Consider the following 57,671-nt stretch of genomic DNA (forward strand, 5'->3'; position numbering starts at 1 on the left):
ATCCGAACAATACTTTTTTCAATATTTCTGAAATCGGTTTGGATGCGAAGTTGAATTTCCCGCGTATCTTCTTTCTGTTCAATACCGAAAAAATCATTCCCAAAACTATGTTGCCTACGACGTCTATGACCATTGGTTATGCCAAACAACGCAACATCGGTTTGGACAAACAAAACTTTACGGGAACCTTTACCTACAATTGGACGCCCCGAAAAAACACCAACATTCGTTTTGACCTTTTAAATATTCAATTTGTAAAAAATGTGAATATTGGAAACTATTTCAATATTTATCGGTCTTCCTATGATGTATTAAATGTGTTGGCGTTAAATTACAATGCCGATCCCTCCTTTTTTGATGCCAATAACAATTTGATTATTGATGCCGGGGCCAATGGTTTTATCAATGCTGTTTTGGGTGCTAATCCCACCATAACGCCCTCTGCGACAGATTTGCGCACCATTCGCAGCATTGTAGAACGCCGCAAACGTTTGACCGAAAACAACCTCATCTTTGCCACCAACATTTCCTTTTATAAAACCACCAATCGCGGTGTCAATGACAATGATTTTTATTCCATCCGCACTAAATTTGAATCGGCGGGAAATATTTTGGCGTTGTTGGCCCGTGCCTCCAAACAATTGGAAACCCAAACAGGAGCCAATACCTTTTTTGATGTTGAATTTTCACAATACGTAAAAGGTGAAATCGAGTACATTAAACATTGGAAGTTGGCGGGAAAAAGTGTTATCGCCATTCGTTCTTTTGCTGGTTTGGCCGTTCCATATGGAAATTCCAACTCCATTCCGTTTTCACGAAGTTACTTTTCGGGAGGATCCAATGACAATCGCGCTTGGCAACCGTATAGTTTAGGCCCAGGAAGTAGCGGAGGGATCAACGATTTTAATGAGGCCAATATGAAGCTGGCGTTTAATGCGGAATACCGTTTTAATTTGTTTGGAAAATTCAATGGAGCACTCTTTGCCGATGCGGGTAATATTTGGAATGTATTTGACAACGTGGAGCAAGCTTCGTTTCAATTCAAAGGCTGGAAGTCAATGGATGAAATTGCGCTGGGGAGTGGCTTGGGGTTGCGCTATGACCAAGGCCTGTTTGTGGTGCGATTTGACATTGGTTTTAAAACCTACAATCCTTCGGAACAGATTGAAAACAAATGGCTGAGAGAGATCACCTTATCGAAGTCGGTACTAAATATCGGGATAAATTATCCGTTCTAATTTTTTTTATTTTTACTTTTGTCGCTTAACGATAAATACAACTACACCATGTCACACCACATTAAACCCGGAGTTGCTACCGGTGATGAAGTTCAAAAGATATTTGCTTACGCGAAAGAAAAAGGATTTGCTTTACCTGCCGTCAATGTTGTGGGTTCGAGTACGATCAACTGTACTTTAGAAACTGCTGCAAAATTGAAAGCTCCCGTTATTATTCAGTTTTCCAACGGTGGAGCGCAATTTAACGCCGGAAAAGGATTGTCAAATGCAGGCGAGCAAGCGGCTATTTTAGGAGCTGTGGCTGGTGCAAAACATATACATACTTTGGCTGAGGCTTACGGTGCGACAGTAATTTTACATACCGACCATTGTGCCAAAAAGTTATTGCCTTGGATTGATGGCTTGTTGGATGCGTCTGAAAAACATTTTGCCGAAACAGGAAAACCTTTGTTTTCTTCCCACATGATTGACTTATCGGAGGAGCCGTTGCATGAAAACATTGAAATCTGTCAACAATACTTAGCGCGAATGAGCAAAATGGGTATGACTTTGGAAATCGAACTTGGTATTACCGGAGGAGAAGAAGATGGCGTTGATAATTCTGATGTTGATAGCTCAAAACTCTATACACAGCCTTCGGAAGTTGCTTATGCCTATGAAGAATTAATGAAAGTTAGTCCTAAGTTCACCATTGCGGCCGCTTTTGGAAACGTACATGGAGTATACAAACCCGGAAACGTGAAACTTACGCCTAAAATCTTGAAAAATTCGCAAGATTATGTACAAGAAAAATACAACACAGGAGCCAACCCGATTGATTTTGTATTCCACGGCGGTTCAGGATCGACTTTAGAAGAAATTCGTGAAGCCATTTCGTATGGGGTTATCAAGATGAATATTGATACCGACCTTCAATTTGCCTTTACCGAAGGTATTCGCGATTATATGACTGGCAAAATCGACTACTTGAAAACACAAATCGGAAGTCCAGAAGGAGCCGACTCTCCGAATAAAAAACATTACGACCCCCGCAAATGGGTTCGTGAGGGTGAAGTCACATTCAATGCCCGTTTGGAGCAGGCTTTTGCTGACTTAAACAACGTAAATACCTTAATTTAAATTTTGAAATAACGCTTACACTACTTTATGAGATGTAAGCAACCATTTTCATGACCTAATACAACAAACTATGGCTTGGTTTAAACGTACAGAAAAAGGGATTAAAACCGCTACCGAAGAAAAGAAAGATGTTCCCAAAGGACTTTGGTATAAATCGCCTACGGGTAAAATTGTCGATGCCGATGAATTGGAGCGCAATTTATGGGTAAGTCCTGAAGATGATTTCCATGTGCGTATTGGAAGTAAAGAGTATTTTGAAATTCTTTTTGACAACAACGAATTCAAAGAATTGGATGCCAAGATGACGTCGAAAGACCCGCTGGGATTTGTAGATACCAAAAAATACTCCGAGCGATTGAAAGAAGTCATGGACAAAACCAAATTGAAAGATGCGGTACGTACAGCTGTAGGAAAATCTAAAGGAGAGGATTTGGTGGTCTGTTGTATGGACTTTGCTTTCATTGGCGGGTCGATGGGTGCTGTTGTGGGGGAAAAAATTGCCCGCGGTATTGATTATGCGATGCAACACAACATTCCCTTTATGATGATCTCTAAATCAGGAGGAGCGCGTATGATGGAAGCGGCATATTCGTTAATGCAATTGGCCAAAACCTCGGCTAAATTAGCGCAGTTGGCCGATAAAAAAATTCCTTACATTTCTTTATGTACCGACCCCACCACTGGAGGAACAACGGCCTCGTATGCAATGTTGGGCGACATTAACATCTCTGAACCAGGGGCCTTGATTGGTTTTGCTGGACCTCGTGTTGTTCGTGATACTACTGGAAAAGATTTACCCGAAGGTTTTCAAACCGCTGAATTTGTTTTGGAACACGGTTTCTTGGACTTTATCGCACACCGTAAAGAATTAAAAAACAAAGTAAATCTGTATTTAGATCTCATTTTGAATCGCCCCATTCGTTAAACGTTAGCATAAAATAAAAAAGCACGGTTTCCAACGACCGTGCTTTTCTTTTTATAACAAACTAACACAAATACAAATTACATTCCGCTGCGAATAGCTTCCACGGGGTCTAATCGTGCGGCAGAAATCGCAGGGAGAATTCCAGAAATCACTCCAATCAACACCGCCAAACCTGTTCCTTTCAGCACATTTCCTAGACTGAGGATAAATTCAAAATCTAAAGCAGAAGTCAAAAGAATCGTAAGCATCCAAACCAAGCCGATCCCTATCAATCCCCCGAAAAGACAGAGGATGACTGCTTCAAATAGAAACTGAAAAAGAATAAATCGGTTTTTGGCACCCAATGATTTTTGAATCCCAATCAAGTTGGTGCGTTCTTTCACGGATACGAACATGATATTGGCGACTCCAAATCCACCAACCAACAACGAGAATGCCGCAATAATCCAGCCTCCAATGTTCATCGAGCTGATAATTCCATCGATTAAATCGGTAAAACCAGAAAATACATTGATAAAGAAATTATTGTCTTCGTCGACTTTCATCCCGCGGTAGTTGCGCAACTTCTGGGTTAATTCGGCTTTAAAAGCTTCCATATCAACTCCTTTAACAGGCTTGATCACAATAACCGGCGTCATCGATTTGTTTTCGCCCAAAGCCCGACGGATAAAATTAACGGGGATGATAATTGAGGTATCGTCATTACCGAACATTCCATCACCTTTTTTCTCTAAAACGCCTACGATGGTAAACCGCTGGCCGTACATGCGCACTTGTTTCCCCAAAGGGTTTAATGTCCCAAAAAGTCCTTCGGCCAATTCGGCCCCTATAACCGCCACCGTAGCTCCCGAATTGGACTCAGAAGCATTGAAAAAACGTCCTTCCGTAAACTCAAACCCCTGAATATCAATAAAGGTATGCGTGACAGGCACCACATTGACGTTGGACATGGTTTTGTCTTCGTATTTCACATTTTCCCATTTTAAGAAAATTTGATACGATAGTTGTGCAGCATCGGGCAAGTTGTCTTGTAAATATTCGAACTCCGCATAATTAACATTTGGAAATTGCTCGCGTTTCCAGGCGGGTACAGACGAGGGACCAAAGGTATCGTTGAATAAATAAATGGTGTTTTTATCTAAGCTGCTTAATTCTTTTTTAATTTTTTGGTCTAAAGAATCGACAGCTGCCAATACAGCGATGATAGAAAAAATACCGATGGTGACCCCCAATAACGAAAGAAACGTACGCAATTTGTTATTGCGCAACGCATTCATGGCAAATCCGAAACTTTCGTTGAGTAACCGAAGGTATAAAAGCATACAACTTTTGTCTTTACACTCCATAAGTAGCGGTTTATCGGCAATTGTTACAAGCGAGACAAAATCTTCTTTTTTATTTTAAAATTCACTTGAAAAATAGGGTAAAAAAACGCTACTTTTGCGCCTTACTAAACACAACAACATGACGACTACAAAACCTATTCAGTCGGCCCTGATTTCGGTATTTTCGAAAGACGGTCTCGAGCCCATCGTTCGTAAACTTCACGAACTAAATGTTACCCTATATTCCACTGGCGGCACCGAAGAATTTATAAAAAACTTAGGGATTCCTGTGATTCCCGTTGAAGAGGTAACCGATTATCCTTCCATTTTAGGGGGACGTGTTAAAACCTTACATCCCAAAATCTTTGGGGGTATTTTGAACCGTCAAGACCATGCCACGGATGTAGAGGAAATGCAAACGTACAACATCCCGCAATTGGACTTGGTCATTGTGGATTTGTATCCTTTTGAAAAAACGGTTGCTTCGGGAGCTTCTGCTGCGGAGATTATTGAAAAAATTGATATTGGAGGAATTTCGCTGATTCGAGCAGCTGCCAAAAACTTTAAAGACACGGTCATTGTGCCTTCGGTCAACGAGTATCGTTTGTTTTTAGACCTTTTAGAAACGGGCCACGGGAGTACGACTTTGGAGCAACGTCAATTTTTGGCCGCGAGAGCTTTTCACACTTCATCGCATTACGATACGGCTATTTTCAATTATTTCAACCAAGAGGAGACTATTTTTAAAATGAGTTCCGATCAGGGTCAAACGTTGCGATACGGTGAAAACCCCCACCAAAAAGGATTTTTCTTTGGTAACTTTGAGGCCTTATTCACCAAAGCTCACGGCAAAGAATTGTCCTACAACAACCTTTTGGACGTAGATGCAGCGGTTAATCTCATTTTAGAATTCAAAGACAGTGCGCCCACTTTTGCCATCCTAAAACACAATAATGCCTGTGGTTTGGCTACCCGGGCAAGCATGAAAGAGGCGTATTTAGATGCATTAGCAGGCGATCCTACTTCCGCTTTTGGGGGCGTTTTAATCGCTAATAATACCATCGATACAGCGACAGCAGCAGAAATAAATCAACTTTTTTGCGAGGTGGTTATTGCCCCTTCATTTGAACCTGAGGCGCTAACCCTTTTGCAAGAAAAGAAAAATCGTATCCTTTTGGTGCAACACCCTACAGAATTACCCCAACAACAAGTTAGAACCTGTTTGAATGGTCTCTTAGTTCAAGATCGAAACGCGGTCACCGACACCAAAAACGGACTAACTTACGTGACCACAACGAAGCCCACCGAACAAGAAGTTGATGATTTATTGTTTGCCTCAAAAATTTGCAAAAACACCAAATCAAATACCATTGTCTTGGCCAAAAACGGTCAATTGATTGCTTCCGGCACGGGACAAACCTCACGCGTTGATGCGCTACGTCAAGCTATTGAGAAAGCGCGTTCCTTTGGATTTGACCTTAACGGTGCCGTGATGGCGAGTGATGCTTTTTTCCCTTTTCCGGATTGCGTAGAAATTGCCCATCATGCAGGAATTACCGCGGTTATTCAGCCAGGAGGTTCGATAAAAGATGAATTAAGCATCGCGTATTGCAACGAAAATAATGTTGCTATGGTATTTACAGGGACACGTCATTTCAAACATTAATTTTATTATTTTTGTGGGCTGATTCATAAATAACAAACTAACACCCTGTAACATCGTATGGGATTTTTCGATTTCATGACCGAGGATATCGCAATTGACCTTGGTACCGCTAATACCCTGATTATTCACAACGACAAAGTAGTCATCGACAGTCCGTCGATCGTTGCGCGCGATCGCATCACGGGAAAAATCACTGCGGTTGGTAAAGAAGCCAATATGATGCAGGGGAAGACGCATGAAAACATCAAAACCATTCGCCCGCTAAAGGATGGTGTTATTGCCGATTTTGCCGCTTCAGAAGAAATGATTAAAGCCTTTATCAAAAGTATCCCGGCTTTAAAGAAAAAAATGTTTACTCCTGCTTTGCGCATGGTGGTTTGTATTCCTTCGGGGATTACAGAAGTGGAAATGCGTGCGGTAAAAGAATCCTGTGAGCGCGTGAATGGAAAAGAAGTGTATTTGATTCACGAACCTATGGCAGCGGCTATCGGTATCGGTATTGATATTATGCAGCCCAAAGGAAACATGATTGTGGACATCGGTGGGGGAACCACTGAAATTGCAGTAATTGCCTTGGGAGGAATTGTTTGCGATAAATCCGTAAAAATTGCAGGTGACGTTTTTACAAACGATATCATCTATTACATGCGTACCCAACACAATTTGTTTGTAGGGGAAACAACCGCTGAAAAAATTAAAATTACCATTGGTGCAGCCACGGATTCGTTAGAATCACCTCCGGATGATATGTCGGTACAAGGTCGTGACTTGTTGACGGGGAAACCCAAACAAGTTGAAGTTTCTTTCCGAGAAATTGCCAAAGCATTAGACAAATCGATTCAACGAATTGAGGATGCGATTATGGAGACGCTTTCGCAAACGCCACCCGAACTTGCCGCTGATATTTACAATACCGGAATTTACTTAGCCGGTGGTGGATCGATGTTGCGTGGTTTGGACAAGCGAATTTCTTTAAAAACTGATCTTCCGGTGTATATTGCCGAAGATCCGCTGAAAGCCGTCGTTCGAGGAACGGGAATGGCGTTAAAAAACATACCGAAATTCAGAAGTATTCTTATCAAGTAATTTGATTTTTTTACTAATTTTAGAACACTTAATTACGGAATAGGAACAGGAATTTTTAGCGTAACTCATGCAGCAAATCTTTAATTTTATATTTAAAAACAGCTATCGTATGCTGTTTTTGCTGCTTATGGCGACAGCCATTTCGTTAACCATTCAATCCCACTCCTACCACAAAAGCAAAGTGATTAGCTCGGCTAATTTTTTGACAGGGGGAGTATACAAACAAATCAACAACGTCAACGAATACTTCAACCTACGCACGAAAAACGAAGAACTTGCGCTTGAAAATGCCCGGTTGAAAAGTATTTTATTCAACCGAAAGGATACGTTAAAAGTTCCTTTGTTGGACACCATTAAAGGCGTTAAAAAAACAGATTTAATTGTTGCCAAAGTCATTCACAACTCCTACAGCGCTCAGGTTAACTTCCTGACTTTAGATTCGGGAGCCAAAAACGGAATTCGCCCCGAGATGGGTGTAATCAATAGTTTGGGTATCGTAGGTATTGTTGAAAATGTGTCGCCCAACTATGCGACTGTTTTGAGTATTTTGAACACAGAATCTCCAATCAATGCCAAAATCAAGAAATCCAATCATATCGGTTCTTTGATTTGGAATGGAAAAAATACAGGCTTTGTTCAATTGATTGATGTGCCCCGATTAGCCTCGGTTCGTAAAGGCGACACCATTGTCACGGGCGGACAGTCTACCATTTTCCCTGAAAACATTAACATCGGTACCATTGAAAAGATTTACACCGATGACCAAACGAACTACTATACCCTTGATGTTCGATTGTTTAACGACATGACGAGTTTAGGGCATGTGTATATTATTCGCAATCGGGATCGTCAAGAAATATTAACCTTGGAAAAGAAAACACAAAAAAACAATGAACAGTAGTAGTTTACTTTTCAATTTGGCTCGCTTTGTGTTGCTCCTTTTGGCGCAGGTTGTGGTGTTTAACAACATTAACTTCTTGGGATTTATCAACCCGTATCCTTACATTTTATTTATTATTCTTTTCCCCGTGAATGGAAATAAATACGGATTACTTGGCGCTAGTTTTCTTTTGGGCATTCTCATGGATTTGTTTTGCAATTCGGGAGGTGTTCACACGGCAGCCTGCTTGATGTTGGCGTATATTCGACCTTCGATATTTAAGTTTTCCTTTGGTTTAAGTTATGAATACCAAACGGTAAAACTCAACGATGTACTCACGCCTGAACGGTTCTCATTTTTACTGATTGCTGTGGCGGTGCATCATTTGACTTTATTCCTTATCGAGGTGTTTACTTTGGAATTCTTTTGGAGTATCTTGGTGCGCACCCTTGTAAGTACTTTGTTTACCGTGATTTTGTGCATTTTGATCATTTACTTAATCAAGCCCAGTAAACGATGAGAAAGGTATTACTTCCCTCTTTGGTAATCATAACGGCTGCATTGTTATTGATTCGTATTTTCTATTTGCAAGTTATTGACGATTCGTTCAAACTCAAATCAGAAAATAACGCGATTAAAATCAAATACGACTACCCCGAACGCGGCTATGTGTATGATCGTAATGGAAAACTACTGATTGCCAATCAACCTTCGTACGACATCATGGTCGTTCCCCGTGAGGTAAAAAATATTGATACCCTTGAATTTTGCCGCTTATTGGATATTGACAAAGCCTTTTTCATCAAACGTCTAGAAAAAGCCCGCGTCTACAGTCCGATGCTTCCTTCTGTTTTTTTACCCCAATTGAACAAGTTGGAATACGCAGCCTTTCAAGAAAAAATCCGCAAATTCAACGGATTTTACATTCAAAAACGTTCTATTCGTGATTACCAAGTGAGTTATGGCGCCAATGTGTTTGGTTTTATCACCCAAGTAAACGAGGCCATCATCAAAAGCAACCCGTATTACAAACCGGGCGATTTGATTGGAAAACAAGGCATTGAACAAAGCTATGAGGAAGTACTCCGGGGACAAAAAGGGGTAAAACACATTTTACGAGACAAGTTCAATCGCGAAATCGGATCGTACAAAGAAGGGAAATACGATACGATTGCCAAACAAGGAAGTGACATTACCCTCACGATTGATGGCGATTTGCAAGAATACGGCGAGTTATTGATGACCAATAAATGGGGAGGTATAGTGGCTATTGAACCCAAAACGGGGGAAATTTTGGCCTTAGTCACCTCGCCCAATTACGATCCTGCGCTTTTGGTAGGCCGCCAACGCTCAAAAAACTATAATACCCTTTACCGCGATTCGATTGCCAAGCCTTTATATGATCGGGGGTTGTTGGCGCAATATACCCCAGGTTCTCCGTTTAAAATCCTAACCGGATTAATTGCCCTTCAGGAAGGTGTGATTAGTGACAGTACGCGTTTTGTATGTAACCACGGTTTTAGCTATGCCCGTGGACGATTTATGCGTTGCCACTGTTCGGGGGGTCCTGTACAACTTCATCGGGCCATTTATGAGTCGTGTAACACCTTTTTCTCTAGTTCATATATCCGTTTGATCAATAAATACAATGATCATGGCTATGGGGTTGACCTTTGGGCAAAACATCTTCGCAGTTTTGGTTTGGGCGATTTTATGGGCTATGACTTGCCCATTGGGGTTCGCGGAAATATCCCTACTTCCAAAATCTACAATCGTACCTATGCAGGATGGAAATGGGATGGAAAAACTATTGTTTCCAATGCCATTGGCCAAGGGGAGGTATTGATGAGTCCTTTGCAATTGGCTAATTTTATGGCTACCATTGCCAATCGCGGCTATTATTATACACCTCATATCATCAAAAAAATAAAGGGCGGCTCCATTGACCCCAAATTTCGAGAAAAGCATCAAACCACCATCGATCGTAAGTATTTTGACCCTATTATTGAAGGGATGCATGCGGTGTATGGCCCTGGGGGTACGGCTTCAGGATTGGGTGTAGAAGGGATTGAAATTTGCGGAAAAACAGGAACTGCTGAAAACTTTATGGTGATCAACGGCAAGCGAACCAAATTGCAAGACCACTCTATTTTTGTGGCTTTTGCCCCCAAGGACAACCCCAAGATTGCTATCGCTGTGTTTGTAGAAAATGGATATTGGGGAAAACGATGGGCGGGTCCGATTGCCACCTTGATGATTGAAAAATACCTGAAAGGAAAAATCACGCGCGCCGACTTTGAAAAGCGAATGCTTCAGGGAAGTTTACAAGATCAATACCAAAAATTATATCCCAAAAAACACCAAGATAGTATTAGTATTTTAAATGCACGCGTAAAAGACAGTCTCTTTAAAGTGAAAAAGCGACAAGATTCGATTGCCGGCAAAAAACCTGAAGTCAAACCCGATACGCTACGTAAAACTGTCCCATGAGAAACCAAAGCGTCACCAGCAACATCGATTGGATTAGTATCGTTATCTACTTTGTTTTGGTCATCTTAGGATGGTTAAACATTTATTCGTCCTCGTTGTCGGGGGCGCCAGAAGATGCCTCTATCTTTGATGTCAGCCAAATCTATGGGAAACAGTTTTTGTTCATTTTATTTTCTATCCCCATCATATTTACGGTTTTGGCGGTAGAAGCTAAATTCTACGAGAAGTATTCGATTATTATTTTTGCCGTTTCGCTACTCTCCTTACTGGGTTTGTTTGCCTTTGGAAAAGTTATCGCTGGACAGCGGTGTTGGTATGGTATCGGTAGTTTTACCTTACAGCCTTCGGAGTTTGCCAAAGCAGCAACTTCCTTAGCATTGGCGAAGTATTTGAGCGACGTACAAGTCAACCTCCGGGAAATGCAACGGCAATTACAAGCCTTATTTATCGTTTTTCTTCCGGTAATGTTGATCCTTCCCCAACCCGATCCGGGAAGTGCATTAATCTATTTTGTGTTCTTTTTTGTTTTGTACCGCGAAGGATTACCGGGTTGGTATTTGGTTACAGGTTTTATCGCCATTCTATTGTTTATTCTCACTTTGGCGACGAATAATCCTTATATCGTAATCGGACTTACTGCATTGGCGTTGGTGGTTAATTATTACCGCAGTCGATTGGTTGATCGCAACATTTTTGCCAGTATTCTCATGTTTTTTATGGTTACGGCATTTACGTTTTCGGTAAATTTTGTGTTTAATAATGTATTTAAACAACACCACCGCGATCGTTTTAATATCTTGTTAGGGAAAGAAGTCGATTTAAAAGGAGTCGGTTACAACACCAACCAATCGGAAATTGCCATTGGTTCGGGAGGATGGTTTGGAAAAGGATATTTGGAAGGTACACAAACCAAAGGGGGATTTGTTCCTGAGCAACATACCGACTACATTTTCACTACGGTAGGTGAAGAATGGGGCTTTTTGGGAAGCTTAATGGTTATCGCCCTTTTTGCGGGATTAATTTTACGCATTATTTACTTGGCAGAACGACAAAAAACAAAGTTTAGTCGGGTCTATGGGTATTGTGTGGCGGGCATATTGTTTATCCACTTTTTTGTAAATATTGCTATGGTAATTGGAATCTTTCCTACCATTGGTGTCCCACTACCCTTCTTTTCCTATGGAGGATCTGGACTCTGGGGCTTTACCATTCTCCTTTTTATTTTCCTGAAAATGGATGCCAATAAAGTCAATGAATGGTAAGCCTTTTTCCCTTGCCTTTTTAGTATTCTCTCAAAAATAGCAGTACCTTAGAAGTACCAATTGATAACCCTATGAAAAAACTCGTATTCTTTTGGGGCTTATTTGCCATGGGCCTTATCCCCGTTTTTGCGCAACAACCCCTCACCGATTCATTAGCCCTGCGCAAGCAACAAGAAACGCTTGAAAAAGCGCGCTTAAAACAAAAACGTGCTACAGAAAAAGCAATGGTTAAAATGGAAAAAGAAAAGTCCAAAGCCGAAAAAGCGCAAAAAAAAGCCGAAAAGGAGCTCCGAAAAATGGAGAAAGCGCAAGATAAAATTGATAAGGCAACAGCAGCGGTGTCGAAAGCAGAGAATCGTTTGACGAAAGCACAGAAAAAGCTCGAAAAAATGCAAAAGGACTTGAATCGTGACATCGACAAAAATCGCTTGTCAGCGGAAGCCCTGACCAAAGCAAGAGCGCAAATCCAAAAGCAACAGGAACGCATTGCGGAGGAAGAAAAAGATTTAGAAAAGGCGCAGGCCAAGTTGAGCAAACTGAGATAAAAAAAAGTCCCGAGCGAATCGGGACTTTTTTTATGACTTTAATAATTTCTCTTTTTTCACTTTGTTGGATACCCCTTTATTGGCTCCATTTTGTAGGTCGTCCAAAACGTGAATGGCTTCCTCAATATAAATATCCTTGGAGAGGTTTTCATGCCAACGATCGCGTTTTTCTTTTAACGTTACGTCGGTCTTCATTTGTTCCTCTTCATTGGGCAAGGACTTAAATTCGAAATTATTTTTATAATCAGCAATGGCTTTGAACTTTTTATTCATTTCATCCAATTGCTTTTGCTCCTGCTTGTATTTGTCGATTTGCAAACTGTAGGTGGTAATGTCGTTGCGATTGTCCAACCATTTTGCATTTTCATCAATTAACTTCAATTGCGGACTCGCACTGAGTCTTTTTTTACTGTTGGCCAACGCAAATTCATAATTCGGCTGGTTGGTCCAAGTTTTATACGGCGCTGGGTCAATTTTGTCCCAAGGCATCGCATTATCGATGTCCCGCTCACCCATTTCCAAATACGCGTATTTATCGGGCATAACGACATCACTTTTTACTCCTTCCAGTTGGGTTGAACCACCGTTAATTCGGTAGAACTTTTGGGTTGTGGTTTTTAAAGCGCCCAAATCCCCCACAGTACTTCCGCGCACAAATTGGTTCAAGTCAATGACATTTTGAACCGTTCCTTTGCCATAAGTTTGCTTACTTCCAACAATCACAGCTCGCTTATAGTCTTGCATGGCTGCAGCTAAAATCTCAGAGGCTGACGCTGAAAACTCATTGGTCATGATGACAAGCGGTCCATCCCAGGCCACTTTTGGATCACGATCATACAATACTTCTTTACGCCCTGCGGCAGAACGCACTTGAACAATAGGGCCTTGGTCAATAAAAAGACCACTGATGTCCACCACCGTTTTCAGGGAACCTCCCCCATTGTCACGAACATCGACAATCAAACCTTCAACGCCTGCATTTTTGAGACGCTCGACTTCAATGGCCACATCTTTGGCTGCATCACGACTGTCTTTATTTTCAAAATCGATGTAAAATTTGGGCAAATAAATAATCCCATATTTTACGCCATTTTTCTCAACGATACTTGAACGAGCATACGTTTCTTCGATTTCAACCTCATCGCGAATAATGGAAATTACTTTTAAAGAACCATCTTGTTTTTTAACGGTTAGTCGAACTTCGGTTCCTTTTGGTCCTTTGATTTTTTTCACTACATCGTCCAAACGCATCCCTACTACATCCACGGGTTCGCCATTCCCTTGTGCCACTTTGAGGACCACATCACCGGCTTCCAATTCTTTTCCTCGCCATGCTGGACCTCCAGAAATCAACTCCGTAATTTCTGTGTAATCGTTTTTCTTTTGCAATCGCGCTCCAATTCCCTCTAATTTTCCACTCATGCTCACATCAAAGCGCTCTTTATCTTCAGGAGCAAAATAAGAAGTGTGCGGATCAAAGCGAGTTGTTATGGCATTAATGTAGACCGAAAACCAATCCGTACGGGTTAGGTCTTTGATGAAATCAAAATTCTCATTCAACGATTTTAAGGCATTCTCACGGGTTTCTTTCTCTAGTTGTTCGTAGGTTTTTACTTCAACTTTAACTTCTTTTTTATCCGTTCCTTTTTCTTGAAGCTTTTGCTTTTCAACTAATGAGGCCAACGTAGAGAGTTTAATTTGCTTACGCCAACGCTCTTTCAATTCGGCCACATTTTTGCAATAAGGCGCGTTTTCATAGTCTGTATTAATAGACTCATCCACTTTATAATCAATGGGTTTGTCTAGAATTTCTTTGTAATAGGCGCGACTCTCCTCCATACGCTGAATCAACCGATCGTAGGTCAGGTTAAAAAACGTAAGGTCACGATTGACAATTTGGTCGTCAATTTTGGTTTCATATTGCGCAAATTCGTCGATATCCGACTGTAAAAAGAAGCGTTTTGAAGGGTCCAAAGCTTCGATATACTCTTTGTACACTCCCTTTGAAAAAGTATCATTAATTTCTGAAGGACTATAGTGTCCCTTTTCAATAACATAAGTTAACAATTCAAGGAGCAACTTATCTTTTTCAGGATCACCCTCTTTCGATTTAGGCATAAAGCTCCATAACCCCACGGCTGCAACTAGCACAATAAGGATTTTTTTATAATGTCTTTTCATAAAACTCACAATTGCATTCATTAAGTGTTCCTAAATTATATAAAAAATCATGCCATCCCGTTGGAATACCGTCTAAATTTTTGTTAAACTCAGACCTCGACCCAAAGTTAGGAAAAATGTCCCCAATGAGTCCCAAAATATGTACTTTTGTTACAACTTCAAATTGAAATATGGAATCCAAACCTTTGATTTTAGTCACCAACGACGATGGCATTACGGCCCCTGGAATTCGAGCCCTCCTTGAGGTTGTGCAAACCTTGGGTGACGTGGTGGTCGTGGCGCCCGACAGTCCCCAAAGTGGCATGGGTCACGCCATTACGGTGAATGATATGTTGCATGTAAAAAAAGTGAGTCCGTTTGGCGCTGACATCATGGCTTACAGTTGCTCAGGAACTCCCGTGGATTGTGTCAAAATGGGCGTGCATGAATTGATCAAACGGAAGCCTGACCTTTGCGTTTCGGGCATCAATCACGGATCCAATTCGTCCATAAATGTGATTTATTCGGGCACCATGAGCGCTGCTGTTGAGGCGGGTATCGAAGGGATTCCAGCTATTGGTTTTTCCTTGCAAGATTTCAGTTGGGAAGCCAATTTTGAGCCCGCAAAAAAATACATTCGAAGCATTGTGCAACGGGTACTTGAGGAAGGATTACCATCGGGCACCGTGTTGAATGTGAACTTCCCAAATCTTCCTGCCGAGGCGATTAAAGGAATTCGTATTTGCCGGCAGGCGCATGCGTATTGGCAAGAAAAATTTGATAAACGCTTATCACCCTTTGGGAAAGAATACTATTGGTTGACGGGAGAATTTATTAATTTAGACAAAGGAGAAGACACTGATGAATGGGCACTTGCACATGGATTTGTTTCTATCGTACCCGTGCAATTTGACCTTACCGCACACCATGCCATTCCAGTTTTAAACCGTTGGAATTTCGAAAATGAATAAAAAAGAACTTTTACTAGGTTTCGCACTAGGCCTCCTTACCACGGGTATAGGCTTGTTTTTGGTCGCACTGCTTTTTTCCTTTATTAGTCCGAATTTTCATTGGCAGTCCCTTCAAAATGGGGATTTATTGGGAAAATACATCGCTTTGGGTTCGTTATTGAATATGCTTCCCTTTTTTGTTTTGTTGTCGCGAAAAAAAGAAGCGATGGGGTACGGAATCATTATTGCCGTAGCGACACTCACCCTTTCCACTTTATTTTTTTAACCCATGAAATACTATATCATAGCAGGCGAAGCTTCGGGAGACTTACACGGTTCCAATGTAATGAAAGCCCTTTTAAACGAGGACCCACAGGCCGAAATTCGTTTTTGGGGGGGTGACTTGATGCAGGCGGTGGGTGGCACTTTGGTCAAACACTACCGCAATTTGGCTTTTATGGGATTTGCCGAAGTAGTGATGAATTTGGGTACGATTTTAAAAAATATTCGTTTTTGTAAAAAAGATATTCAGACTTTTCAACCCGACGTTATCTTGTTTATCGACTATCCTGGATTTAATATGCGTATTGCCAAATGGGCGAAACAGCAAGGATTTCGAACCCATTACTACATTGCCCCTCAAATTTGGGCGTGGAAAGAAAACCGTATTAAAGCAATCAAGCGCGACATCGATGCGTTGTATGTAATTTTACCTTTTGAAAAAGACTATTTTGAGCAAAAACACCAGTATCCCGTGCATTTTGTAGGCCATCCGCTATTGGACGCTATTCAACAACGCACCCCTACCGATGAAAAATTGTTTAGAAATCAAGCCCAATTAGACGACCGACCCATCATCGCATTATTGCCCGGGAGTCGCAAGCAAGAGGTTTCCAAAATGCTTGAAATTATGTTGTCGGTTGTTCCCGACTTTCCCGACTACCAATTTGTTATTGCCGGAGCTCCGAGTTTGGATTATGCTTTTTATGCTCCATTCTTGGATTCAGAGCGGGTACGATTTGTAGCGAATCAAACCTATGACTTACTATCCTGCGCACATGCGGCTTTGGTCACCTCGGGCACAGCCACGCTTGAAACCGCCCTTTTTAAAGTTCCCGAAATCGTTTGTTACAAAGCCAATCCCATATCCTATCAAATCGCCAAAAGAATCATCACTTTAAAATACATTTCGTTGGTCAATTTAATTATGGATCAACCTGTGGTCACCGAATTGATTCAAAACGATCTCAATCGCGAGCGTTTACATGCTGAACTTACGCAAATTCTATCGGGACCAGAGCGCGAAAAAATGGTCAAAAACTATATTGAATTGGAACAAAAATTAGGCGGTGGAGGCGCTAGTCAAAGAACGGCGCAGCATATTAGGAAGATTTTAACAGCCTAATTTAGCTGGCTTTGTTTTATCTTTGCCAAAACTTTTGAGTTTGCATAAAATTTGGAATTATATCATCGTCGCATTGGTTTTGGTTTCCTGTAAACCCAACCAAACAGCTATTGTTACCTCCAAAAAAGAAGCGCAAAAAAAGAAAATTTACACGCCTTACACGACCAAAAACAATACAGAAGTCGCCACTACAACTGCCAATTCAACTCCCGCAACTACCCCTAAAAAAGTAAAAACAATTACTGTTGTTCGTGAGCCCGAGGGTATTTCGGAAACTAAACCCAAGAAAACGCCTCTAATTCTGGATCAAAACGATGAAGATATTGTGGTTACTAGTGATGACACGCCTTACCTTACCGAGCAATTGATCAATAATGCCATGGACTATCTCGGTTCGCCCTACCGCGGTGGCGGCACGAGTCGCAACGGATTTGATTGCAGTGGTTTGATGTTTACGACTTTTAAAACATTTGACATTATTCTGCCCCGCAGTTCACACGAGATGGCCCGTATTGGCCGGGTATTGGATCGAAATGAATACCGCCGTGGGGATTTGATTTTTTTCCGAACGAATGGACGCCGTACCATAAATCATGTGGGAATGATTACGGAAGTATCGTCCGATGAAATAAAATTTGTACATTCGTCAACACAGTTAGGCGTTGTTGTCTCCTCCACCAAAGAGCCTTACTATCAACGAACTTTTGCACAGGTGAATAGGGTTATCGAGTAAATCGTAACATCTAAACGCCGGAATATGAAAGCCATTCAATTTCCGCTGATTCGAGTTACCCTCGCCTTTATTATTGGACTTTTTCTCGGGAAACTTATTGTTGTTCCCCCAGTTCTATGGGCATGCGGTATACTTTTTTCAGCGCTTACCGTAGGAGTCATCCATTTTTACACACGAAAATTTATAGTGCCACCGAACGCGCTTGGAGGCCTGCTGTTATTGATCTTTGTCGGAATCGGCGGGATGCGAATCGCGATGGACAATCCGCAGCGAAATCCCAATCACTTTTCGCATTTTCTAAAAAAATCGCAGTCCTGCTCCCTTGTTGTTACGTTAGAATCCCAATTACGCACCTCTACAACACGAACGCGTTATGTGGCCGAGGTACACCAGTGGAACGGACAAAAAACGATGGGAAAAATTGTGGTGGGTTTTCCGAAAAATAAGCAACCCTATACCGTTGGGGAGTTATACGGTGTAACTGGAGTTTTCCTTCCTTTGCAACCCGCTGTTAATCCTGGGCAATTTGACTATAGTGCTTATTTAAAAAACAAACATTGGTATGGTCAACTCTTGGTCTCCCGTGCAAAATCGCTTGCACCTCCCCCAAAAAGCATCCCTGCTATAGCCGATGGTATTCGACAAACGGTGCATCAACGGTTAAAAAAACACTTGGATGAATCGGATTTAGCGCTCGTTATGGCGCTGATTCTGGGGCAACAGCAAGATATGAATGCCGATTTAATTCAAGCCTATCAAAAAGCGGGTGCAGTACATATTTTATCAGTTTCTGGACTTCATGTGGGTTTTGTGCTGATTTTTATACAAACGCTGCTTAAACCCTTTCCCAATACCCGACGGTATCGCCGTGTAAAAATTGTGATGGTCATCCTTGGACTTTGGTCCTTTGGATTTTTAGCTGGGTTGGCTCCCTCCGTATTGCGCTCGGTGGTGATGTTTTCGGGACTCGCTGTGGGAGCGTATCTGCGACGGAGCAGTAACAGCTACAACACCTTGTTTACCTCTTTATTTCTTATTTTACTTTGGGAACCCCATGCGCTATGGGATGTGGGACTGCAACTGAGTTATACGGCTGTTTTTTTTATCCTCTGGTTGCATCCTATTTTGCAAAATCTTTGGTCACCGCGCTCGAAAGTAGGACGGTATGTACGCGACTTACTATCCGTTTCATTGGCAGCACAATTGGGTACATTGCCCCTGTCATTGTATTACTTTCATCAATTTCCGGGTCTTTTCTTCGTAACTAATTTACTTTTATTACCGGGAATGGGGGTTTTGATGGGTTTGGGACTTTTAAGTGTTTTGATGGCGTATCTGAATTGGATTTGGTCGCCTGTATTAAAATTAATGCAGTGGGCATTGGACCTTATGAATGGGATCATCCGCCTCATTGCAGCACAAGAAGAAATGGTCTGGAGTGGCATTCCGATGAATCTGACGGCTATGCTCCTTTTGTATGGTATAATCGTGATGGGCGTTTTTGCGGTGGAACGGCGGAACTTCTACAGTTACAGGAATTTCTTAGGGAGTATACTGGTTTTTCAATTGGCGATTTTCGGCATTCGGCATTACCATTGGCAAGAAGAGGCATGGATTCTTTTCCATCAACGAAAAGCTACTTTAATTGCGCATCAACAGTACGATCAATATCGTTTTTTATGTAAAAATAACACCGCGCTTATGACCCTTGAAGCGTTTGCTTTATCCCGATGGTTGGCACCCGCTACACGACAAGACATGCGGCAACATCGATTTTGGCTAAACGGAAAGAAAATAGCACTAGTTGATGAAACAGGGCGTTTCCCAAAAGTTCGTCCTCATATTTTGATTGTGACCAATAATCCGCGGTGTGGTCCTGAATCGTGGTTACGACGCCATCGCCCGGATTGGGTTGTGCTTGACGGAAGCAACGGCTATCAATTGCGAAAATCGTGGAGAGAATGTTGTTATCAACTAAAAATCCCTTTTCATGATACTTCAGAAAAGGGATCGTTTAGCGTATTTTAGGCTTTCTTTTTGTCTTTTTTGGGTTTCGGGTCGGGCACATAGCGCGTTAACATTTCATTGGCGCCCGCTAACCATTTTTCGGGACCACCAGCTACGTAACCGGTTTGACCCAACTGTTCAAAATTGGTTTTGCCATTGACTTCGGTGGGCTTTACCAAATAAACTGAGGGATACCCACGCACTTGAAAGACTTGTTGCAATTGCATATTTTGTTGGCGCAATGCATCGGTTTGCGGGGTACGTCGTGGGAAATCGAGTTCAACCAAGATTACTTTTTCCTTGGCCCATTGGATAAATTCTGGCTTTTTAAAAACTTCCGTTTGCAAACGGATACACCAACCGCACCAATCGCTTCCGGTGAAAAATAAGAACAAGGGTTTTTGTTCACTGCGGGAAAGTTCGATAGCCTTGTTGATATCGGTGTGCCATGTTAATCCTTCTTGCGCTTGAAGGGATTGAAGTCCTGTGAGCAACAAAAAAGCAAGTATAATTTTTTTCATAACAAAAGTAATTTACGTTCGAAAGTTACAAATTATTTCACATCCTGCATCAATTTTCGGACCAAAGGCGAAATAACGATAAGAACAACGCCCGCAATCAGTGCGTAGATTGCCAGTTGTTGGTAGCCGTCGGTGTAGGCAATTAATTTTTCGGATTTAGTGGCATTTTCATTTGTGATTGACATTCCGGCACCCAAAATTCCTGCAACATATTGTCCATACGCACTGGCCAAAAACCACATCCCCATCATCATTCCTTGTAATTTATCAGGTGATAGTTTGGTCATAATAGACAATCCGATAGGAGATAAACATAATTCACCAAATGTAATGATGAAATAGGCTAAAGTAAATACTTCCAAAGAAGTCAACCCATCAATGTTGGCAAAAAACCTTGTAGAATAAAAAGTGTAAAAAGCCAATGCTAAGAATAAAAACCCTAGTCCAAATTTCACAACAGTATTGGGTTCAACTTTACGAACATTCAACCAAACCCAAATTAGACCTAAAAGAGGAGCAAAAATGATAACGAACAGAGAATTTGCTGCATTATTTACTCCGTTAGGTTCTAAATTAATTCCTAAGAAATCATTTTCAAGATTGTTAGCTGCGAATAAACTTAGTGAACCTCCGCTTTGCTCAAAAAAAGCCCAAAAAAATATTGAAAATAGAATAAATATTAAAGCTGCAATTAACTTCTTATTTTCTTGAAGCGAGAAATTTCGCATTTCATAAGCAAGGTACAACAATGTGATAGGACCAATTGTATACATAAAATAATTGGTATACTCTGGGCTTGAAACCATTGTCATTATCAAAGGAATGGCCAGTAACGTCCCAATATACGTGGCATACTCATACGATTTTCGCTTAGAATCTTGTAAATGTAGCAAAGGAGAAAGTCCGATGGTTGCCATATTTTTTTGTGTAAACATAAAAGTAACCAAACTAATGATCATCACAATTCCTGCTAAACCAAAAGCGATACTCCATGAATAATTTTTGCCAATATCTATACAAACATACCCTCCCAAGAGCGCCCCAATATTTATTCCAGAATAAAACAATGAAAAACCTGCATCTCTTCTTGAATCATCGGCTTTATACAATGTTCCAACCATAGTGGAAATATTGGGTTTAAAAAAACCTGTTCCTATGACGGTAAATGCTATTCCAAGAAAGAAAAATTGTTTTGGATCAATAGCCAAAATTATACTTCCAATAATCATCATTATTCCTCCCCAAAACAATGATTTTCTGTATCCTAAAATTTTATCGGCAAATAAGCCCCCAACGAATGTAAAAGCGTAGACGAATGCTTGGGTAGCACCGTATTGTAAATTTGCTACATCTTCCTTCATCAACAATTGATCGACCATGAAGAATGTCAACATACCGCGCATCCCATAAAAACAGAAGCGCTCCCACATTTCACTGAAGAATAAATACCACAATTGTTTTGGATATTTCCCCTCAAAATTTTGAATATCTTGTATTGTCTGCATATTAATTCAATCCTTTTTCCTTCATAACTGCATTTAATCTTTTGAGTATGAGTAACCCTAAACCAGTTGCAAATAATAGCAATAGAGCATTCACAATAAAGAAATTGGATTTATTTTCATAATCATACCACATACTTGCTAAAACACCCGACAATTTGTTTCCAATTGAAATAGACAAGAAGAACCCTCCCATCATTAGAGCTGTAAGTCGTGGTGGACTTAACTTAGAAACAATTGACAAGCCCATTGGAGACAAACACAATTCACCAACAGTTATTACCCCATAAGTTGCCACAAGCCACCATGGGGAAACTTTAACGGCTCCATTACTTCCAAAATAAACGGCAACAACCATCACTAGACAGGAAAGAGATGAGATAAAAAGTCCTAAAACAATTTTTGAAGGTGTTGAAGGCTCTTTCCCTTTTCTTCGCAACAATGCAAAAAAACCAACGACAAAAGGGGTTAAAAGTATAATCCAACCAGGATTAACCGATTGAAAAAGTTCGGTATTGATTAATGAAACCTTTTGTTCGGGATTTGACTCTAAAATTTGCTTTTGTTCAACAGAGACATTGGTAAAATAAACATCTTTTCCTTGAATTTTTATAGGATTATTATTATCGTCTTTTTCTGCTTGAAACTGATTGTCATATTTTTGAACTTCTTTTGTTTGATAATCTTTTTCTTCCACAAGGTAAATCTTGGACAATGCTTCTTCTGTTTTTCCTGTAACTTGTCGATCCGTGTAATAATTTGCCCAGCGTGTTAATGCCGTTCCGTTTTGTTTAAAAACAGCCCAAAACAACATTCCAACGGCAAAAATGGCTAACAGAGCTCCCAACGGTCGTTTATCCTCGGTGTTTGCTTTTAAATACAATCGTATGTAAAATATGATGACTGGTATACATGCAAAAATAAAGGCATCCGTTGAATCACTTTTAAAAATATCTCCGGGAATTATCCAACCAACAGCACCACACAACATTGCGGGTAAAAAAACCATTCCTAAAATTTTACTCAAACTTATATCACCTTCTTGTACTGGTTTCATAACATTGGCTGTTTCGAGATGTTTCTTTCCTAAAAAGAAGATGATTAACCCCAAGAACATACCTATTCCCGCCGTAGTGAAAGCAGCTCCCCAACCATATTGATTACGCATAAATGCTGCAACTATATTACATAAAAAGGCCCCTAGATTTATACCCATGTAAAAAATATTATAACCCGCATCTTTGTTGGCTTTATACTCATCTGTAGAATATAAATTACCTACTAAAGTGGATATACTTGGCTTGAAAAACCCATTGCCTACAATAATCAATGCCATGGAAATGTAAAACATTGTAACATCGTGGAATCCTAATCCTATATAGCCTAATCCCATTAAAAATCCGCCTAAGTATATTGCTTTGAAATACCCTAAAAAACGGTCTGCCAAATAGCCTCCAAGAAATGGAGTTAAATAGGTTAATGCAATATATGTCCCAAAAATATCGTCTGCATATTTATCTGAAAAAGCCAATCCTCCTGTGGAAGTTGGATCAATCATATACAACACAAAAATTCCTATAATTAAATAGTAACCAAAACGCTCCCACATTTCGGTAAAAAACAAAAACATTAATCCTTTTGGGTGTTTATTTTTCATAATTCTCAAATTAAAAAAACCTGTAATCAACTTACAGGTTTGAAAGATATAAAAAACATTTAAATCCTAATCTATTCTGGTTGTCCTTCGATGTGGTCGTTGTGCATTCTTTTCTCCAACCAAGAACTCAACACAAAAAGAATAGCAGCTGCTGCTCCTGACATAATGATGAATAAAATGAAGAACTCATACAAATTTGTGATCTGGAATCCCAAAAATGATGTTGCCCCGCCAGTACCATCTTCGCCACCGGGTATCAAAGCACTTAAGGTTCCGGCAAACTTATTTGCGGCAGCATTGGCCAAGAACCAAGTCCCCATCATTAATGATGACAAACGCAATGGAGCTAGTTTTGAAACCATTGACAAACCAATTGGCGATAAACATAATTCTCCCATGGTATGAATAACATACAATCCAAACAACCACCACATGGAAACTTTTTCCCCTAAGCCTAAACCTTTAACTGCGATTGCAATAACTACGTATCCTAAAGCTACTAAACTAAGTCCAATTGCCATTTTCTTAGGAGATGACGGTTCTGCCTTAAGTTTATAAAGAAAATCCCATAAAATCGAAAATAATGGAGCTAGCAAAATAACTGCTAATGGATTTACAGATTGAAACCAACTAGCAGGAAATTCACTTTGTATAAAACTAGTAATATGTCCTGTTAGCATAAAAAGAATAAGTAATGCAGAAAACAATCCAAAAACAATAAATCTTATTTTAGATGTCCAATCGAAAAACCACTGTAATCCTTTTGACAAATAAAACATAGTAACAATACCTGAACCAACTATCAACCAAGAAGGAATAACTATCGAAACTTGTCTATCAACTTGTCTATCCGCAAATAACGTTAATGAAGCTCCTGCCTGTTCAAAAGCTCCCCAAAAGAAAATAACGAAGAACGCTAAGATGAAAATCACAGTAATTCGTTGTGTCTCGATTTTAGTTAAACTTTTATCACTAAAAATTAAAACAGGCATCGCAACCATGGCACCGTAAATCAAATAGCTGATAATGTCAACGTCGCTTTTAAACATTTGTTTGAAATTCAACATGAAAAAGATAATTGCAATTGAACCAATAATCATTGCTATATTTTTGACATCTAATTTTTTTACTGGTAATCCAATCGCTTTTCCGTCTTCGGATATTAAATATTTCTTTTGCCCCACGACAAAAGCAACTAAACCTATTAACATTCCAACGCCTGCTGCTAAGAATCCCCATTTGAAATCCATTGATCCACAAACCAAAGGAGAAAAGAATGCACCCAAGTTAATACCCATGTAAAAGATTGTAAAAGCACTATCAATTCTTCTGTCATTTGCTGGATACAACTGGCCCACCATAGTAGAAATATTAGGCTTAAAGAATCCATTACCAATAATAATGGCCGTCAATCCCATCCACATAAGTGAAACTCCACCATCGGCACCAACAGAAGCACTGAAAAACATAAAGAACTGACCAATTGCCATTAAAAGACCACCAATCACAATACTTCTTCGGTTTCCTAAAAACTTATCGCATAAATAACCGCCTAAAAGTGGGGTCAAATACACTAAACCTGTATAACTTCCATATATTTCAGAAGCATCAGCATCTTTCATCAATAATACTTTAGTCATAAATAAAATGAAAATCGCTCTCATTCCATAATAACTGAATCGCTCCCACATCTCTGTGAAGAATAAAAAGTACAATCCTTTAGGATGTCCGGTTTTTACAGCATTGTTTTCCATATAGTTTGTTTTATTTTCTGGGTTGTTATAGTTTCTCCTTTATAAAATTGGTCATCTTGGTGTAGAGTTGTAATCTCGTTTTCCCACCATAGATGCCGTGGTTTTTGTCGGGATAAATCGCCCAATCAAATTGCTTGTTGGCTTGTACCAACGCTTCAATCATTTGCATGGAATTTTGCACATGCACATTGTCATCGGCTGTTCCATGGATCAACAAGAAACTTCCTTTTAATTTACTCACATGATTGATGGGTGAATTCTCATCGTATCCCGAAGGGTTTTCTTGGGGTGTTTGTAAATAGCGCTCGGTGTAAATCGAGTCGTAAAAACGCCAGTTGGTCACGGGAGCCACAGCAATCGCCATTTTAAAAACGTCTGCTCCTTTAAACAAACAGTTGCTCGCCATAAAACCGCCATACGACCATCCGAAAATACCAATACGATTTTTATCAACATAGGCATAAGAACCTATTACCTTGGCGGCATCAATTTGATCCTCTACTTCGTATTTCCCCAATTCTTTTTGCGTACATTTTTTGAAAGCTGCTCCTTTAAATCCAGTGCCTCGACCGTCCACACAAACCGTGATATAGCCTTGTTGCGCCAACATCATAAACCAATAATCGTTGGTATCCAACCAATCATTGGCCACTTGTTGCGACCCAGGTCCCGAATATTGATACATAAATACCGGGTATTTTTTGGTAGCATCAAAATTTTTAGGCTTGATCATCCAGGCGTTGAGTTGGTGTCCTTTTTCGGTAGTTATTACCAAAAACTCTTTGGTCGGTAAATCGTATTTTTTGAGTTTTTCGGTAAGCGCCGAATTATCGACTATCCTTTGTACTTGCGCTCCATCTTTGGCTTGATTTAAGGTATACGTTGGAGGCACGGTGGCAGAGGAATACGAATGGATAAAAAATTCAAAATTGGGACTAAAAGTCGCGGCACTCGTTCCCGCTTGATTACTCAACTTCACTTTCTTTTTACCGTCTAAGCCGATACGGTAGACATCGCGCAGGGTCGAACCATTCTCGGTGGATTGATAGAAAACGGTTTTCGTTTTTTCATCAAAACCATAATAAGCGGTGACTTCCCAGTTGCCTTTGGTCACTTGATTTTTCAATTTTCCTGTCTTATCATACAGGTAAATGTGGTTCCATCCGTCTTTTTCGGAGGTCCAAATAAAACTGTTGTCTTTCAAAAACGTTAGATTATCGGTAACATCCACATACGCCTTGTCCTTTTCATTCAACACTACTTGGGCCACAGCTGTGGTTCCGTCAATAAACAACAAATCTAAATTGTTTTGATGGCGATTCAAAACTTGCGCACACAACACATTGGCATCATTGGTCCAACGCATACGCGCAATGTAAAAATCATTGTACTGCGACAAATTAACTTCTTTCTTTGCCCCCGTTTTTACATCGTAAATATGCAACGAAACCAATGCATTTTTCTCTCCCGCTTTGGGGTATTTGAAACGCTCTTGGTTGGGATACAAATTTTTGCCATACACATCCATTGAAAATTCGGGCACTTCCCGCTCATCAAATCGAATAAACGCAATTTTTTGACTGTCTTTACTCCAATCAAAAGCACGCACAAAAGCAAACTCCTCCTCATACACCCAATCAGTAATCCCATTGATGATGGCATTCTTTTCGCCATCGGTAGTTAGCGCTGTAGATTGCCCCGATGCGAGGTCATATATAAACAAATTGTTGCTTTTGGCATAGGCGATTTTTGTTCCATCCGGCGAAAAGATAGGCTCTTGCACTTGCTCCAATACTTTGCGAAGGGACTTGGTCGCAACCTCATATACATAGTAATCGGCCGTGAACGAATGTCGATAAATAGGACTGGAATTGTTGGCAATCAAAATTTGTTTTTCATCCGAACTAAAAGTATAGCTGTCGATACCCTCGGATAAGGCTTGGTGATTTTTAGTATCCAAAAGGGTACTGATCTTTTTTAAAGTAGCATAATCGTAAAGGTCTATTTGCTGACTACGGGTACTGCGATCGGTATTCAACACCGTGTATTGATTGGACAACTTCATCGCCTGTAACTCATCCATTCCTTTGGCGCGAAAAGCACCTGTGTAAATTTCTTCTAAGGTAAGTGGCGTTTGAGCTTGCATTCCCATACTCATGAAAAGCAGGAGAACAAAGAGTAACTTTTTCATAGCATTGCGTTTGTGCAAAATTTAAGGCGAAAAATACAATTTTATTAAAAAATATCATTTTAAAAGGCGATTTATTTTTCAAATTCTTTTAGAGGAAACTCAGTTATTAAAGGAAACTCTCGTTAATTTGCCTAAAAAAAGAAACCCTAAGGAATGAAAAAAGTAAACTACATCATAGTTGGATTCCTTTTTTGTAACTCGCTACTGTTGGCTCAAAACAACCGCCTAAATACCGGAGAAACCATTGGATGGTACAACTATTTCGGGACGTTTAAAGTGAGTACAAAATGGGGCGTTCATAGCGAATACCAATTCCGTAGGGCCGAAGTAATTGCCCAACCGCAACAACATTTAGTGCGTGTAGGAATCAATTACGAACCCAAATCCAATATCCTTTTTCGCGCCGGATATGCCTTTATTGAAACCTATCCCTACGGCGAAATTCCTATCAACGGTTTGGGAAAAGCGTTTACCGAACACCGCACCTTTCAAATGGTACAGTTGGGACATAAAGAGGGGAAAATCAATTTTTCACATCGGTTTATGCTCGAACAGCGCTTCGTTGGCCGCTACAATAATGCCAAGGCCACAACAGAAGATGAGTTTCCCTTTTCCAATCGTTTGCGCTATATGTTTCGCATGCAAACCCCAATTTTTCAAAAGGAAGCCCATCAATTTACCTATGCTGCTGCCTATAATGAGATTTTTATAGGTTTTGGTAAAAATGTCAATGCCAACGTTTTCGATCAAAACCGATTGGGATTACTAATCGGACATCAGTTTGATAAAAATTTACGCATTGAAGCAGGATACCTCAATCAAATTCTACAGTTTGGACGGCAAATTAATAATCAGAATGTGTTTCAAAATAACCACGGACTAATCGTAAATTGCTATCTCAATGTAGATTTGAGTAAAAAAAGTGGAGTTTAAGCTAAGGCAACATTCATCAACACCATTTACAACAACCCTGTCAATGTCTTGTTCGCCCAAAAATAGAGCTTTTTGAACCGTCATAATCGAGTATTGTTTGTGTACTTCATAGGTTTCGTTCTTTGTAAACGGCCTTCTTTTTGTACCTTTGTTTCCTAAAAAAAATGCGTATGCCACAAGCCGTTTCTGGTTTTTCAAAATTGTCCAAAGAGGAAAAAATCCAATGGATCGCGCAAACCTATTTCCACACCCCAGAAGAAGCCGAAAAAATCTTCAAACAATACTGGAACCAGGATGCCAAGCTCCAACAATTGCACGATGAGTTTATCGAAAATACCATCACCAATTTCTACCTCCCGATGGGTATCTCACCCAACTTCAACATCAACGGCACCTACTACTCGGTACCGATGGTCATCGAAGAAAGTTCGGTCGTAGCCGCAGCAGCCAAAGCAGCCAAATTTTGGAGTACCCGGGGCGGATTCAAAACCAAAGTTATAGCCACGGAAAAAATCGGACAAGTTCACTTTTTATTCCGAGGTTCGATCGAAAAACTTCAACCGTTTTTTGATAAAATAAAACCGCAATTAGTTGAAGACACCGAACCCATCACGCGCAACATGAACAAGCGAGGGGGCGGTATTTTGGATATTGAACTCCGCGACAAAAGTGCCGAATTGGCGCATTATTTCCAGCTGCATGTTACCTTCAACACCAAAGACAGTATGGGGGCCAATTTCATCAACTCTTGTTTGGAACAAATGGCCAAAACCTTATGCCGCTTGGCCGCTGAGGAACCTACGTTTACTGAGACCGAAAAAGCCATAACCATCGTGATGAGCATTTTGTCAAATTATGTCCCCAATTGTGTGGTGCGCGCCGAAGTCTCATGCCCCGTAGCCGATTTGGCCGAAAATCTTCCGCCAGGCAGACCGGGAGCTATTGTAGACGGACACGCTTTTGCTGAAAAATTTGTACAAGCTGTAACAATTGCCGAAATCGAACCTTTCCGTGCTGTTACCCACAACAAAGGAATTATGAACGGTATCGATGCGGTGGTGTTGGCCACAGGCAATGACTTTAGAGCCGTCGAAGCGGGCATTCACGCCTATGCATCGCGAAACGGAAAATACAGTAGTTTATCGCATGCCAAAATCGAAAATGACCTCTTTACCTTTTGGATGGACGTCCCCCTAGCCTTAGGAACCGTGGGCGGTCTGACCTCATTGCATCCGCTAGTGAAATTGGCATTAGAAATTCTGGGTAAGCCTACAGCGCAAGAGTTGATGCAAATCGTTGCAGCGACTGGTTTGGCGCAAAATTTTGCCGCCTTGCGTTCGTTAACGACAACCGGAATTCAAGAGGGACACATGAAAATGCACTTAAACAATATCTTAAATCAATACCAAGCTACAGCCGACGAACGGAAAGCCATTCACGCACATTTTGCCGAGCAAACCGTTACCCATGCCTCGGTGGTGGAATTGATTGAACAACTTCGGAAGTAAAATAAGGAGCAAGAACAAGCACTTCTTGCACCACACCCCTCCGGCTTTCGCCTGTATCTCCCCCTCCTCACGTCGGGGGAGGATATCGGCTCTATCCGGGCTAATTAGAAAAATTACATTCCAAAACACGCAACATGAAACAATCGTTTTACAGCAACGGAAAACTGCTCATCACGGGCGAATATGTCGTGTTGGACGGGGCACAAGCACTCGCCTTACCCACACGGTTTGGCCAAACTCTTCACGTCCGTTCAGGCGAAAACCAATGCCTGCAATGGACTAGCTTTGATCACGATAAAAGCCGCTGGTTTGAAGCCACGATTCCATTTGAATCCATTCAACGGAAAACAAAAGTAGATGCTGCAGCCAATATTAAAAATACGCTGATTGACATCCTCCATGAAGCCTACCAAATGAATGCTGCGTTTTTGCATCAAGCAGCGGGTTACCATATCGAAACCGAATTAAGTTTTCCCAAAAACTGGGGATTAGGCACCTCCTCTACCTTGATCAATAATATCGCTCAATGGGCACAAGTGGATGCTTTTACGTTGTTAAAACGTAGTTTCGGCGGGAGCGGCTATGATGTCGCTTGTGCGCAAAACAACGCCCCTATACTCTATCAATTGCAAAATGAGCGCCCCGTTATCCAACCGGTGACTTTTGCACCTGCCTTTGCTGAACATCTCTTTTTTGTATACCTCAATCAAAAAAGAAATTCCAAAGCGGCCATCGCATCCTATTTGGACAAACAAGGCGAAATAGAAAAAACAATTCAACAAATCAATGCCATCACCCAACGCGTCATCGCAGCACAACATCCCAAAGAATTTGCTGTAGCGTTGCGGGAACATGAAATTGCATTAAGTGATGTACTCGAGGAAATGACCATCCAAGAAGCACTTTTTCCCGACTTTGACGGCGTGATTAAAAGTTTGGGCGCTTGGGGCGGTGATTTTGTCCTGGTCGTTTCCAAAGATAATCCAACCGACTACTTCACCGAAAGAGGATACCCTGTGGTGGTACCTTATGCAAATATGATACTTTCCTAAACAAAAAAATCCCGAAGAAGTACTTCGGGATTTTTTTTGTATTTCAGAATCTATTAATAGAATTCTACGCGATTGTCTTGAATATCGGCAGCGTTACGCAAGGTCGGAATCACACGATTTGCATTTTGGGCAGCTTGTTGCTTCAAACGCGTGACATACTCATCGTATTTCGCAATCTTTGGCGCTTTCGTCACCGCTTTGGTTTTAATTACATAAACTCCTGACAACCCTTCAATCGGCTCAGAAATTTTATTCTTAGGCGTTCCAAAAGCAGTACCTACTACTTTCGCTTCCATACCTACGCTTGGAAGCATCGGACTCTCAATTGTAACCGCTGGAATATTCATCACCGTAGTTTTATTGGCTTTGGCAATAGCTTCCAACGAACTACCTTTCATTTTAGCAATAATCAATTGCGCTTTCTTTTCATTTTTAAGAATGCCCTCTACAGACGGACGTGCATCTTCAATCGGCGTTAACCCTTTTGGATTAATTTTTTTCAAACGCGCAATAACGTGACCAACATTGGTAACTTCAAAACGTTTTACATCACCAATAGCCGTATCGTCGCTGTATGCCCATTTAACTACTTGTCGTTGGTTACCCGCAGCTCCAAGAGCTTCATCCATCGCTTTGGCTTTGATAGACTCAACTTTTAACCCTGATTTTTTAGCTAATTTGGCAAAGTCACCGTTAGCAGCATCCATTTCAAACTGAGTAGCTTTGGTATAGGCTTCATTCGTTGTAGCTTCTGAAGGTTGAATCTTTTGAGCAATAGTCGCCAAACGTATACCGTCTTGCTTGTCGGTCACATTGATGATATGGAATCCAAATTCCGATTCAACTAAACCGATAGTTCCCACTGGATTGTTGAATACAAAATCGTTGAACGGTTTCACCATTTGGTTGGGACCGAAATATCCTAAATCACCACCTTGTTGTGCTGAAGAGTCATCCGAATTGGTTAAGGCCAACATCATGAAAGAACCAGGATTGGCTTTGGCTTGCGCCAATAAACTTTCGGCTTTTGCTTTGGCTTCCTCTTTGGTTCTTTTTTCTTTCTTCTGTACGCGATCAATACCTTCCCAGCTGATCAAAATGTGACTTGCTTTGGCTTTTTCATTGGCTTTACGCCCCATCATTTTACTCAAGCAATAGTAATCCCCATCTACATAAGGACCGTAAATTTCACCCATCGGTAAGTTTACCAAAGCATCGGCTGCAGCGGCAGGCAATTGTTGTTTGGTCACATACGTTGAATCGTAAGAACGATCAGAATTGTTAGCGACAAATTCAGCTACATTGGTAGTTGTTCGGAAACCAGGCAAGGTATCGTTTTTCCCGGTTTCTTTGTTGTATTCCACCGTGGCATTTAACAACGCCATTAATTTAGCTTTCGCTTCCTCTTGGTCTTTATTAGAAGGCTTATCTTCTACCAATACATACTCGATTTCGCGAGTCTCTTCGGCTTTGAAACGCTTTTCATGTTTTTGCATGTAAGCTGTGATATCCGCATCGGTTACTTTCACTTCGCTATCCTTGATCGAAGAATACATCACACCAACATAGTCAAAATCCACTTTATCTTGCTCCAAAGCATACTTGAATTTTCCTTCTACTTGCGTCACATACATCCCGGCTTTCACCATGGTGTTGTAGATTTGGAATTTCCCGTTAAGCTCCATGTCCTTTTCTTGTTGTTCGAACATTTTGGCTTGCTCAGGATTGTTTTTGAAAAACTCTTTGAATTTATTCAAATCAAATTTCCCTTTGTTTTGGAACATTGGGTTGGCACCGATATTTGGATCTTTTTTGAAAGTTTCTAATTTGAAAGTCTCGCCCACACGAACGCCCGCTTTATCAAACTGGTCGACCAAAAGTGTTTTATTCACTTCAATATCCCAGGTTTGGTTAGCAGCTTGCGTTTGAGTCATTTGACCTCCTTGCCCGCTTTTTTCAAGATTCGCTACTTTCACTCTAAAATCTTCGAAGGCGATATCTTTTCCATTAACGCTTCCTACATCATGCGATTGTTGGCTCAATCCGTTGGTAAACAAATCTTGCACCACAAAAGCCAATAAGGCAAAACCAATAATCAGTAAAAGCAATCCGGAACGATTTCTAATTTTCTGTAAAACTGCCATTGTATCTACTATATTTTTATTTCAGTCTGCGAAAATACAATTATCTATGAAATAATTACAATCGTAATTGGATAATTTACACTCGAAAGCCATTTTTTTTTGAATGCTTTCAAATTACCTGTTTTTGGCCCCTATTTTACAAATAAAGGAAGAAATTAGGGGACATTTTTGACTTTCATTTTCATACTTTTTAAAGCATAAAGACTTTAGCCTAGCGAAAAGTGAAGTATTTTTATTTTCTGCCTTGGGCGTTTTGACGGTCTTGGAATTTTTTGGCAAAATGGCGTCGAAAAAAGAATAAAAAAAGAGAAACTAGAGCAATCCCAACACTGATCCAAGGTTTGGGCTCGTCGTTCCAATGGGTAATCGCATCAAAAGCAAAAATTCCTGCTGCCACCAAGTACAAGTATTGTGTAATTTTTAAATAGCCCATATTTTACTCTGTTTTGTCCAACGCACCCGAAACGCGTTGTGAGTTTATAATTTTTAAATCTTTGCTAAAATCGACTCCTTCACCATAAGAAACCCCTTTGGGATCGGTGAATTTATAGCGTCTTTCGGTAAAAAACCATTCGTTTTTTTGATCAAAATAAAGTTGCTCCGTTTCAAATACTTGACCCGCTGTGTTACTGATTTTTACACTGCCTTGAAGATCAAATAAGTCGGTATCTTTAAAACTCACGGCGTATTTGGCTGTCACAAAAGTTGGCACGCCTTTGTTGTCGTAAAGGGTTACGCGAACCCCTTTTGGAAATTCGGTGTACGGATATTTCACGGTCGCATAATCGAGCATTTTGGGACTCTCCAAAACCGATTTGATGCGCCCCGAATCGGTGTATTTAACATGAATCGAATCGGCATCCCCGCTAGGTGTAAATTCGGCATAGACTGATTTTTGGACTTCACGCAATTTGCTTTCACAAGCCAAAATGCTCCAAAAAACCATCAAGACACCGAGTATCCCTAGCGCTTTTCTCATTACCAGTTTACGGTTTGATTGATCCAACAGCCCACGGCTACACTCGTTTTTTTGCCTGCAGGCGTGGTGACTTTTTTACGGTACTCCTCGGCTTTCTTTTGAGCTGCGGCAGCATATCTTTTATCAGCTTCTGCAGCTTTTACTACGGTTTTGGCCGCCAATATGTATACCGCTTCTGCAGATTTACCTTCCAAATCACATTCTTTGATGGCATTGACATACACCTCGCCCATTAGCAAGCTAACTTTTGCATTTTTGGGATCGGCAGTTTGCGCTTTTTGGAGGTAGTTCATGGCGGCTTTGTTGTCACTGCCTATAAGATACATGGCAACTTGACACGCACGAGCCGACTTTAACGTATTTTGTTTCTCCAAGGTTAAGGATTCATCAAAATAGGCCAATGCTTTGTCTAAACTTCCTTGATTTTTGAGTGCAACGGCATAGTAATACGCTGTAGCAGCATTTTTTTCTAATTGATACGATTGTTCGGCGCGTGTTAGAAAAATGGGATCCATTTCACAAAACTTAGCCAAAGCTTCTACCAAGCCTTGAATCCAAAAAGGATTTGACAACTCTTTTTCATCCGCTTTGTGTGCAAAGGCATCCAAACTCATGCGATTCAATTGATCTTTCAAGCGAACTTGCATCGTTTGAAGAAGCGCATCATATTCGGAGGAGAACTCTTGAAACTTCAACCGATTTACAGTACACTTGGCCGCCACATCAAAATAGAGGGCAAGTAATTTCTGCTCGCCATTTTCCTCTTTGTGAAAATTTTGATATTGCACTTCAAAATAGGCCAATAAATAGGATGGCTCACGAAATGACTCTCTTTTTTCTTGAAAGGCAAGATCAAAGGCTTTCTTTATTTGTTCTGTTTTAAAATCATCTTTATAGGTGTACATCACAAAGGCTAGTTTGGAAAACACTTCCATCCCATTTTTGGGAAACAACGCATTATACTGGTTGTAGTATCCAAGAAGAGCGTCAACTTCATTCTTCTTAGATTTGGGATCACTAGCATTCTCAATGGCAGCGGTATATATTGCCTCCCCTTTTTTGTATTCAGCTTCCGTCTTACTTTCACATTGCGCAAGATAATTTTTCCATAATACGGATGCTTCTTCAAAATTCTTCAAGCTAATGGCTGTATCAAAATCTTTTGATAGCGTACAATCTTTTTGACCAAAAACGACAGCACAAAAAATAAACATCCCTAAAGTCCAATATACTCTCATTGCTTATGCATTTAATTAATCATATTTTCTTCTTTGGAACCATTGATCGTTGAACGAAAATGCGAAACCAATATTGAAATAACGTTCTCTTACCAAATTATTGCTCTGTGTCCCACGCGAACCGTATTCAAAAACAAAATTTACGTTGGAAAAAGTCCCGCGTACCGGCAAACCGAGTCCGAGCGTAGCCGCTGTATCTGTAATTGATTTATCATTTAAAATCAGTCCCGTATTTTCATAACGAAGTCCAGCGCGGTAAACTATGCGGTCAAAATAACTTGAAAACGATTTATAATTAGGAATGTAATATCCGCCAAGACTGAAACGCGTGGCATTTTCAAAGCGTACATTCGTGATGTCATTATTTCGATTTCCAAAATTACTTGCGTTTTGCAACAAAATATTGGCCCCGATTGTCCATTTATTGGTTTGCCCAAAGCCCACACCAAAGTCAATTTTAGAGGGCAACTTAATTTTAGTATCGGCCACTTCCAAATCTTGTGTTTGCCCTGTCACCACCGTTTCTGAACCGCCAATTGTCCAATTGATTAAAGCCAATTGTCGTGTATTGTTAAAAGTTAGATCGGCCTCTGGACTGAACACAGCACTTGTGTAGACCATATACTTCTTTTTAAATAATTTTTGATAACGCAATCCAAAATTATAATTTACCCCTGTGGCATTGGAGGTATTGATCTCACGTGTTGCAAATTCTACCCCGGGGAAGGCACTGATGGATTTGGTCTCGATATTCCCGAAATTATAATTTAAATCCGCTCCAATTGAAAAATTAGGAGTCACTCGAAAAGAAGTCGCAAAATAAACTTTGTTGATTCCGCCTGTTCCTGTATACTGACGAATAATTGATGAATTAAGGTCGTTTAATACATTATATCCTACCGATGAAAAAGGCATTAAACCCAATGAGAACGCTACTTTTTTCGTAGGAATCACTACGGCAATGTAATCTAAGGCGGTGGTGCGTGCTTTGGCACTTTGCGTATTGGATTCAATTTGGTTGGTTCCGTAGGTTGCGCCAACGGCAAATGTGGTCAATCGAATAGCTGAATGATAGGCTGGATTTTGTAAGTTAACGTGAATACTATCGCCATGTGCTGTGATACTTCCCATGGCACGGTTTTCAATTGTTCCTTTGAATCGAACATCGCCGATACCGTAAAACGAATAGGGTGAACTGGTCCCTTGTTGTGCCATAACCACCCCGGAGCACAATGTTGCGAAAAGGAATAAAAATTTTTTAATCATTATGTTGATATTGGTATACATATACTAGGCTCTCCAACAAAAAATTTGGATTGGCAAATATGCTATTTTTTAAATGAGCAGCCAAAAAATTGGCATCTCCGCCGGTTAAAATTATACTAAAGTTATGATTTTCTTGTGCATATTGTGCAATTACACCCTCAATTTCGAAAAGAACCCCTTGAAGTACCCCTGAATGTATCGAACTTTCGGTTGAATCGCCCGTGAGGGGAAAATCTTCTGTTAGGGTTAATAAGGGGAGTTGAGCTGTGTTCTCATGAAGGGCTTTGTAGCGCATGTGTATCCCAGGACTAATGGCGCCTCCTTTGTAAACATCTTGGGCTGTAATGAAATCATAGGTAATACAAGTTCCTGCATCGATTACTAGTCGATTTTGGTTGGGATAAGCTAAAACAGCGCCAGCGGCCAACACCATTCGGTCCAAACCGAGGGTTTGAGGGGTTCGGTAAGCATTCACAAAAGGAAATTTGTGTTGCCGTTGGATCGTCCATTTTTTCAAAGCGCCTGGCAAATTCTGCAAAACGGTTTCATGCGCTAAAGTAACCGATGCAGTACAAACCGCATTTATTTTTGGAAAACGCTGCAATAACAACTCCAACGATGGGGAGGCTTGCGCTACATCAAATCGAATCATTTCCAAAAGGGTATAGTTCTCAAAGACAGCGGCTTTGATTTGTGTATTCCCAAAATCAAGGACTAAAAGCATGAAGCGGTTGTTTAGAACGCAAAAATACGAATAGATTTTTTTTGATTTTTCTTTTGGATAAATTAAAAATGATTCTATATTTGCACCCGCATTAGCACTGGTACCTTAGCTCAGTTGGTAGAGCAACGGACTGAAAATCCGTGTGTCCCTGGTTCGATTCCTGGAGGTACCACTTAAACCCTTGAAATCATGAGATTCTCAAGGGTTTTTTCTTTCCACTGTGTACTATACGGCGTAATTTAACCCCAAAAGAAAAGGGACTAAAAGCCCCTGTTTACCTGTTTTGAATTATTGCTTTTGCCAAACACAAGCTAAATTACGTCCATTCAATTGATTTTCTGTGATCCATTGCGATTCATTGGCTTGCATTGCCGATGGCAAATCATTTTTTAGAACGCCATAAAAACCATAACTGCGATGACTTAAAAGGGTGAAATTTTGTAGCTTTTGTTTAAAAAAAGCAAATGAAATTCCACGCGCTTGGGAATCGTTTTTGGATTCAACATGAATATCGGTAACGCTCCAAATCTCATCCGCCGTTAAACGCTTTTTTATTGTTTTTTCGCGAATTAATGCATCGTTGATTAGATCAATATAATTCTTACGCCCTAAAAATAAATTGATCTTATGTTTAATGGACTTCGGAAAATAATCCGTAATTCGCTTTACTTTTTGAACGGCTTGAAGGCGCTCAAATTCCTTTTCTCGTTCTTTAAAAAGGTTGTCTTGGGCATAATCACCATTCGGATCTTGCAAATGAATAATAACTCCACCGGGGTTTAGCAACGCGTCAATGTGTCGAATGAAGGTATCTAAATCGGGAATATGATGTAGTACTGAACAAATAATAACGACATCAAAACTACCCGTTAAATCGGCAATGGTACCATTTATAACCGTATACGGTTTGTCCCAATGGACCGCTTTCATTTGGGCTTGCTCCAACATTTTTGGGGAAGTATCCAATAATACAATCGATTCCACTAAAGGACCTACGGGTGTATTCAGCAATTTTTGCGTACTTAACCCTGTACCGCACCCAATATCGAGAAGTTTTAATGGGGCCTTGGGGCTTGTTTTAGAGAACCAATCGTGCACCAATAAATCCATTTGTTCTTGTAAACTTTCCCACATATCAACATGAAGAGCGTCGTATTGAGCGGCCTCATAATTATGGAAAACAATGTTTACACGTGAATGGAATTCTTGCACACTAAGGGGTGAACCAGATTTTTTGACCAACGGGGAAAGACGCTCAAAACTCATGAGTATATACAATTGATTACAATCTAATCCTTTTAGTATTGGATTTGAAAATACGAAAATTGAGGATTAGGCTGCACTAAATATAAAAAGAAAAGGGAATATCAACCTCCTTTTTCAGCATTATTTTGAAAAAGAGGCACTCCGTATTAGGGTGTAGCGGTGGGGGTTATCTCCATCCCCTCTTGGTATTCTGTCTCTTCCAAATCTTCCGTTTGTTTGCCTAATCTAACCCGAGGATTCTCTTGAGTTCCGGTTATCTTTAAAGGGATTCCAATGATGCCAAGGGGTGGCAATCCCAAACGCATTTTAAGATTTAAACGACCATCAAAACTCGTTGTTCCCTCGATTCTAGGGCGGAAACCTGCCACTCTAAACTTAAAGCGTTCGATGGTGATAATGTTGTTGTTAATTTTGGTTTTTATATCAACTTTTGATAAATCGGGGTCTTTTAACTTATCTTTACCTGTAGAACGACTCACCACATTCATCAATTTGAACCCTTTCATTTTGACCTTTTTAACCGATAAAACACCGCCGCCTTTCAACGAGGGGAATATGGGCATCATTTGGTCATTTAACTTACCTTGTATCGCATAATCCAAACCGATAATTCCTTGAGCACTTTCGGCAGCCGTCACCATTTCACGGAATAATTTAACTTCCTTATAAGCCCGTTGAACATCAAAATCGGTCGCTTTCACTTTAAGGTCAAATGCCGCTCGACTTGGCGTTTCATCGGCATAATCGGCTTGCATTTTTACTTGACAACCGATGATTTCTGCCGCGGCATCTCGCAATTGCAACTGACCGTTTTTGAGGGCCAATTTACCTTGCAAATCATTCACTTTTAAATCTTGGAATTTAAGTTCGTCCAATTGCGCTTTGAAGTACAAATCCATATTCTTAGGCAACACAATCACGCCTTTTTCGATTGCTTGTGGACTGGTCGCTGTGCTTACACTCCCTTGTTTTTCGGACAAAAATTCATCGGCATTCAAAAATCTAGAGGAAAGCTCAAAATCGCCCTTTAACACTCCCGTTGTCGACAACACAAAGTCAATGACGTTACGCAGCTGCCCGTTCATCAAAAAATTAGATTGTCCGTAGGTAGCTTTGAAATTTTGAAACTGCATTTGATCTTGAACAAAAGAAAATTTTCCCTCTTTGATCACAAATGGTTTTGGCAAATACGTTGACGTCGTGGCGATATCGCGAAGGTAGAGCGTTCCCGAATTTTGCAACTTTGCATAGTTGCCATTGACCGCATCATTTTGCGTTCCTTTCAATCGAACGTTTGCCTTGACATATCCTTTTACGCCCAAACCTTTTTGAGAAAAAACCTTGTAAATACGGCCGATATCGAGAACTCCTTTGGCTTGAATCGCATACTGCACATTATCCAAATTTTGAAGTTTTGCCTTTACATACACCGGATTTTTTTCAAACACAAAGGAAGCGGGGTGGATGTTTACTTTCAAATCCTTTAACTGTCCCGAGGCATCGGTTAGGGTGGATTCAACGTGAATATTGGTAATCGGGTTGGGATAATGACTCGTTTTAAGGTAGCCTTTGGTGAGTTTTAGTTTAGCCTTAATAGCGGGAATTTGGTTCCGACTGGCATCATAGGTTCCTTGAGCCACAATATCAGACAACAGGGTTCCGCGCACTTGAAAAGCTGTAATTCCGAGCGCCCGATTCATCTTGGCCAAATCCATTTTTGAGCGAATGACTGCCTTTACATTAGGTTGTTTTAACCCTTTCGTTTTGATAATTGCTTTGGCATAATCGCTTCCAACATTAAAAAATAGCGAATCAATATTGACTTCCAACTTATCGGGATTTAACTCAGGTAGTCGCGTTTCAAAATTGAAAAAAATATTGGAGGCTGCCACAGGAGCTTTGTTATGATTGATTTCGCCTTCACGGATTTTCATTTGGAAACCGATATCGGGATTGGTTTGTGTGGACGCAATATATTTTCCTTTTAAAGTAAAAACTAAATCGGTTTGGCCTTCTACTTGAGTCTTATCAAGCCATGTTACATACGCGGGAGGTAAAGCGGTAAAAAAATCAGCGAGCGGACTGTCAAGCGATTCAATTTTAAAGTCCAAATCATAACCATTACTCAAAAAATCTAATTTACCCACGAAATCAATAGGTAATTTATTGATCTTCAAATTATTTTCTTCAAATATAAATGATAATGAATTGGTGTTAATCTTGGTGATTAATTCGGCATTGACTTTTTTGTTTTTTAAATAATTCTCGCCTTTAAATGAAAAACTAAAATCTTCTATTGCGGCTTCGGTATCCAAATCAAAAATAGCTTTATCCAAGTCGCCTTTTCCCAAATAATTGAAACCTTTTGCCTTGATTTGTATTCCCGTGGATTGATCGTTGAAAGACAAATGAGTATTTTCGATGGATATTCGTTCCAGTTTCAAAGATGTATCCTCGGATTTTTCTTTAGCATCTTTGGGCGCTTTATCTTCCGAAACATAGACATTATAGTTGGCGTTTCCATTCTTATCTACTTTAACATTAATCAATGCCTGGTCCAAATAAATTTTGTCAATACTGACTGCTCCGTCAAAAAATAGGGTTTTTAAGTTGATCCCAAAGGCAATTTCATCCGCAGAAACCAAAGTTTCGTTGCGATAAGGGGCCGAACCTTTTAAATCAAATTTGGTAAGGGACAGCGTTAAGTAAGGGAAATGACTAAAAAAAGAAAGTTGTGCCTCTTTAAAATTGAGTTCCCCTTTCAAGCGACGATTGGCAAAATCTTTGACTTCTTGTTCGATTTTCCCGGGAAAAAGAATCGGAAATAAATACATTGCTAAAAGTAAGGCACCTATAGTTCCAAAAAATATTTTCAGGGACTTGACAATCAATCGTTTCATGGATCTAAACTAATTTCGCTACAAAGCTAAGGCAACTTGAAAGAATAAAAAAAGGTTCCTGTTAAAACAGAAACCTTTTTTACACTAACTATAGAAATAAATTTATTCTTTAATCAATTTGACGGATTTGGTTTGTCCATTTTCGTCAACTAATCTTACAACATACAATCCTCCTTTTAAGTCTTCGATAGAATACTCGCGGTCCATTGTTACATTGTCAAAGGATTTCACCAATTGGCCTGTGATAGAATACACTTCCATAGCGGTTAAATTGGTATTCACCATAATTGTTCCCGTTGTTGGATTGGGTGCTACAGTTACGAAATCAAGTTTTGAGAATTGATCATTGCTCAAAGAAGGTTGATTTCCGTAAATTCTGAAACCACCGGCTTCAACAGTAATGGTTGCGGTAGTGCTTGTGACATTTACAGGAGTGTTATCCATCAAATTATACCAAGTCCCAGTATAGGGGAAATCAGGACGAATCCCTTGTGATGCCACAGACATGTTGGCTAAAATCACCACATTGCGCAATTGTGAGGTTGGCAATGAATTGTTGAATACATATACGCGCTGACGTATGTTATTTCCATCAGGGCTGATCGCATAATCGCCGTTAAATACAGGATTACTCAATTTCAGGTCAATCATTTTAGACCAATCGTTGTATATTTTTGCACGTTCGGGCACACCTAACCAGTTGTTAACCCATTGTGGCTGTGGTTTGGTATCCAATTTACAATCGCCAGTCGTTGTGTCATAATCAGTATTTACAGTTCCATTGGTACAAGTAAAAATGGACAAGTTCATTCCTAGCGGCGCAAAATGCCAGATCATTTTAGGCCCTGGAATCAACAAGCTGATAGCTCCGATAGCCGACATTCTGTAAAGCGCATTGTTTAAGTTATTGATAACGGGAGAGGTACCACCACCGTTTCCAAAAGTAAGCGCAGAATACATAATACGATCTTTATCGTGACTTTCGGGATAACCTAACAAACGTTTGGCATTGAATCCACGGCTCACGTGCCCCATACGTGTGATATCGGCACCCGTTGAGAAACCTTGAATTAATTGGGTGTATGGTGCAGTTAACTCACCCCACATCATTACGCCTTTGCTTGGGTTTTCATTGATACGGTAGTTAGCCCATTGTTGCTCTTCACTATCGATTCCTAAGTGTTCAAAAATAGCCAAGTGGAAAGGATCTAAGGACCAAGTATAGTCTACATATTCGCGTAAAACGTCTACACGGTCTTGTTGATAGGCGTTAGTACATGTATCATCATTCCCTGAACAGTTTTGGGTAAATCCTTTGGTCAAATCCCAACGGAATCCATCTATTTTGAACTCTTCAATCCAATGTTTAACCACACGTTTCGTGTAATAACGAGTAAGTTGTGAGCTATGATTAAAGTCACTTCCTACATTGTAGCTGTGTCTTGAAAACTCGTTGAAATACGGATTATCCGCAGCAGGTTCACCCCATCCGTCTCCATCAGGATCTTTCATCCACATACGCACCATTGGGTTTCTTCCGAAGGCGTGGTTTAGGGCAACATCAAGGATAACAGCAATCCCGTTTTGGTGTAAAAGATCGATAAGTTCTTTGAATTTATCAGCCGTTCCATAAAACTTGTCTAAGGCCATGTGGAAAGAGGTATTGTACCCCCAACTTTCATTTCCTTCAAACTCCATGACAGGCATGAAGTGAATCGCGTTGATTTTTAAATTTTTAAAATAATCGATGCGGTTAATAATGTCTTGAAAGTTTCGGTTGGCATCAAAGTCGCGTACCAATACTTCGTACACCACTAAATTATCTTTATTAGGTTTTACGAAATTCAAAGTAGCATTACTCCAGTTGTAAGGAGTTTGCCCCGTTCTTAAAACAGTTACCTCACGTTGTTGACCTGCGGGGTAAGCTGGGATATTGGGGTAACTTGAAGCAGGGATAAAAGGGTCGTCAAAATTGGACAACACCAATGTAGAATAGGGATCGGCCGTTTTTACCACCGCTGGAGAATTAGTTGTTGGCGTTTGATCACAAACCCAATATTGATAATTGTAATTTACACCTGGTGTTAAGTTGGTTAATTCTAACCAAAACTTGTTCGTTGAAGGGTCTCTTTTCATCAAAAATGATGAATCCGGTTGATAGTTGTTGAAACTACCGGCCACATAAACAAAATCTTTTCCGGGAGCTGTTAAGACAAGTGTAGCTTTGGTGTTGTCAGAACTGTTGTAGTTAATACCGTCTTCTAACCCTGCGGGCATTGAAGCAGTAGTTGTACCTGCATTTACAACAACACTAAAAGTATACGTGAAAGTAACAGCGCCTTGATTAACTTGAAGCTGATACGTTTTGTTTTGTGTTACATTGACATCTGTAAAGGAATAGTTTGAACCGGTAAAGGTATTAATTGTAGAACCATTGGCTTGCAAGGTATAGTTGGCATTGCCATTGGTATTGGTTGCGGTCACCGTGAAATTTTGTCCCGCTGATAAAAGTGTATTACTGCCATTAACAGGAGCCGTAAGTGACGATTGGAAAGCACCTACATTTAACACTAAGTCTACCGTTTGTGCATTTCCTTGTGCATTTCGAAATACAATATTCACATTGGTAATAGAACCTGTTGTTACATTGTAAAACGATTGCAACGTAGGTGTTAAATCAAGACGGTAAATATTACCTGAAACCTGCGTTAAAGCTGGTTGAGTGGTATTATTTCCCCATGAACCTTTGACATTTTGCCATGGAGTACCGTTAAGAGTAACCCCGGTATGGGCATAAATTACACCCGTATAAGTGGCCAAAGGGGTAGTACTTTTATCAAAAAGAATGACCGCCGATTGATTTTGATCGGGGTTAGTACCTCCTTGCCAACTGATTACTTGTGCTTGCAGTGCAGAGGTAAGGGCAAATCCAATAAATAATAATAATTTTCTCATAGCATTTTAAATTATAAAAAAGCAAGGACTGAGGTTAAGCAGTCCTTGCTTTAGGGTTTATTATTGTGCAGTTAAGGTGTACGAATATTTTCTTGGGTTAGATAAATCCAACTCTACTAAATAAGTACCAGCTCCTGGAGAAGCAATATTTGGTCCATCATAATCCATAGAACCATCATCATTTCCATCACCACCTAAATTGATTGTCCATGCATTGTTTGCTCTAAACTTCAACTCAGCAGCGGTTAATACTACAGTTCCTGTCCATTTTTTGGTAGTTGCATTATAGGTTAATGGCGTACTGTTATCCCATCCACCTGGTGTAGCAGAACCAATGATTCCCCAAGTTGTAGGAGTAACTGTATAAGCCAAAGTAGTTGTATTTGCTTGTACTCTGTAGTACCCTGCAGCAGCTGTACAATCAGACTCTCCTGTAGCAACTAAAACACCTGAGAAAGATCCATCATCTCCCCAATCGGTGTTCCCCCAGTTGAAGTTACCAGCGGCGTCAGGAGCAACAAATTTGTATCCTCCATCTAACCAAACATATCCTTCATAATCGGTTTGACCGAATGCAGAAGCAGCAATTCTTGGTGCTGTAGGTGGATTCCATCCTTGGTGGTTTCCAGGAACAGCTAATTTTGGTAATTCAGTAGAGTAAGGCGTCACTAAATACGTGATAACATCTGAATATTTAGCCTCACTACCTGTAGTTCCAATTGTTGATTTGATACGAACTTCTAATCCTCCTTGTGTAAAAGGGGTTAAACCTGAAGCTACAGAAGCACCGTTCAACACATCAGAGTTGATGGTGGCAAAAGTAGTTGTAGTAGAAGTAACATCTAGAGGAGTATCGAAGTTATCACCACTTTTATCCACTTGGATAGTGTAGTTAACTTGAGTCTCAGCACCATAATCAGCATCTTCCCAAGTCAAAGCTAAACCTGGGTTAAGCGGTGTATCAGGAGATAAAACTACTGATTCACCGGATTGTGGAGAAAGAATTTTAAATTCAGCAGGAGGTGTTGTAAAAATTAAATCCTGCTCATCGGTACACGAAGCTGCTCCGAATAAAAGAGCAAAAGCTAGTATGGGTTTAACTATTTTTTTCATTTTCAAAATTATTTAATTGTATTGGATTAATAACCTGGATTCTGTGTTAAGTTGGGGTTAGCTGCAATAGAATTGGTTGGAATTGGGAATACTTTTAAGTTGTTGGAAATAGCGATACCATTCACTCCATTTCCTTTCCATGCCCAATTGTAGCTTCCTCCTGTAAATTTGTTAAAACGAATTAAGTCTTGACGACGGTGACCTTCCCAGTGTAGCTCACGAGAACGCTCATCCAAGATAAAGTCTAACGTCAAATCAGCCGCACTAATATTCGCACTTGAATTTCCATTGTTTGCTCTTTCGCGTAAAGCGTTTACATACGTTACCGCTTGAGCCAATGTAGCTCCTGAAGCGCCACGAACAGCACACTCAGCATACATTAAATACGCATCAGCCAAACGGAACAAGGGGAAATCAGTATCTACAAAAGTAGAATTAGGTCCAGCTACTCCCGTAGAAGATACGTTTTTGTATTTCGCTAAGATATACCCTTGATCGCGGTTTGCGATATCGGTAATTTCAATGTTACGTGAACCTGGTAAAATAGCACTCTTACGAGCATCAGATGCAAAGGCTGAACCTTCAAACTTTTGTACAAATTGCTTACGTAAACGTAGAGCTCCTCCCCATCCGCCGGCACCAACACCTAGCGAAACACCGTTGGATTCCATAGATCCTACTTGACCGTTAATCATAACAGTGGTAGGACCAAAGTTTTGTGTAACAACACCATCCGATTGTAAAGAGAAAATCATTTCAGGAGAAATGTGGTTGTCGGCAGTAAAGTTGTTAAAGTAGTTTGAACTTAGCGTATATCCTGCACCGATAACTTGGTTTAATTGCGCTACACACTCCGTATACTTTGGTGTACCAATAAATACTTCCGCATTGAGGTACATTTTAGCCAAAATCATACGAGCCATCGCTTGATCCAAACGTCCGTATACATTTGTACGAGGCGCTTTTAAGTCTGGAATAACCGCGTTCAACTCATTCTCGATATACGTAAACAATTGTTGACGGTTGTACTCAGGTCCTCTAAAGTTTAAAGGATCATTCTCCGTAACAAAAGGCGCTTTTCCGAACAAGTCCATCATGTTGTAGTAAGCTAATGCACGTAGAACACGAACTTCTTGACGGTACGTGGCAATATTACTTAACTGTGTAGCATCGGTAACACCACGAGAGCTTAACTTAGCAGGCGTTGACTGACGTAGAAACTCATTTGCCAAAGCAACCTCAGCCATAGTACGGCTGAACATACCTAAGAAAATTGGGTTGTTTGCTGTCCAAATTGTACGTTGTAATTCACGCGTTCCAGGGTCATTTTCATAACTCCAGATTACCTCGTCGGTGGTTAAATTTTGCAAATACCACAAACAACGGCCGTACTGACTCGTTCCCGCGTCAATTCCTTGAAGAAATGATGATCCTGCATCTTGAGTTCCTGTCAAGGATAAATTTCCATACACCCCAGCCAAAGCACGCTCGTAAGCCCCTGGCTGACTGTAAAATGCCTCCGCTGTGAAGATATCATCATCTTCAGGCAATACATCCAAATCTTTAGTACAGGATGTTAGCGCCAGCGATAAACCTAACAGATAAATCGATTTTTTAAACATATTTTTCATATCACATTTTTTTTAAAACTTCATGTTCACACCAAACAATAGGGTGCGTTGACGTGGATAGATGGTATTGTCAATACCTCCATTGATTTCAGGATCAATCCCGCTGTACTTGGTAATGATAAATGCATTTTGCATCCCTGTAAATACACGTAAGCTAGCTTTACCATCCAACCATTTTGGGAAAGTATACCCCATAGTAATGTTGTCCATACGCAAGAACGATCCATTCTCTACGTACAAATCTGATAAAAATACATCAGGTGTATTGGTAAAATCAGTAGACTGTACGTTGTTAGGAAGGTTGGACAACACTCCGTTGTTACGAATTAAATTGTATTGCGCACGGGTAGCATTCACCGCATTGTACACACGGTTTCCTAAGCTTGCACGCATGTTGAAATTGAAATCAAAGTTTTTGTAGTTGAATGTAGATGCCAAACCAAAAGTTACATCTGGATCGCCATTCATATAAATGTAACGGTCATCTCCATTGATGATACCATCGCCATTTAAGTCGGCATAAGCCCCTTCAATTGGACGTCCCGCTCCGTCATACAACTGCTTGTACACAAAGAAAGAACCAGGAGTGTAATCTACACGGTTAATTAAAGCCGTACTTCCTGTCCCCGCTCCAGCATCACCATACAACACATCAAATCCAGACGACAATGTTTCAATGGTACGCTCAAATGTTGACACGTTGAAAGCCAAATTCCAATTCAAGTTATTGCCTTTAATTACATCATAATTCACGGCCACTTCAATCCCTTTGGTAGAGAAGCTTCCGATGTTAGCCCAACCCACGTTTGTAAAGTTAGACCCATCAGCAAAGGCTACACGTGATAACAAATCATCGGTTTTCTTGTAAAACACGTCAATCGCACCATTCAAACGGTTATTAAAGAACCCGTAATCCAAACCGACGTTGTAAGTTGTCGTTTGTTCCCATTTTAAATCAGGGTTGAACGGTCTTGAGATAGCAATTGGCACTGTATTGTTCCCGAAGAAAATTTGATTGGTATTGTTACCAATGGCAAATTGCTGTAAATAATAGTTTCTTGCCTCAACATCATCAATATTTTGTTGACCAGTAATCCCCCATCCCAAACGCAATTTCAAATCAGAAAGTTTGCTGTACGATTGGAAGAAATCTTCTTTCATTTTCCATGCAAAAGCCAAACCAGGTGTATTTAACCAACGGTTAGACTCCGAAAAACGAGAAGACCCGTCACGACGGAAGTTCGCCGTAAACAAATACTTGTCTTTGTAGTTTAAAATTGCACGAGCAAACAAACCAATCAACACGTTATCGGTCTCAATATCATTTTCAGCACCAATCGAAGCGTAGTTGGGTTGTAAAATATTACGTGTAAAGAACTGAGAGGATTCATAAATTTGGTACGAATACCCCGCTTGCGCATCAATGTTTAAATCGTTGATTTTTTTATTGTATGCTAAATAGGAATCAAATAATTTAGTGCGGATTGTACGCTCTGCAAATTCATTTGTTCCATAAGGAATGTTGTTGTTGCTTGGACCTGAAGCAGCATTAGATCCCACTAAACGGGTACGCTCTCCATTCGATTCATCAAAACCAACATTCACAACCGCTTTCATGCTTGGGAAGAAATGAAACTTGTATTCAGTTTCCACATTACCAAAGATACGGTGATTTGAACCCGTGTCGTAGGTCATCATCAATTGCGCCACAGGGTTGCGTTGCACGTTTGGAGTCAACAAGTTTCCATTACGGTACTCAAAGAATCCTCCAAAAGGAGAAGCCGCATCATATACAGGCTGGGTTGGGTCAAACGTAATGGCTGAACCTTCTACCCCATCCGCAAATCGGTTGTTCTCCATAGTATAGTTGGCATTCACACGAATCTTCAAATGATCATTAAAGAAACTTGGCATCAATGTAGTAGAGATCGTATTACGGTTGAATTTATTGGTTAAACGTAACCCTTCTTGATAGGTATTCCCTATCGACAAACGCGAAGGAACTTTTCCAAATAAATTACCGCGTAAGGATAAGTTGGAGTCAATGAAGTCTGTTCTTCTGTAGATTTCATCTTGCCAATCGGTATTTGCTGTACCTAGTTTACCTACTTCGCCAGGGAATTGAGCCGCTACTAAATTACGGAACTCATTGGCATTGAAAACATCTACTTTACGTACAAGCGAACCTGAACCGTATTGTGAATTAAAATCCACCGATAATTTTTTTCCACCTTTTTTAGTAGTAATCAAAATCACCCCGTTGGAAGCACGCGAACCGTAAATCGCGGTAGCCGAAGCATCTTTCAACACCGAAATACTTTCGATGTCATTCGGGTTAAGAGACGCTAAGAACGAGGTAGAACCTGTGTTTGTAGCATTCGAAATTGGAAAGTTGTCTACTACAATCAAGGGGTCATTGGAAGCATTAAGCGACGAACCCCCACGGATACGAATTACTGGATTTGTTCCAGGTGCTCCACCTCCAGCGTTGATAGTAACCCCCGCCACACGACCTTGAAGAAGGTTGTCGGTAGAAACCATCGCTCCTTTGTTGAAGTCTTTCACTCCTAAAACAGATACCGCTCCCGTGGCATCCTTTTTCTTCACAGAACCGTACCCCACTTGGACCACTACTTCTTGCAGTGTGCTTGAATCCTCTTCCAAGGAAATGGATACACTTTTTTGACCTTTGAATTCGATGGTCTGATTTTTGTAACCGACAAACGAGAAGACCAAAACATCTCCATTTTTTAGTCTACCGATTTTAAAATTACCATCTAGGTCTGTGGAAACCCCCGACTGTGTGCCTTGGACGACCACATTAACTCCCGGAAGGGGTTGGTTGGATTTAGAATCCACAACCTTACCCTCCAATGTCGCTTGAGCCAAAACGGAAAGCGGCAAAAGGAGCAAGAAAAACAACAACTTGTTATAAATTGTTTTCATACATTTTGTTTAGGTTAATAATTTGTTTTTTTGCTTGTACTTGCACTTCGAAGCGTTAAATTTAGGATAATTTTTAGTTTAAAAAAATGACACCTTAATATACCCCTCCCGAAAACGTTTTCGTGTTGAAAACTTTCAGAATGCACCATAAAATTAAGGATAAAATTGATAGACTAAAAAATTTAAGCTACCTTTATTCGCAATTAAACAGCATACAAAAAATTGACATGAAAAGAAAAGTAACGCTCAAGCAAATTGCTAAAGAATTGGATGTATCCATATCAACCGTTTCTAAATCGTTACGCGACAGCCCTGAAATAAGCGAAGATACGCGACAGAAAGTGCAAGCTTTTGCCAAATTATACAACTACAAACCCAACAATATCGCCCTTAGTCTCAAGAACAAAAAAACAAAAACAATTTGCATCATTATTCCAGAGATTATCCACCATTTTTTTGCTACCGTAATCAGCGGTGTTGAACATGTGGCCAACGAAAATGGGTACAACGTTCTAGTTTGTTTGTCGGACGAATCGTTTGACAAAGAAGTCATCAACATGGAAATGTTGGCGGGCGGAAGTATTGATGGTTTTATCATGTCACTTTCCAAAGAAACGCAACAAAGAAGGGACTTTCACCACATCACCGAAGTTATCAATCAAGGAATGCCCGTAGTGATGTTTGATCGCGTAACCAATGATATATTGTGTGATAAAGTAATCATTGACGACAATTTAGCAGCTTACAACGCCACCCGTTTTTTTATCAATAAAGGGTACAAAAAAATTGCCTTAATCACCACGGTAGATTATGTGAGTGTTGGTAAATTACGTACCGATGGCTATACCAAAGCCATGATGGATCACGATTTGAAAGTCGACCCTAATTTGATTTTAAAAATTGAAGACACCGATAACTTTGATGCCCAAATAGAAGCCTTAATTCGAGACCAAAAACCGGAAGCTATTTTTGCTGTAAACGAAATTTTTGCCGTTACTGCCATTAAAATAGCTGGGAAACTTGGACTTAAAATACCAACTGATATTTCTATTATTGGATTCACCGACGGCATCATTTCGAAATACTCCACTCCTAGCATTTCTACCGTAAGTCAGAATGGAGTAAAAATGGGTGAAAAAGCCGCCAAAATGCTCATCGATCGCCTCGAAAATGAGGAAATGGAAATCGAAGAACACTACAAAACAGAAGTCATTGAAACGGCGTTGGTGGAACGTGAATCTACCCGATAAATTTTATTTTTTTCAACAAAAAACGTTTTCGCTACCCTGTTTTCATAAAAAAATGGGGTAAAAAATTACGAGTTTCAAAACTTTATTATCTTTACCGAATCAAACGCTTACTTGTACTTCGAAAATTGAGTAAGTTTTGATAAGCTTTTTATGCTTATCGTTTTAGTAATCAATACGTTACACGATAATGGAAAAGCGTAAGTTAGGTTTCTGGGAAATTTGGAACATGAGTTTTGGTTTCCTAGGGATTCAGTTTGGTTTTGCCCTACAAAATGCAAACACTTCACGAATTTTTGACACGTTAGGTGCCGAAGTAGATAAAATTGGTCTTTATTGGTTGGCTGCCCCGCTCACGGGTTTGATCATTCAACCCATTGTGGGATATTTTTCAGACCGAACTTGGACGCGTTTAGGCCGTAGAAGACCTTATTTCCTAGTTGGGGCTATCCTCTCTTCTATCGCTTTACTTTTTATGCCCAATTCTCCGTCGCTCTGGGTCGCGATTGGAACCTTGTGGATTATGGATTCCTCCATTAACATTTCTATGGAACCTTTTCGTGCATTTGTGGGCGATAACCTATCCGAACAACAACGCACATTGGGCTTCTCAATGCAAAGCTTTTTCATTGGACTAGGTGCAGTAGTAGGATCGGCTCTTCCTTACATTTTTACCAATTGGTTTGATGTAGCCAACACAGCTCCAGAAGGCATCATTCCTCCCTCTGTGAAATGGTCGTTTTACATAGGCGGGATTGTCTTTTTACTTGCCGTGCTTTGGACTGTTATTCGTTCTAAAGAATACAGCCCCGAAGAACTTCATGCCTTTGAAAAAGGAAGTGAAAACCACAGTGACGTATCTCTTGAAAAAACGTGTAGCGAGTCGCGCCAACGCACTATAGGATTTGTACTTACCGTTATTGGGTCGCTACTTACCTATTTTGTGCATGATTTAAACCAAACAACCAAAGACAGTCACAAAGAACTGTACATTTTGTCGATTGGAATTTTGACCGCTGGGGTGCTCTTTATGTTGGTTTCCCTCTTGCGTAAAAAACAAATCAATAACGGTTTTACGACTATTATTACCGATTTACTCAATATGCCCAAAACGATGAAACAATTGGCTTGGGTTCAATTTTTCTCTTGGTTTGCGTTGTTCTCGATGTGGATTTATACCACCAACGCTGTCACAGGTCATGTTTTTGGAACCACAGATGCGAAATCAAAGATTTACAATGATGCAGCCGACTGGGTTTCTGTAATGTTTACCGTATACAATGGGGTAGCGGCAGCAGTTGCTTTTTTACTTCCCGTATTGGCAAAAAGAACAAGCAACAAATTTACCCACATGTTGGCCCTCGTTTTTGGTGGATTCGGACTCATCTCCATTTATTTCCTCTCCGACAAAGTAGGATTACTTCTAGCCATGATTGGCGTGGGAATTGCATGGGCTAGTATTCTTTCCATCCCTTATGCGATGCTTTCAGGGGCATTACCTGCACAAAAGATGGGATATTACATGGGAGTTTTCAACTTTTTTGTAGTAATTCCTCAAATTGTAGCCGGAACAATTTTAGGGTTTTTAGTGAAAACATTTTTCAACAACGAACCTATTTACGCTCTAATCATTGGGGGTGTTTCCATGATTTTAGCTGGATTTTTAACATTAACCGTAACGACAAGCAGTAAAATAAACATCAATGAGTAAGAAAGCTTTCATTTTCGACCTTGACGGGGTAATTGTCGATACGGCGAAATATCATTTTCTCGCTTGGCAAAAACTGGCCCAAGAACTCGGCATCGAATTTACGCCCGAACACAACGAAGAGCTTAAAGGCGTGAGTCGAGTACGCTCTCTGGAGATTATTCTTGGACTCGGAAACTTGACCGCCACCGACGAAGAAAAAGAGCGTTGGCTCATCAAAAAAAATCAAGATTATTTGTCCTACATCGAAAATATGGATGAGGATGAAATTTTACCCGGAGTGCTCCCTGTCTTGGAATACATTCGAAGCCAAGGTCACTTTATTGCTTTAGGTTCTGCCAGTAAAAATGCGCGACCTATTTTGGAAAAAGTCAATATCATGCCTTTTTTCGATGCGATTGTAGACGGGAATGACGTAACCAACGCCAAACCCGATCCCGAAGTTTTCGTTCGAGCCGCCCGTTTACTTGGCGTAACCAATGAAAATTCTATTGTTTTTGAAGATAGTGTCGCGGGTATTCAAGCCGCAAACATCGCTCACATGACCAGCATCGGTATTGGGGATCCCGCTATTTTAAAAGAAGCCCACTACCATTTCAAAGACTTTACCTTTATTGAGCCTTCTTTTATTGAATCGCTCCTCAACTAGAAAATAGAAGATTATTAGGGTTTCTACCCAAAACCTTAATCAAAAACCAATACAATGAATCAGGATTATATCAAACCAGACAACTGGTGTATTATTGAAGAAGGATTTGATGCCGAACGCGTAAAATCATCGGAAAGTTTGTTTAGCATCGGGAATGGTGCTATGGGCCAACGGGCTAATTTTGAAGAGTACTATTCTGGAAAAACATTTCAAGGAAGTTATATTGCTGGAGTTTATTACCCCGACAAAACCAAAGTGGGTTGGTGGAAAAACGGCTATCCCGAATACTTTGCTAAAGTATTAAACGCCCCCAATTGGATCGGTATCAATATCGAAATAAATGGGGAAGAATTGGACTTGGCAAAATGTACTCAAGTTTCGCATTTCCGTCGTGAACTCAACATGAAGGAAGGCATCTATTCCCGTACATTTCAAGCGACGCTACAAAATGGAACCGAGATCGAAGTCAACGTTCGTCGCTTCCTTTCGCTTGATCTTGACGAAGCCGGATTCATCAACTACCAAATCAAACCGCTAAACAAAGACGCCGCTATCGTATTCAAACCCTATTTGGATGCGGGTGTTCACAATGAAGATGCCAACTGGGAAGAAAAATTCTGGGAACCTTTGGATGTTCACCATCACAATAACCGTGGATTTGTAACCGCGCGTACGTTTAAAACGCATTTTACAGCAACAACCTTCATGCACAACACTATTTTGCTTGAAGGCACACCACAAAATAGCACACCACAAGCTACAAAAACTGAAGATCATGTCGCTTTTTCCTATGCGATCACTTGCCCGCAAGGTCAAACCGCTGCCATCCAGAAAATTGGAGGGTACACCGTGTCTATGAATCATGACAATACTCAAGTTGCCGCTGAAAATGTAATCGATCAAGCCTTGGCACACGGATTTGAAGCTTACGAATCCCTGCAAAAAGAAGCTTGGGCGCGTATCTGGGAAATGAGCGACATCACCATTGACGGCGACGTGAAAGCCCAACAAGGTATTCGCTTCAACATTTTCCAATTGAATCAAACCTATCTAGGAAAAGATTCTCGTTTGAATATTGGCCCCAAAGGATTTACCGGTGAAAAATACGGGGGTTCCACCTATTGGGATACGGAAGCGTATTGTATTCCGTTTTACATGGCGACCAAAGACCAACAAGTCGCCCGAAATTTATTAGCCTACCGCTACAACCAACTCGACCGCGCCATTGAAAATGCAGGTAAACTCGGTTTCACTAACGGAGCTGCCCTCTACCCAATGGTCACCATGAACGGGGAAGAGTGCCACAACGAGTGGGAAATTACGTTTGAAGAAATTCACCGCAACGGCGCCATCGCTTTCGCCATTTTCAACTACTACCGTTTTACCGGGGATTACAGTTACATTCCCGAAAAAGGTTTGGAAGTGCTTTTAGGCATCGCCCGCTTCTGGCATCAACGTTCAACTTTCTCTACCTACCGCAACCAATACGTGATTTTGGGAGTTACGGGTCCGAATGAATATGAAAATAATGTCAACAATAACTGGTACACCAACTATATTGCCAAATGGTGTATCGATTATGCGCTAGAACAAACCGACCGTGTAAAAGCGGAGTACCCTGCGGATTACAACCGTATCATGGCCAAAGTTCAATTGAGTGACGAAGAACGTGCCGCTATGCAAAAGGTAGCCGACAACATGTACTTCCCCTATTCGGAAGAGCATGGCGTTTACTTGCAACAAGACGGTTTCTTAGATAAAGAACTCATCACCGTAGCCGACCTCGACAAGAGTCAGCGCCCTATCAATCAGAAATGGTCTTGGGATCGCATCTTACGTTCGCCCTATATCAAACAAGCCGATACGCTACAAGGGTTTTATTTCTTTGAAGATCATTTTACCAAAGAGGAATTGGCCAAACATTTTGACTTTTACGAACCCTTTACGGTTCATGAAAGTTCGCTTTCCCCTTGCGTGCACTCCATTCAAGCCGCTGTATTAGGTCGTATGGAACAAGCCTATACGTTCTACTTGCGCACTTCGCGTTTGGACTTGGACGATTACAATAAAGAAGTGGAAGAAGGGTTACACATTACTTCCATGGCAGGAACTTGGATGAGTATTGTAGAAGGATTCGGCGGTATGCGTGTGCGCGACAACGCCTTACATTTCGAACCACGCATTCCTGCACAATGGGAAGCCTATTCGTTCAAAATCAATTTCAGAAATCAAATTTTGAAAGTGAGCATTGGTCAAAACGAAACCCAATTTGCATTAGAAGGCAACGAACCCATTCGCGTGTATGTCTTTGGAAAAGAAATACTCGTGGAACCTAATGGGTTAGTGACTGTATAAAATTTTGAACCATTAAGACAATTAAGAAGTTAAGGAATTTATGAGCAATTTATTACCTTAACTTCTTTTTTACATCAATTCCATTCACATCATTTAAACGCCAAAGAATGACAAAAAAAGAGGTTACTCAGCTAAGTTATGCAATTGTGGGTTGTGCAATTACTGTCCACAAAGTATTAGGACCAGGTTTACTGGAAAGTGTTTATGAAAAGTGCCTCAGGGAAGAGTTAAGCTTCAAAGGGTATCAAGTAGAGACGCAAAAAACGTTTCAAATTGAATACAGAAATTGCATCATAAATAGTGAATTAAGACTGGACCTACTTGTTAACGACACCGTTATTGTTGAAGTTAAAAGTGTTGAAAGCATTTTGCCAATTCATGAAGCGCAACTGTTAACTTATATGAGATTAATGAAGAAACCCCAAGGTTTATTAATTAATTTTTTTACAAAAAATATAACAAAGTCAACTAAACCATTCGTTAATGAACATTTTCATGCGCTTAATGAATCTTAAATACATCTAAAACTCTTAATGTTTAAAAATGAAAAAGCTTATTTTTTTCTTGTTCCTCTCCATTTCAAGCATTGCACAGATCACACGCATCGAACCCCCATTTTGGTACAGCGACATGAACCATGCTGATGTGCAAATTATGTTCTATGGCAAAAACATCGCCCAAAATGAAGTGAGTGCAACCAACCTCATCATCAAAAACGTACAAAAAACCGAAAATCCGAATTACCTTTTTGTGACCATCGACACCAAAAATGTAGCGCCCGGAACTTTCGTTTTCACTTTCAAAAACGGGAAAAAATCATTTACCCAAAACTACACCCTCAAAGCCCGTAAAAAGGATTCCGCATTGCGAAAAGGTTTTGATAGCTCCGATATGATTTACCTCATCATGTCTGATCGTTTTGCCAATGGGAATCCCAACAACGATTCTTCGCCCAACCTCATCGAAAAAGCCGATCGCACCAACAAAGACGGACGTCATGGAGGTGATATCGAAGGTATGATCCAACATTTAGATTACTTGCAAGAGCTAGGTGCAACAGCCATTTGGCCCACGCCGCTTTGTGAAGACAATGACGAGAAGGGTTCTTATCATACCTACGGCCAATCCGATGTATATAAAATTGATGAACGTTTCGGCACCAACGAAGATTATGTACGCTTGAGTAACGAATTGCACAAACGCAACATGAAACTTATCAAAGATTATGTCACCAACCATTGGGGCTACAAACATTGGATGATGGACGATCTACCTACCTACGATTGGATCCACCAATTTCCAGGTTACAAACAAACAACCTACCGCATGACGACGCAATTTGACCCCAATGCTTCGGCTTTGGATGCCAAAATCTGTATGGACGGATGGTTTGTTAAATCGATGCCCGACCTCAATCAATCAAATCCTTTGGTGCTAAATTATTTGATTCAAAACGCGCTGTGGTGGATTGAATACGCCGACCTTGATGGTTTCCGTGTGGACACCTATCCTTATGCCGATAAAAATGCAATTGCAACCTGGACCAAAGCCATTATGGATGAATACCCCAATTTTAACATCGTAGGGGAAGCGTGGTTGTACAGCACGGCACAAATCGCCTACTGGCAAAAAGATAGTAAA

General features: G+C 40.4%; 43 protein-coding genes and 1 tRNA gene (2 of these 44 running past the window's edge). 25 read left to right on the forward strand and 19 right to left on the reverse strand.

Translation table 11 applies throughout. From position 1 onward, the window contains the following. The 3 genes from tamL to accD form a co-directional block, all read left to right on the forward strand. A protein-coding gene (gene tamL / locus BUC17_RS03220; protein ID WP_234977679.1) for a translocation and assembly module lipoprotein TamL crosses the window boundary here: on the forward strand, nt 1–1,238 show its 3' portion. It extends 1,333 nt beyond the left edge of the window; 1,238 of the gene's 2,571 nt are visible here — the last part of the coding sequence; its start codon lies off the left edge, out of view; it ends in the stop codon at nt 1,236–1,238. 48 nt (nt 1,239–1,286) lie between these two features. Continuing rightward, the gene (gene fbaA / locus BUC17_RS03225; protein WP_073361553.1) at nt 1,287–2,357 is read left to right on the forward strand and encodes a class II fructose-bisphosphate aldolase; all 1,071 of its coding nucleotides are present in this window, start codon (nt 1,287–1,289) and stop codon (nt 2,355–2,357) included. Between the two features lie 70 nt (nt 2,358–2,427). Beyond that, a complete protein-coding gene (accD, locus tag BUC17_RS03230) occupies nt 2,428–3,282 on the forward strand; it encodes an acetyl-CoA carboxylase, carboxyltransferase subunit beta (protein WP_073361555.1) in 855 nt (284 codons plus the stop codon). Nucleotides 3,283–3,359: 77 nt separating this feature from the next. Here the strand turns inward: accD and BUC17_RS03235 are convergent, their stop codons facing one another. Continuing rightward, nucleotides 3,360–4,604 (reverse strand): ABC transporter permease, encoded by a 1,245-nt coding sequence (locus BUC17_RS03235; RefSeq protein WP_073361671.1) that lies wholly within the window; start codon nt 4,602–4,604, stop codon nt 3,360–3,362. 142 nt (nt 4,605–4,746) lie between these two features. Between BUC17_RS03235 and purH the strand changes: the two genes are divergently transcribed. The 7 genes from purH (at nt 4,747) to BUC17_RS03270 (ending at nt 12,536) form a co-directional block, all read left to right on the forward strand. Further along, nucleotides 4,747–6,273, forward strand: coding sequence for a bifunctional phosphoribosylaminoimidazolecarboxamide formyltransferase/IMP cyclohydrolase (gene purH, locus BUC17_RS03240; protein ID WP_073361557.1), 1,527 nt, complete (start codon nt 4,747–4,749; stop codon nt 6,271–6,273). Nucleotides 6,274–6,330: 57 nt separating this feature from the next. Further along, nucleotides 6,331–7,359, forward strand: coding sequence for a rod shape-determining protein (locus tag BUC17_RS03245; protein WP_073361559.1), 1,029 nt, complete (start codon nt 6,331–6,333; stop codon nt 7,357–7,359). A 67-nt stretch (nt 7,360–7,426) separates the two neighbouring features. Then, the gene (mreC, locus tag BUC17_RS03250; protein ID WP_073361562.1) at nt 7,427–8,260 is read left to right on the forward strand and encodes a rod shape-determining protein MreC; all 834 of its coding nucleotides are present in this window, start codon (nt 7,427–7,429) and stop codon (nt 8,258–8,260) included. Next, entirely contained in the window at nt 8,250–8,759 is a 510-nt protein-coding gene (locus tag BUC17_RS03255) for a rod shape-determining protein MreD (protein ID WP_073361564.1), read from the forward strand. The genes mreC and BUC17_RS03255 overlap by 11 nt, the downstream gene beginning before the upstream one ends. Then, nucleotides 8,756–10,729 (forward strand): penicillin-binding protein 2, encoded by a 1,974-nt coding sequence (mrdA, locus tag BUC17_RS03260; RefSeq protein ID WP_073361566.1) that lies wholly within the window; start codon nt 8,756–8,758, stop codon nt 10,727–10,729. The genes BUC17_RS03255 and mrdA overlap by 4 nt, the downstream gene beginning before the upstream one ends. Further along, a complete protein-coding gene (gene rodA, locus BUC17_RS03265; protein ID WP_073361568.1) occupies nt 10,726–11,991 on the forward strand; it encodes a rod shape-determining protein RodA in 1,266 nt (421 codons plus the stop codon). The genes mrdA and rodA overlap by 4 nt, the downstream gene beginning before the upstream one ends. Nucleotides 11,992–12,062: 71 nt before the next feature. Beyond that, on the forward strand, nt 12,063–12,536 hold the full coding sequence (locus BUC17_RS03270; RefSeq protein WP_073361570.1) for a hypothetical protein: 474 nt from the start codon (nt 12,063–12,065) through the stop codon (nt 12,534–12,536). Between the two features lie 30 nt (nt 12,537–12,566). Here the strand turns inward: BUC17_RS03270 and BUC17_RS03275 are convergent, their stop codons facing one another. Then, nucleotides 12,567–14,738 carry a carboxy terminal-processing peptidase gene (locus tag BUC17_RS03275; protein WP_073361572.1) on the reverse strand — a complete coding sequence of 724 codons (2,172 nt, stop codon included), beginning with the start codon at nt 14,736–14,738 and terminating at the stop codon, nt 12,567–12,569. Nucleotides 14,739–14,887: 149 nt separating this feature from the next. On the opposite strand from BUC17_RS03275, the gene surE reads away from it, so the two are divergent. From surE to BUC17_RS03300, 5 genes are read left to right on the forward strand one after another with little or no spacing between them, the layout of a single operon-like run. Beyond that, complete coding sequence (gene surE, locus BUC17_RS03280) at nt 14,888–15,667, forward strand: 5'/3'-nucleotidase SurE (protein ID WP_073361574.1); 780 nt, start codon at nt 14,888–14,890, stop codon at nt 15,665–15,667. Next, nucleotides 15,660–15,932, forward strand: coding sequence for a hypothetical protein (locus BUC17_RS03285; protein WP_073361576.1), 273 nt, complete (start codon nt 15,660–15,662; stop codon nt 15,930–15,932). Before surE ends, BUC17_RS03285 begins: the two co-directional genes overlap by 8 nt. 3 nt (nt 15,933–15,935) lie before the next feature. Beyond that, nucleotides 15,936–17,051, forward strand: a complete 1,116-nt coding sequence (lpxB, locus tag BUC17_RS03290) for a lipid-A-disaccharide synthase (RefSeq protein ID WP_073361578.1) — start codon at nt 15,936–15,938, stop codon at nt 17,049–17,051. Nucleotides 17,052–17,091: 40 nt separating this feature from the next. Next, nucleotides 17,092–17,784 carry a C40 family peptidase gene (locus BUC17_RS14230; RefSeq protein ID WP_234977680.1) on the forward strand — a complete coding sequence of 231 codons (693 nt, stop codon included), beginning with the start codon at nt 17,092–17,094 and terminating at the stop codon, nt 17,782–17,784. A 24-nt stretch (nt 17,785–17,808) separates the two neighbouring features. Beyond that, complete coding sequence (locus tag BUC17_RS03300; protein ID WP_073361580.1) at nt 17,809–19,812, forward strand: ComEC/Rec2 family competence protein; 2,004 nt, start codon at nt 17,809–17,811, stop codon at nt 19,810–19,812. On the opposite strand, the gene BUC17_RS03305 is transcribed toward BUC17_RS03300, so the two are convergent. The 5 genes from BUC17_RS03305 to BUC17_RS03325 form a co-directional block, all read right to left on the reverse strand. After that, complete coding sequence (locus BUC17_RS03305; protein WP_073361582.1) at nt 19,809–20,312, reverse strand: thioredoxin family protein; 504 nt, start codon at nt 20,310–20,312, stop codon at nt 19,809–19,811. The genes BUC17_RS03300 and BUC17_RS03305 overlap by 4 nt on opposite strands. Nucleotides 20,313–20,344: 32 nt before the next feature. Continuing rightward, entirely contained in the window at nt 20,345–21,817 is a 1,473-nt protein-coding gene (locus tag BUC17_RS03310; RefSeq protein ID WP_073361584.1) for a peptide MFS transporter, read from the reverse strand. Nucleotide 21,818: 1 nt separating this feature from the next. After that, nucleotides 21,819–23,471, reverse strand: a complete 1,653-nt coding sequence (locus BUC17_RS03315; RefSeq protein WP_073361586.1) for a peptide MFS transporter — start codon at nt 23,469–23,471, stop codon at nt 21,819–21,821. Nucleotides 23,472–23,542: 71 nt separating this feature from the next. Continuing rightward, nucleotides 23,543–25,225 carry a peptide MFS transporter gene (locus tag BUC17_RS14235; RefSeq protein WP_073361587.1) on the reverse strand — a complete coding sequence of 561 codons (1,683 nt, stop codon included), beginning with the start codon at nt 25,223–25,225 and terminating at the stop codon, nt 23,543–23,545. Nucleotides 25,226–25,250: 25 nt separating this feature from the next. After that, nucleotides 25,251–27,383: a S9 family peptidase gene (locus BUC17_RS03325; RefSeq protein ID WP_394334042.1), complete on the reverse strand. Its 2,133-nt coding sequence runs from the start codon at nt 27,381–27,383 to the stop codon at nt 25,251–25,253. 186 nt (nt 27,384–27,569) lie between these two features. Here BUC17_RS03325 and BUC17_RS03330 point away from each other — a divergent pair, with 186 nt between their 5' ends. From BUC17_RS03330 to BUC17_RS03340, 3 genes are all read left to right on the forward strand, one after another. Further along, nucleotides 27,570–28,349, forward strand: coding sequence for a DUF2490 domain-containing protein (locus tag BUC17_RS03330; RefSeq protein WP_073361589.1), 780 nt, complete (start codon nt 27,570–27,572; stop codon nt 28,347–28,349). A gap of 170 nt (nt 28,350–28,519) precedes the next feature. Beyond that, nucleotides 28,520–29,857: a hydroxymethylglutaryl-CoA reductase, degradative gene (locus BUC17_RS03335; RefSeq protein ID WP_073361675.1), complete on the forward strand. Its 1,338-nt coding sequence runs from the start codon at nt 28,520–28,522 to the stop codon at nt 29,855–29,857. 134 nt (nt 29,858–29,991) lie between these two features. After that, a complete protein-coding gene (locus tag BUC17_RS03340; protein ID WP_073361591.1) occupies nt 29,992–30,909 on the forward strand; it encodes a GYDIA family GHMP kinase in 918 nt (305 codons plus the stop codon). Between the two features lie 53 nt (nt 30,910–30,962). On the opposite strand, the gene BUC17_RS03345 is transcribed toward BUC17_RS03340, so the two are convergent. From BUC17_RS03345 to BUC17_RS03370, 6 genes are all read right to left on the reverse strand, one after another. Further along, entirely contained in the window at nt 30,963–33,053 is a 2,091-nt protein-coding gene (locus BUC17_RS03345; protein WP_073361593.1) for a peptidylprolyl isomerase, read from the reverse strand. Between the two features lie 232 nt (nt 33,054–33,285). Then, nucleotides 33,286–33,486: a hypothetical protein gene (locus BUC17_RS03350; RefSeq protein WP_073361595.1), complete on the reverse strand. Its 201-nt coding sequence runs from the start codon at nt 33,484–33,486 to the stop codon at nt 33,286–33,288. Between the two features lie 3 nt (nt 33,487–33,489). Beyond that, on the reverse strand, nt 33,490–34,032 hold the full coding sequence (gene lptC, locus BUC17_RS03355) for an LPS export ABC transporter periplasmic protein LptC (protein WP_073361597.1): 543 nt from the start codon (nt 34,030–34,032) through the stop codon (nt 33,490–33,492). Next, a complete protein-coding gene (locus BUC17_RS03360) occupies nt 34,032–35,270 on the reverse strand; it encodes a hypothetical protein (protein ID WP_143161699.1) in 1,239 nt (412 codons plus the stop codon). The genes lptC and BUC17_RS03360 overlap by 1 nt, the downstream gene beginning before the upstream one ends. Nucleotides 35,271–35,285: 15 nt before the next feature. Further along, complete coding sequence (locus BUC17_RS03365; protein WP_073361677.1) at nt 35,286–36,536, reverse strand: BamG family beta-barrel-assembly machinery protein; 1,251 nt, start codon at nt 36,534–36,536, stop codon at nt 35,286–35,288. Then, the gene (locus BUC17_RS03370) at nt 36,529–37,260 is read right to left on the reverse strand and encodes a type III pantothenate kinase (protein WP_073361601.1); all 732 of its coding nucleotides are present in this window, start codon (nt 37,258–37,260) and stop codon (nt 36,529–36,531) included. Before BUC17_RS03370 ends, BUC17_RS03365 begins: the two co-directional genes overlap by 8 nt. A 99-nt stretch (nt 37,261–37,359) precedes the next feature. On the opposite strand from BUC17_RS03370, the gene BUC17_RS03375 reads away from it, so the two are divergent. Further along, nucleotides 37,360–37,432, forward strand: a tRNA-Phe gene (locus BUC17_RS03375). A 116-nt stretch (nt 37,433–37,548) separates the two neighbouring features. Here the strand turns inward: BUC17_RS03375 and BUC17_RS03380 are convergent. From BUC17_RS03380 to BUC17_RS03405, 6 genes are all read right to left on the reverse strand, one after another. Beyond that, entirely contained in the window at nt 37,549–38,526 is a 978-nt protein-coding gene (locus BUC17_RS03380; RefSeq protein WP_073361603.1) for a class I SAM-dependent DNA methyltransferase, read from the reverse strand. Nucleotides 38,527–38,672: 146 nt separating this feature from the next. Then, complete coding sequence (locus BUC17_RS03385; RefSeq protein WP_143161700.1) at nt 38,673–41,426, reverse strand: AsmA family protein; 2,754 nt, start codon at nt 41,424–41,426, stop codon at nt 38,673–38,675. 102 nt (nt 41,427–41,528) lie between these two features. Next, nucleotides 41,529–44,381, reverse strand: coding sequence for an alpha-amylase family glycosyl hydrolase (locus tag BUC17_RS03390; RefSeq protein WP_073361605.1), 2,853 nt, complete (start codon nt 44,379–44,381; stop codon nt 41,529–41,531). A gap of 60 nt (nt 44,382–44,441) precedes the next feature. Beyond that, on the reverse strand, nt 44,442–45,494 hold the full coding sequence (locus BUC17_RS03395) for a SusE domain-containing protein (protein WP_073361607.1): 1,053 nt from the start codon (nt 45,492–45,494) through the stop codon (nt 44,442–44,444). Between the two features lie 26 nt (nt 45,495–45,520). Next, nucleotides 45,521–47,125: a RagB/SusD family nutrient uptake outer membrane protein gene (locus BUC17_RS03400; RefSeq protein ID WP_073361609.1), complete on the reverse strand. Its 1,605-nt coding sequence runs from the start codon at nt 47,123–47,125 to the stop codon at nt 45,521–45,523. A gap of 12 nt (nt 47,126–47,137) precedes the next feature. Further along, on the reverse strand, nt 47,138–50,071 hold the full coding sequence (locus BUC17_RS03405; RefSeq protein ID WP_073361611.1) for a SusC/RagA family TonB-linked outer membrane protein: 2,934 nt from the start codon (nt 50,069–50,071) through the stop codon (nt 47,138–47,140). Nucleotides 50,072–50,298: 227 nt separating this feature from the next. Here BUC17_RS03405 and BUC17_RS03410 point away from each other — a divergent pair, with 227 nt between their 5' ends. The 6 genes from BUC17_RS03410 to BUC17_RS03435 all read left to right on the forward strand — a co-directional run. Then, nucleotides 50,299–51,321 carry a LacI family DNA-binding transcriptional regulator gene (locus BUC17_RS03410; RefSeq protein ID WP_073361679.1) on the forward strand — a complete coding sequence of 341 codons (1,023 nt, stop codon included), beginning with the start codon at nt 50,299–50,301 and terminating at the stop codon, nt 51,319–51,321. A gap of 187 nt (nt 51,322–51,508) precedes the next feature. Further along, nucleotides 51,509–53,029, forward strand: coding sequence for an MFS transporter (locus BUC17_RS03415; RefSeq protein ID WP_073361613.1), 1,521 nt, complete (start codon nt 51,509–51,511; stop codon nt 53,027–53,029). After that, nucleotides 53,022–53,675: a beta-phosphoglucomutase gene (gene pgmB / locus BUC17_RS03420; RefSeq protein ID WP_073361615.1), complete on the forward strand. Its 654-nt coding sequence runs from the start codon at nt 53,022–53,024 to the stop codon at nt 53,673–53,675. The genes BUC17_RS03415 and pgmB overlap by 8 nt, the downstream gene beginning before the upstream one ends. A gap of 54 nt (nt 53,676–53,729) precedes the next feature. Further along, the gene (locus BUC17_RS03425; RefSeq protein ID WP_073361617.1) at nt 53,730–56,030 is read left to right on the forward strand and encodes a glycoside hydrolase family 65 protein; all 2,301 of its coding nucleotides are present in this window, start codon (nt 53,730–53,732) and stop codon (nt 56,028–56,030) included. Between the two features lie 107 nt (nt 56,031–56,137). Next, the gene (locus tag BUC17_RS03430) at nt 56,138–56,545 is read left to right on the forward strand and encodes a GxxExxY protein (RefSeq protein ID WP_073361619.1); all 408 of its coding nucleotides are present in this window, start codon (nt 56,138–56,140) and stop codon (nt 56,543–56,545) included. 28 nt (nt 56,546–56,573) lie between these two features. Further along, nucleotides 56,574–57,671, forward strand: the 5' portion of a protein-coding gene (locus tag BUC17_RS03435; protein ID WP_073361621.1) for a glycoside hydrolase family 13 protein. The gene runs 729 nt beyond the window's last position; only the first 1,098 of its 1,827 coding nucleotides appear in the window; the start codon lies at nt 56,574–56,576; the stop codon falls past the right edge of the window.

This window comes from Flavobacterium fontis (genome assembly GCF_900129405.1).
Lineage (GTDB): Bacteria > Bacteroidota > Bacteroidia > Flavobacteriales > Flavobacteriaceae > Flavobacterium > Flavobacterium fontis.

What these genes read in the sequence shown, in the direction of transcription:
- BUC17_RS03405 (WP_073361611.1), bottom strand. Translation starts at nt 50,071, where the DNA reads ATGAAAACAATTTATAACAAGTTGTTGTTTTTCTTGCTCCTTTTGCCG.
- BUC17_RS03325 (WP_394334042.1), bottom strand. Translation starts at nt 27,383, where the DNA reads ATGAGTATGGGAATGCAAGCTCAAACGCCACTTACCTTAGAAGAAATT.
- lptC (WP_073361597.1), bottom strand. Translation starts at nt 34,032, where the DNA reads ATGAGAAAAGCGCTAGGGATACTCGGTGTCTTGATGGTTTTTTGGAGC.
- BUC17_RS03335 (WP_073361675.1), top strand. Translation starts at nt 28,520, where the DNA reads ATGCCACAAGCCGTTTCTGGTTTTTCAAAATTGTCCAAAGAGGAAAAA.
- BUC17_RS03385 (WP_143161700.1), bottom strand. Translation starts at nt 41,426, where the DNA reads ATGAAACGATTGATTGTCAAGTCCCTGAAAATATTTTTTGGAACTATA.
- BUC17_RS03255 (WP_073361564.1), top strand. Translation starts at nt 8,250, where the DNA reads ATGAACAGTAGTAGTTTACTTTTCAATTTGGCTCGCTTTGTGTTGCTC.
- BUC17_RS03425 (WP_073361617.1), top strand. Translation starts at nt 53,730, where the DNA reads ATGAATCAGGATTATATCAAACCAGACAACTGGTGTATTATTGAAGAA.
- lpxB (WP_073361578.1), top strand. Translation starts at nt 15,936, where the DNA reads ATGAAATACTATATCATAGCAGGCGAAGCTTCGGGAGACTTACACGGT.
- BUC17_RS03285 (WP_073361576.1), top strand. Translation starts at nt 15,660, where the DNA reads ATGAATAAAAAAGAACTTTTACTAGGTTTCGCACTAGGCCTCCTTACC.
- surE (WP_073361574.1), top strand. Translation starts at nt 14,888, where the DNA reads ATGGAATCCAAACCTTTGATTTTAGTCACCAACGACGATGGCATTACG.
- mrdA (WP_073361566.1), top strand. Translation starts at nt 8,756, where the DNA reads ATGAGAAAGGTATTACTTCCCTCTTTGGTAATCATAACGGCTGCATTG.
- fbaA (WP_073361553.1), top strand. Translation starts at nt 1,287, where the DNA reads ATGTCACACCACATTAAACCCGGAGTTGCTACCGGTGATGAAGTTCAA.
- BUC17_RS03235 (WP_073361671.1), bottom strand. Translation starts at nt 4,604, where the DNA reads ATGCTTTTATACCTTCGGTTACTCAACGAAAGTTTCGGATTTGCCATG.
- BUC17_RS03310 (WP_073361584.1), bottom strand. Translation starts at nt 21,817, where the DNA reads ATGCAGACAATACAAGATATTCAAAATTTTGAGGGGAAATATCCAAAA.
- BUC17_RS03315 (WP_073361586.1), bottom strand. Translation starts at nt 23,471, where the DNA reads ATGAAAAATAAACACCCAAAAGGATTAATGTTTTTGTTTTTTACCGAA.
- BUC17_RS03275 (WP_073361572.1), bottom strand. Translation starts at nt 14,738, where the DNA reads ATGAATGCAATTGTGAGTTTTATGAAAAGACATTATAAAAAAATCCTT.
- rodA (WP_073361568.1), top strand. Translation starts at nt 10,726, where the DNA reads ATGAGAAACCAAAGCGTCACCAGCAACATCGATTGGATTAGTATCGTT.
- BUC17_RS03410 (WP_073361679.1), top strand. Translation starts at nt 50,299, where the DNA reads ATGAAAAGAAAAGTAACGCTCAAGCAAATTGCTAAAGAATTGGATGTA.
- BUC17_RS03360 (WP_143161699.1), bottom strand. Translation starts at nt 35,270, where the DNA reads ATGAGAGTATATTGGACTTTAGGGATGTTTATTTTTTGTGCTGTCGTT.
- BUC17_RS03300 (WP_073361580.1), top strand. Translation starts at nt 17,809, where the DNA reads ATGAAAGCCATTCAATTTCCGCTGATTCGAGTTACCCTCGCCTTTATT.
- BUC17_RS03305 (WP_073361582.1), bottom strand. Translation starts at nt 20,312, where the DNA reads ATGAAAAAAATTATACTTGCTTTTTTGTTGCTCACAGGACTTCAATCC.
- BUC17_RS03380 (WP_073361603.1), bottom strand. Translation starts at nt 38,526, where the DNA reads ATGAGTTTTGAGCGTCTTTCCCCGTTGGTCAAAAAATCTGGTTCACCC.
- mreC (WP_073361562.1), top strand. Translation starts at nt 7,427, where the DNA reads ATGCAGCAAATCTTTAATTTTATATTTAAAAACAGCTATCGTATGCTG.
- accD (WP_073361555.1), top strand. Translation starts at nt 2,428, where the DNA reads ATGGCTTGGTTTAAACGTACAGAAAAAGGGATTAAAACCGCTACCGAA.
- BUC17_RS03345 (WP_073361593.1), bottom strand. Translation starts at nt 33,053, where the DNA reads ATGGCAGTTTTACAGAAAATTAGAAATCGTTCCGGATTGCTTTTACTG.
- BUC17_RS03430 (WP_073361619.1), top strand. Translation starts at nt 56,138, where the DNA reads ATGACAAAAAAAGAGGTTACTCAGCTAAGTTATGCAATTGTGGGTTGT.
- pgmB (WP_073361615.1), top strand. Translation starts at nt 53,022, where the DNA reads ATGAGTAAGAAAGCTTTCATTTTCGACCTTGACGGGGTAATTGTCGAT.
- BUC17_RS03395 (WP_073361607.1), bottom strand. Translation starts at nt 45,494, where the DNA reads ATGAAAAAAATAGTTAAACCCATACTAGCTTTTGCTCTTTTATTCGGA.
- BUC17_RS03400 (WP_073361609.1), bottom strand. Translation starts at nt 47,125, where the DNA reads ATGAAAAATATGTTTAAAAAATCGATTTATCTGTTAGGTTTATCGCTG.
- BUC17_RS03415 (WP_073361613.1), top strand. Translation starts at nt 51,509, where the DNA reads ATGGAAAAGCGTAAGTTAGGTTTCTGGGAAATTTGGAACATGAGTTTT.
- BUC17_RS03350 (WP_073361595.1), bottom strand. Translation starts at nt 33,486, where the DNA reads ATGGGCTATTTAAAAATTACACAATACTTGTACTTGGTGGCAGCAGGA.
- BUC17_RS03340 (WP_073361591.1), top strand. Translation starts at nt 29,992, where the DNA reads ATGAAACAATCGTTTTACAGCAACGGAAAACTGCTCATCACGGGCGAA.
- BUC17_RS14235 (WP_073361587.1), bottom strand. Translation starts at nt 25,225, where the DNA reads ATGGAAAACAATGCTGTAAAAACCGGACATCCTAAAGGATTGTACTTT.
- purH (WP_073361557.1), top strand. Translation starts at nt 4,747, where the DNA reads ATGACGACTACAAAACCTATTCAGTCGGCCCTGATTTCGGTATTTTCG.
- BUC17_RS03330 (WP_073361589.1), top strand. Translation starts at nt 27,570, where the DNA reads ATGAAAAAAGTAAACTACATCATAGTTGGATTCCTTTTTTGTAACTCG.
- BUC17_RS03370 (WP_073361601.1), bottom strand. Translation starts at nt 37,260, where the DNA reads ATGCTTTTAGTCCTTGATTTTGGGAATACACAAATCAAAGCCGCTGTC.
- BUC17_RS03390 (WP_073361605.1), bottom strand. Translation starts at nt 44,381, where the DNA reads ATGAGAAAATTATTATTATTTATTGGATTTGCCCTTACCTCTGCACTG.
- BUC17_RS03245 (WP_073361559.1), top strand. Translation starts at nt 6,331, where the DNA reads ATGGGATTTTTCGATTTCATGACCGAGGATATCGCAATTGACCTTGGT.
- BUC17_RS03270 (WP_073361570.1), top strand. Translation starts at nt 12,063, where the DNA reads ATGAAAAAACTCGTATTCTTTTGGGGCTTATTTGCCATGGGCCTTATC.
- BUC17_RS03365 (WP_073361677.1), bottom strand. Translation starts at nt 36,536, where the DNA reads ATGATTAAAAAATTTTTATTCCTTTTCGCAACATTGTGCTCCGGGGTG.